Raw genomic sequence first — 57,671 nt, forward strand, 5'->3', positions numbered from 1 at the left:
CGCGAGATCGGCGACTTCATCGCCGAAGCCATGCAGCGCGTCGGCAAAGAAGGCGTCATCACGGTTGAAGAGGCCAAGGGCATGGACACCGAACTCGACGTCGTCGAGGGGATGCAGTTCGACCGCGGCTACCTGTCGCCATACTTCGTCACCAATGCCGAAAAGATGCTGGCCGACCTGCAGGACGCTTACATCCTGCTCCACGAGAAGAAACTTTCGAGCCTGCAACCGCTCCTGCCGGTGCTTGAGGCTATCGTACAAACCGGCAAGCCGCTCGTGATTGTCGCCGAAGACATCGAGGGCGAGGCCTTGGCGACCCTGGTCGTCAACAAATTGCGCGGCGGCCTCAAGGTCGCGGCCGTCAAGGCCCCTGGCTTTGGCGACCGGCGCAAGGCACAGCTCGAAGACATCGCCATCTTGACCGGCGGCACGGTGATTTCCGAAGACCTCGGGATCAAGCTTGAGAACGTGACCGTCGACATGCTCGGCACCGCCAAGACAGTGTCGATCACCAAAGAAGACACGACGATCATCGAAGGGTCGGGCAAGAAGAAGGACATTCAGGATCGCTGCAACCAGATCCGCGCCCAGATCGAAGACACCACCTCGGAATACGACAAAGAGAAGCTGCAGGAGCGTTTGGCTAAGTTGGCGGGCGGCGTCGCGGTGATCCGCGTCGGCGGCGCGACCGAGGTCGAGGTGAAGGAACGCAAAGACCGGGTCGACGATGCCCTGCATTCCACTCGCGCGGCGGTGGAGGAGGGCGTGGTCCCGGGCGGCGGCGTGACGCTGCTCTATGCGAGCCGAGTCCTCGAAAAGCTCACCGGCGATAACCACGACGAGCAAATGGGGATCAAGATCGTGCAGCGGGCGCTCCAGCAACCGTTGCGCCAGATCGTCGAAAACGCCGGCGTCAGCGGCGCGGTCGTGGCTGGCAAACTGCTCGAAGGCAAGGACAACCGTCGCGGCTTCAATGCGCAGACCGAGGAATACGTCGACATGGTCAAGGAAGGGATTATCGATCCGGCGAAGGTCGTCCGGATTGCCCTCGAAGACGCCGCGTCGATCGCCGGTTTGATGATCACCACCGAGGCCATGATTGCCGACCACCCTGAGAAGAAGGGTGCCGGACCTGCGATGCCGCCGGATATGGGTGGCATGGGCGGAATGGGTGGCATGGGCGGAATGGGCGGCATGGGCGGCATGATGTAGCCCTGGCACCTCGCCAAATGATACGAAGGGCCGCGGGGCAATCCGCGGCCCTTTTCTTTGACTTGAGGCCAACCATGACTTTGCCGTCACTCGCCGAGGTGTCATCGATTGTCGAGGCATGCGGCCGCGAGGTGGTCCTCCCGGCATTCCGGAACCTCGCCGACGTCGACATCGGCCTCAAGGGCCCGAACGACTACGTGACGGACATCGACATCGCGTCCGAGCGTTACCTCACCGAACGCCTGGCCAAACTATTGCCCGGCGCCGCGGTCGTCGGCGAGGAAACCGCCACCGACGAACCGGCGTGGCGCGAAACCCTCCGATCCGCGGACCAAGCCTGGGTAATCGATCCGATCGATGGAACGGCCAATTTCGCCGCCGGTATTTCGATATTCGGCATTCTCGTCGCGCTGGTCCAAAAGGGGATAACGACCCACGCCTGGGTACACGATCCGATCTCGACGGAAACCGCCGTGGCCGAGCGCGGCGCCGGGGCATGGATCGGCACCGATCGGTTGCACGTTGCCCAAAACAAACCAGCAGCGCACATGCAGGGCTGCCTGAATCTTCGATTTGCCGCCGAATCCGACAAGGCGGGGCTAGTTGCAGCTATTCCGCAGATTGCGCCGACGCTCGAACTACGCTGCGCCGTGCAGATCTACCTCAATGCCGCCGCCGGGCGGTCGGATTTCGCCGTGTTCCATAAGATGTACCCCTGGGATCATGCGGCGGGCGTGTTGCTGCATGCCGAGGCCGGCGGATATAGCCGGCATCTCGACGGCACAGCCTACAGGCCGGACGGGCCGGCGTGGGGCAATCCGATCTTGCTTGCGCCGAGGCCCGATGCCTGGGCGGCGCTGCACGCGCTCCTGTTTCCGGGGTCGCTAGGCAGCGTGCGAGCCTGACCCAGGCCGGGTAGGGGTCTATCGCCGGACGAAGTTAAACCCAGCAAACCCCTGTTGCGCCGCCATGACCTCGATCCGATTGATATTGATATTGGCCGGGGCGGTCAGCACATACTCGATGACATCCGCAACATTGTCGGCCGAGATCGGATCGAGGCCCTTGTAGGTCGCATCCGCCTTGTCCGAATCACCGTGGAAGCGGACCAGCGAAAACTCGGTTTCGGCGGCGCCCGGTTCGACCGAGGTGACGCGGATGTTCTTCTCGACAAGATCGGCGCGAAGATCGAGAGAGAACTGATGGACGAACGCCTTCGAGGCGCCGTACACGTTGGCACCGAAGTAGGGGTAAGTCCCGGCAACTGAGCCGATATTGACGACGTGGCCGGTCCCGCGCGCCACCATCCCCGGCAATACCGCGCGGGTGACATACATGAGGCCCCGGATATTGGCGTCGACCATCTCGTTCCAATCGTCGAGGTCGGCTTCGTCGGCGGCGCTCAGACCTCGGGCGAGACCCGCATTGTTGACCAAACCGTAGATTCCAGCGAAGGCATCGGGGAGGGCGTCCACAGCGGCAAATACCGCGGCCTGGTCACGGACGTCGAGGGTTAGCGGGTGAAGTCCAGGCCCAAGTTCATCGGCGAGCGCTTCGAGGCGATCCGAGCGGCGGCCTGCAGCAACGACGAAAGCACCTGCTGCGTGCAGCCGGCGGGCAGTTGCGGCGCCGAACCCCGACGTGGCGCCGGTGATCAGCACCGTTTTCCCGGCGAGGTCTACCCTCATGGCACCACCGCGCCCTTGGCCCGTTGCCACAACGCTTCCATTTCGTCCAAGGTTGCCTCCTCGATCGGTTTGTTTTCTGCCTTAAGAGATGACTCTATATATCTGAAACGACTGGTGAATTTGTCGTTTGTCGATCTGAGGGATTCCTCGGGGTCGAGGCCGAGGTGGCGGGCCAGGTTGGCGACAGCAAAGAGCAGATCACCCATCTCGTCGGCGATTTCGGCACGGTCACCGGTGGCAATCGCTGCCACCAACTCACCCCGTTCTTCCTCGATTTTGGCCAAAACGGGGCCGATTTCGGGCCAGTCGAACCCAACCCGTGCCGCCCGTTTTTGTAGCTTTTCTGCGCGCTTTAAGGCGGGTAGGGCAGCGGGCACGTTATCCAGGAGACTGCGATGATCGCCACCATTGGCAGCCCGTTCTTGAGCCTTGTGCTGCTCCCAGGCCTCGGCTTGGGCAGCCGCGTCGGCAATCGCGACATCGGCAAATACATGCGGATGACGGCGGATCATCTTGGCGCAGATCGCCTCGACGACGTCGGCAAATCCAAAGGCACCCTCTTCCGAGGCCATTTGCGCGTGGAAGACCACCTGGAAGAGGAGGTCGCCCAGTTCGTCCTTCAACGCCGCCCGGTCACCGGTCTGGATGGCCTCACGGACTTCGTAGGCTTCCTCGATCGTATACGGCGCGATGGTCTCGAAGGTTTGCTCCAAGTCCCACGGACAGCCGTCCGACGGGTTGCGAAGGCGCCGCATGATTTCCAGAAGCCTGTCTAACGCGGTACCGGGGTCAGTCGTGGTGGGGTGGTTCATCGGGCGGGATTATGCGAGGGGCTTGCAGCAATCACAACATGGCCCAGCTCACGCAACGGCCTCTACCTTCAATCCATTTGTCGCATAATATATATTATGACAAATAATATATATTATTTTATGCCAATGGGTTATCGTATTTACCTAAGAATATACTGGGGTATCCAGAACCATGCCATCGTAGGCAGGCTCCACGCCCGGGGGCAATTCATCGCGCAGCGTCGCGTAGTCCAAAGATGTGTTCATATGGGTGAGAACCGCGCGGCGTGGTTTGACGCGCTCGATCCAGCCCAACGTCAGTGCAAGGTGTGCGTGGGTCGGATGGGGTTTTCGCTGGAGACAGTCGACAATCCAGGTATCGACCCCAGCGAGAGCTGCAAAAGCGGCTTCAGGAAGCTCCTGGACATCGGTTGAATAGGCCATCGCCCCTACCCTGAACCCCATAGTCCCGATCGGCCCGTGCTTTTGGCGAAACGGAACGACCGACATGTCGCCGATTTGGAACCGGCCTACGATCTGGCGGGCGTTCAATATGGGCGGATAGAAGCGATTGGAGTCTTGTTCAAAGGCATACCCGAAACGTTCCTGGAGCTGGGCCAGGGTCTCTGGGTCGGCCCAAGCGTCAACGGGCCCGCGCGTTTTGAGCGCAAAGAATCGGATATCGTCGATCCCGTGGGCGTGGTCCGCGTGGGCATGGGTGAACAACACCGCATCCAACCTGTCCAAATCCGCATCCAGCGCTTGCTGGCGCAAATCCGGCGAGGTGTCGATGAGTACCTGCGTGTCGCCGTCACGGAGCAGAATTGACGCCCGCCGGCGCCGATTGCGCGGCTCGCCGGGATCGCAGTCGCCCCAATCGTTGCCGATCCGCGGCGTGCCGCCTGCGGTTCCGCACCCGAGGATGACGGCCTGCATTGCCCTTAGGCCGCAGCAGGCGGCGCGGCGCGGTCGAACAGCCGGAAGAAATTGGCCGTTGTGAGCGCCGCCAAGTCGTCGGCCTCAATCCCGCGCAGGGCGGCCACGGCCGCCGCGGTGTAAGCGACAAACGCGGGTTCGTTGGTCTTACCGCGCTTGGGAACCGGGGCAAGATAGGGCGCATCGGTTTCGACCAGCAGGCGATCCGCGGGCACAGTCTTGGCGGTTTCCCGGATTGCCTCTGCGTTCTTGAACGTAACAATTCCCGAGAGCGAAATGTAAAAACCAAGGTCGATCGCCGTCTCGGCAAACGCCTGCGTCGCGCTGAAACAGTGAATCACCCCTTTGAGCGTACCGGCACCGGATTCCTCAGCGAGGATCGCCGCAGTTTCGGCATCGGCGTTACGGGTATGCACGATGATGGGCAGCCCGGTTTCCCGGCCCGCGACGCAGTGGGCGCGGAAACTCGCCGCTTGGCGCGCTCGGTCCGAATGGTCGTAGTAGAAATCGAGGCCGGTTTCGCCAATCCCGACGACCTTAGGGTGGCGCGTCAGGGCAACAATCTCGTCGGCCCGCAGAGAATCCGTATCGGCCTCATGCGGGTGAATGCCGACCGTGCACCAAATGTTGTCGTGGCTTTCGGCGATGTCCTTGACGGTCTGGTGGTTGGCGCGGTGCGTCCCGATCGTCAGCATGGCCCCGACCCCTGCCGACCGCGCCCGCGCCAACACCCCTGCCCGGTCGGTCGCCAATGCCTCGAAGTCGAGGTGGCAGTGGCTATCGACCAGCATCAGGCCGGCGCCTCGTCGAGATAGCGCGGAAAAACGCCCTGCGGTTTGGGCAGCGCGGCCCCCGGCGTGAGGCGATGGTCCCCGTCGATCGCGGCGAAGTCGCGCCCGTCTGCCGCGACCGCCAATTGATCCAGTAGCGCCGCCGCCGATTGCGGGACGAAGGGTTGGACCAAGATCCCGAGGCGCCGCACCGTTTCCGCGAGCACGTAGAGGACCGTGGCCATGCGGGCCGGATCGGTCTTTTTCAGCTCCCACGGGGCTTGGGTATCGACGTAGCGGTTGGCATCGCCCACGACCCGCCAGATTTCGGCCAGGGCGTTATGGAACGCTAAGTCGGTGTCGATAATGTCCCGGACCTTGGGCAGCAGGGCCCCCGCAGACTCGAGGAGTGCTTCGTCGGCGGCTTCAAGGGCACCGTGTTGGGGCACTTGCGCGCCGCAATTTTTGGCGATCATCGACAAAACGCGCTGCGCGAGGTTGCCGAGGTCGTTGGCCAGATCGCTGTTGATGCGGTTGACGATCGACTCGTGCGAGAAGCTGCCGTCCTGCCCGAATGGCACTTCGCGCAGCAGGAAATAGCGGATCGGGTCGAGCCCGTAGCGGTCGATCATGTCGCGGGGCGCCAACACGTTACCGAGCGATTTCGACATCTTCTGGCCCTCGATATTGAGGAAGCCATGGCAAAAAACATGCTTGGGCAGCGCGAGACCTGCGGCGAGCAGAAAAGCCGGCCAGTAGACCGTGTGGAATCGCACGATGTCCTTGCCGATGATGTGGTAGTCGGCCGGCCAGTAGCGAACGAACTTGTCCGAGTCGACGTCGGGGTAGCCAACCCCTGTGATGTAGTTGGTCAGCGCGTCGAGCCAGACGTACATCACGTGATCGTCATCGCCGGGCACCCGGATTCCCCAGGTTAACCGGCGCCGCGAGACCGATAGGTCGCGTAGACCGGACTTCACGAAACTGATGACTTCGTTGCGCCGGCTCGCCGGCTGAATGAAGTCGGGATGGGTTTCGAAATGTTGCAACAGCCGGTCAGCCCAGTGCGACAGGCGAAAGAAGTAGCTGTCCTCCTCGACCCACTCGACCTCGGCGCCGGAGGGCGCGAAGAACGCCCCGCCCTCACCCTTGGTGAGCTCGTCTTCGGTGAAGTAAGCCTCGTCGCGGACCGAGTACCAACCGCTGTAGTTGCCGCGAAAGATCTCGCCGGCATCGACCAGCTTTTGCCAGATCGCCTGGGACGCCCGGTGATGGCGCGCTTCGCTGGTACGTACGAAATCGTCGTTGGAGATGTTGAGGTAGCCGGCCATCGCTTGGAATTTCGCGGTGTTGCCGTCCACGAAGACTTGCGGATCGATACCCGCTTTCGCGGCAGTCCGGGCGTTCTTTTCGCCGTATTCGTCGGTGCCGGTCAGGAACATCACGTCAAAGCCGTCCAGGCGCTTGAAGCGTGCCAGTGCGTCGCTCGCAATCGCCTCATAGGCATGACCCAAATGGGGCGCACCGTTGACGTACGAGATCGCCGTCGTGAGATAGAAAGTTTTGTTTTTGGCAGCCATCACAGTCACTCCAGCGGCGGTGGGGCCATGGGCCGGGCCGCCGTGGATCACCCCTCGCTTTGGCGGCGGACGATGGCCAATGGACCTGTCGGAGTCAACCTACCGGCCCGTGACAACGGCATTCGAGAGCGTCGTGAAAACGTTAATGACCACCTGCTTGCGATCGAGATTGACGGCATCGGCGCGCTCGGTCAGCTCGCGGATGGAATCCCAGGCTTCGAGCCACCCGCGCGGCCGCCCCGCTTGCCACAGACGGTCGATGACGGCGCGTTCGTCACCGAGGATTTGTACCGGACGCCGCTCCTCGGCACCGGCGCGAACCATGCGCGAGAGCCAATCGAGGAGCAGGTCGATGAAGGTGCGGTAGGTTGCCTCCTGACCGCGACGCGCGACCCGGTCGCCCAGCGCATGGATGCCGGCAACGTCCAGTTCCGGGAGGGGCGTGAGAAGCGATACAAGCTCACGGTAGAGATCGAGCCCCCCTTGTGCCGCTAAGGCCAACGCCCGGCCGGCGCTCCCGTCGGCAAGGACCGTTAGCGCCAGACGCTCTTCGTCGGTGTAGTCCGTGAGCCGAGTGGCGAGGATGGCCGAGACCACCTCGGCAGACAGTGGCCGCAACGCGAGATTTTGACAGCGCGACCGGATCGTCGGCAATAACCGGCCCGGTGCATGCGCAACAAGGATGAGTAAGCCGCGTTTCGGCGGCTCCTCAAGTTGTTTAAGCAAGGCGTTGGCGCCGTTGAGGTTGACTTCATCGGCGGCGTCGACGACGGCCACGCGCCATCCCCCCTCGCCCGAGGTCGCGCCGAAAAACGGCCGCAAGCGGCGGACCTCGTCGACGACGATCTCGCTGCGGAGGCGTTTGGCTTTTTCGTCGTAGGTTCGCTCCAAGGTCAAGAAGTCCGCGTGGGACCCCTGTGCAACACGGCGAAAGACCGGTGCGTCGGGCGCGATGTAGAGCGAAGCGAACCGGGGATCTTCCCCTAACGGCGACGATTCTTTCGGATCGTTGCGGCCTTGCGCCAACACAAAACGGGCGAGACGATAGGCAAGGGTCGCTTTGCCGATCCCCCGCGGTCCGGTTAGTAGCAGGGCATGGGGCAATCGACCGCTCCGCCACCACCGTACAAGGTGCGCTTCGGCCGCTTCATGCCCCAGCAAATCCGGGTTCAGGCGTGGATGTAGGTCAAGGTCGGAATCCGGTTCGGACATGACTAAATACTAAGACGCGCGCGCACGGCTTCCCAAATCCGGGCCGCAACCGCATCGACGTCGCCGGTCGCGGCAACGACGACGCAGCGTTCCGGTTCGGCTTCTGCAATTTCAAGAAACGCGTTCCGAATGCGCGCGTGGAAGGCGGCGCCCATTCGCTCGTAGCGGTCCTCGGTATCCCGGCGACCATGCGCCCTGGCAAGCCCGTCCGCCGCGTCGATGTCCAGGACAACGGTGAGGTCGGGCCACACGCCGTCGGCGGCGAGCCGGTTGATCCGCGTGACCGTGGCGCGATCGACCCCTTGGGCGTGGCCCTGATAGGCCAGCGTCGAATCGGCAAACCGATCGCAAACAACCCAGGTGCCGACGTTGAGCGCCGGCGCGACGGTCTTGCGCACATGTTCGTGGCGCGCCGCATTGTGCAACAGCACTTCGCTCAACGGTTCCCAGCGATCGACGGCGCCTTCGACCAGCAAACGTCGTATTTCCAGAGCCCCCGGTGCGCCGCCGGGTTCGCGCGTGATCAGCACCTCGCGGCCACTTGCGCGCAATCGCTCACCAAGACGCGCGACCTGGGTCGACTTGCCCGCCCCCTCGCCGCCTTCGAAGGTAATGAAACGACCCTGTGCCACGAACCCCCTCAGGGTGCCTGGGTGCCCCAGACGATGTGGTTCACCGCCGCGCCGAGGCGCCCGACGAAACCAAGCCGATCGACGTCCACCGCGGCGACGAGGTCGCGCACGACGGGTTCCATATTGGGGCCATCGATCCGGAGTTGGGCGAGGCGCGCACCCTTGGCGATCGGCGCCGGGAGCGGACTTTCGTACACCACCGTCACCTTCATGTCCCGGCGCGCTTTGCGTGACATTGTCAGCAGCAAGTCTTTTTCGAGTACCAGCGGTACCGTGGATTCGCCTCCGAGCCACACTTGCGCTTCCTCGACGACATCGTTTGCGGCGAAGAGCGGGTAGTTATTGAATTCGCGAAAACCGATATCCAGCAACCGTTCGCTCTCCTGCGAACGTTGGTTCACCGATTCCAGGCCATTAATTACAAGAATAAGCCGCCGCCCGTTTCGGGTCGCCGATGCCACGAGACCATATCCGGATTCTTCGGTGTGCCCCGTCTTCAGACCGTCGGCACCAATGTCCTTGTAGAGCAACGGATTGCGGTTGCCTTGGCGAATACCGTTGTAGGTGAATTCCGTTTCCTTAAAGATTTCGTAGTACTCGGGAAATTCGTCGATGATGCGCTTGGCCAGGATCGCAAGGTCGTGCGCGGTAGTCAGGTGCTCGGGGTCCGGCCAGCCCGTCGAATTGCGAAAGGTGGTAAGGGTCATCCCGATTTCGCGCCCGCGACGGGTCATTTCCTCGGCGAATGCTTCTTCGCTGCCCGCAAGACCTTCTGCGAGTACCACGCTCGCATCGTTACCTGACTGAATAATCACGCCCTTCAAAAGGTCTGCGACGCTGACCCTGGAATTGTGTTCCACGAACATCCGCGAACCGCCCATGCGCCAAGCCGCTTCGCTCACGCGCATTGTATCTTCAAGCGAGATCGAGCCTTCGCGCAGCCGCTCAAACACCATAAGAAGCGTCATCAGTTTGCTCATCGACGCGGGCGCCATCGGCTCGTCCGCATTCTTTTCGAAGAGCACGACGCCTGTCGTATCATCTAGCAAAATCGCATGGGATGCAGGGCTTTCGATCGTTTGCGCCTTTAGCGTCTGCAACGGCAGTCCGGCAATCGCAAAAAACGCAATAAGAAGAAGTAGCCTAGTTCGCATCGCTTCCGCCCATGATCTCTGTTGCGCCGAGGTCTCTAGCATATACCGGAATGAGTCGATTCGAAGGCGTTGGCCGACCGGAGCCTAGCGGGTCCCAACGACGACCCTCGATTCCGGGTAACCGGATTGGATGAGATCTTCCAAAACTTGATCCGCTTGCTCGACCGAAGCCATAGGGCCGATACGAACGCGAAAGAACTCGATTTCGTTGACAATCGCCGATTGGATGGTCGCATCGCCGAAGGACACCAGTCGCGCGGCTAGTTGGTTGGCGTTGTCATAGAGCGTAAACGCGCCAGCTTGGACGAAGATGTCGGTGGGACCCACCGCTTCGAGTGCGATCTGGGGCGGCGGCGCGAACCGTTCGACCGGCGCGGGCGCCGACGCTACACCCGGCGGTGGCGGCAGCGTACTCGACTCGACAGATGCCACAGGCACGGCGGTCACCGCTTCGCGTTCCACCTGCGTCGTCACCGGTCGGTCGGCAACAAAACCCGATGACTGGTCGACAATGCGAACCCGGACTCGCGCCGTTCCTTGATTCTCAAATCCTAGAAGTTGGGCTCCGCGGCGCGACACGTCGATAATGCGGCCATGCGCGAATGGACCACGGTCATTCACCCGGAGGACTAACGCGCGGCCGTTTTCCAAATTGGTGACCCGAACGTAGCTTGGCATCGGCAGAGTCCGATGCGCCGCGGTCAACGCGTTTTCGTTATAGGTCTCGCCGTTGGCGGTTTGCTTTTCGTGGAACCCGGGACCGTACCAAGAAGCGATGCCGGTCTCGTCATAGGCGTTGTCTTCCTCGGGTTGATAGCGCACGCCTTTGATAAAGTAGGGATCGCCTACCTTGTAGACACCGCCTGGACCGATCGGCACGCCGTTTGGGGCGATACCCGCAACCGTGTCTTCGGCTGCACCCCTTTTTTGGACTTCCTTGATCGCATGAACCGCGAGCTGCGTCTGGGCACAGGCACTCACGACAAGCAGCGCTAGAACCGCGGCGACCCCACGGGCAGCACGCGCCCACCCCATCATCTTGTGTGTTTCCGCTCCGTTAGCCCCAGAATATGGCTCAAGGTCCCTAGTTAGCGCCAATCCTGTCCGAGAGCAAGCCGACGGCAAGGGCAAAATAATTTGAACGGTTCCAGCGCAGGGTCGCGCGGAAGTTGTCATAGACCATGAACGCCCGGCCTTCCGGACCGTCGGGGATGACGATTTGGGCATCGAGTTGACGGTTCGGCAATGCACTACCGTCAAGGTTTCGTACTCCCATCGCCTGCCATTCAGCTGTGCGCTTGATCGCTTTGGCTTCGGCCAGTCCCGCGTCAAACCCAGACGGCAGGCGAACCTCTCGGCCCCACGTCTGGTCGTCGTTCCATCCGACGCGTTTGAGGTAGTTCGCGGCCGACCCGAAAACGTCAGCTTGGGTCGTCCAAATGTCGCGTCGCCCGTCTTGATCGTAGTCGATGGCGAAATTGACGAAACTGGAGGGCATGAACTGCGGTTGCCCCATGGCGCCCGCCCAGGAACCTGTCATAGCGCTGGGCGCGATGTGCCCCTCGTTGAGGATCTGCAACGCGTTGAAGAGTTCCTTGCGGAAGTAGTCGCTGCGGCGGCCATCGAAGGCCAGCGTCGCGAGGGCGTTGACCACGTTGAACCCGCCGGTCAGACGTCCGAAATCGGTTTCAATCCCCCAGAGCGCGACGATGAAGCGCGGCTGAACGCCCATGCGTTGACCGACCGATTCCAGAAGTTCCCGGTGCTCGGCGTAGACTTGTCGTCCCTTCTGCACCCGCGCCGCGGGCACGACCCGTTCGACATATTGCGCAAAGGTAAGCGTAAACTCGGGTTGGCGCCGGTCTAGTTCGATGACCCGCGGGATCGGATCGATCCCGTTGAGGGATTCGTCGAGGATGGCGGGGCGAATGCCCTTTTCGGTCGCCTCCGCGCGGACCCCATCAAGCCAACTCCGCCAGGCCGGCATATCGAAGGTGACAGGCTCCGACTCCGCAGCCCAGGCCGACGAAGTCGTTAGCACTACCAATATCCCGAGTATTTGTCCCAATCGCCGCACGCCCTACTCCTCGCTGTCCGTGAAATTCATTCCGCCCCAGGTAGAACCGCATTGGTCCTTCCCAGTGCACGGTACACGACTAAGCCGATCCATTCTCGCATTGCCCGCTGCGCCGACCCGCCACGACCGATCAAATCCCAGTCAAGTCCGATACCCGGCATGGTCAGCCCCTGGCTGTGGTCCACCGGATAGGCAATCACCGGCCAGTCCGCTTGACGAAAGACCCCGACGGCGCGCGGCATGTTAAGCGCCGAAGTAATGACGAGCCATTGTTCACCCGGCGCCGGTTGGAGCAACTCTTTGAGGTTTCGGGCGTTCTCGAAGGTGTTGCGCGATTCGCGTTCGAACACGACGCGATCGACGTCGGGCCCGATCACCGCCATCGCCGCCTTGGCGACGTCGGCCTCGCGCATCGCTTCGGGGCGAAGCGATCCACTGCCCCCGGTGTAGGCGAGCCTCGCATCGGGGTATCGCCGGGCGAGGTCGGCAAATGCAATGAGCCGGTCGGCGGCGCCATTCACCGCGACGAGGCCACGCATCCGTGTTTGGCCGACCTGTTCGGCACCGCCCAGAACGACGATGCCGTCGAGGTGCAGCGGCATCGGATCGGGCGTGGAAAAGCGGTTCTCAAGCGGAAAAGCCAGCCACCCGCCGATCGGCAGGACGGCTAGAAGGACCAGAACGGCAAGGCCGATTGCGACGAGATGCCGCCCAACGCGGCGCCACGGCGTCCACAACAGAAAAAGACCGAGCGTCGCGAGGATTAGCGCCAGGTTTGCCGGCGCCGCAACGATCCAGAATGTCTTAGACAGCCAGAAGAGCACCGCGCTCTAATAAAACGCAGCCACGCTAAACTCAACCGGCGTCAATAACCGAGTTGCTGATAGACCAACTTGGCGACCTTCAGGAGTTCTTCGCGTTCAATGCTGCCCGCGAGCGCGTATCCGGCGGGGCCGTTGATCCAATAAAAAACGCCGACGCTTCCTTCGGCCGCATAAGTGAATTTGGTGTTGCGGCCACCGATATCGCCATGACGCATATAGAGGGTCACGCGCCGCCCCTCCACGTCTTCGTAGAGGAAGTGGGCCGCGGGCTTGGTTTCGCCCGGGAGTAGTCGCCCGCCCATGAGCTGAAAGCCGGCCTCGGTCAAATCAGGGATATTCACTTCGGTCCCAAGGCGGTTGGTCAGCCAAGCCACCAAGTGGGGGCGCTCTCCCGCCGGGACTTCCACCGCATGACGGCGCTCGGCCGAATAGATTGCATGGATGACTCCCGCCCGCTCGGGGAAGGCAGCGGCGAGCGGGTCGTCGCCCTCGGCCACGACATCGTTAAGCAGCCACCCACCGGCAGCGCCTGCAACCAACAGAACCAATACGGCGGCGATCCGCCGGAAGGTGTCGATCATCTGCGGGCGGGACACCCGCAACATGGCATGCGGAACGGGTTCGTTCAGGACGTCGTCGAACTCTTCATGCAAACGTCTGTTGAGGCGGCGGTATTCGCGAACCGCCTTCGCGGCCACTTCATTTGCGGCAAGGTGCGCCTCGACCTCCGCGCGTCGCGATGCCTCAAGCTGGCCATCTACATAGGCGTGCAGGTCGTTGTCGGTGATGTTTATCTTGCTCATGTTTCCGTCACCGTTTCCTTGGCGTCCCCTGCGCCGTCCGACAAAATTTTCCGCAGTCGCTCGCGCCCGCGCGATAACCGCGACATCACCGTTCCCATGGGAATGTCGAGGACCTTGGCGACCTCCTGGTAACTCAACTCCTCAAGGCCGATCAGCAACACCACGGCGCGCTGCTCTTCGGGTAACTGAGCCAGGGCGCTACCGACGTTCAACACTTCGATCCGCTTCTCTTGGACGGGCTTTTCGCCACGGTCGTCGTTCCAGTCGGCCATCGAGACAACGGTCGGACGGCTGATCGCTTTGCGCACCTGATTGACGTGGATGTTGTGCATGATGGTGAACATCCAGGCCCGCATGTTGCTGCCCGTTTGCCACAGATGAAATTTGTTCCAGGCCCGTTCCAAGCAATCCTGAACCAAATCCTCCGCCGCCGGCGCGTTACCGGTGAGTGCTCGCGCGTAGCGCCGCAGACGCGGGATTTGTTCGATAATGAGGCGATCTTTTTCCTGCAAAGAACAGAACCTTATTGATAAAAATCAGTGTGTTATAGTGCACTTCTTATAGATTTATTTAATTCGTCGCGCTATTGTTACCGACCTATAAACGCGTCCTGTGGCGGGATATTCCGCGCTTGCCCCAAGAAGTGCCTGCCGAAACCGCATCCGCTGGATTAGGGTAACAATCATGCGCCATCGCACCTTCCGGGGAAAGCTGTCCTATCGCCACGACACCAAGGGCGAAACCGGTCGCGAGTGGTTCACCGTTACCGTACAACCGGACGGGACCCGCACCCACCGCGCCCAGTGCGAAATGGACGACGACGGCGTGCTCCGCGATGTCGTGACGACCATGGATGCGAACTGGTTCCCGAAGGATGCCTACGTTCGTTTGAGCGTTGGCGGCACCTACGAGGGATCGGCGTGGTTCTTGGTCGAGGGCAACCGCGCGACGTGCGAGTCGTGGACGAAGGGCGCCGGCAGACTCCGTCAATCGATGGTTTTCGACGAACCTGTATGCATCTTCGGCGGTCACCCAGTCAGCGGCGACGCGATGAAACCAGCCCATTTCGTCACCGGTGGACCGGCCACCCAGCAGTTCTTGATGGTCAGCACCTCTCCGCTACCAAACGGTGCCTCCGGCCCGATCATGGCGGCACGGCATGGCAGGTTCGAGCTGATCGGCGAGGAAAGCGTGACCGTCGACGCTGGAACCTTCCCCTGTCGGCGGTTTCGCTGGCATTTCGAAGAGTTTCCGCCGATCGAGCTGTGGAACAGCGGGCCCGACTTGATCCCAGTGAAGGTGCGGTGGGATCTACTCCAATCGGATTACGATTTGGTCGAGTTTTCGACCGACTAGCCGATGTCCTGCCGGTGCATCGAATAGGGGAGCGACGGTGAGCGATACCGATCGACCGGCAGAACCTAAATCCGAACCGGCGGATCATCCCGGCGTGATTCTGCCGCCGCCGGTTGTTTACGCTTGCGGTCTTATCGCCGGTGTCCTGATCGACATGGTTCTGCCACTGCCACTGGTCAGCGCCCCCGCCCGCTGGATCGTCGCAGCCGTCTTTATCGCCGCGGGCCTTGTCCTCGCCGTTGGCGCGACAACGTTGTTTCGCCGTGCCGGGACCCACGTCCAACCCCACAAACCCAGCACGACCGTTGTCACCGGCGGTGTGTACCGATACTCGCGAAACCCTATTTACGTCGGGTTGACCGCGCTTTACCTCGGCTTAGCCTCTGTCGCCAATACTTGGTGGGCGGCGATCCTGCTGGTTCCGGTACTCGCCGTCATCCATTGGGGCGTCATCGCCCGCGAGGAACGCTACCTCGAAGGCAAGTTTGGAGAGACTTACCGCGCCTATAGGGCTCGGGTACGGCGCTGGATCTAGTCCGCGTCGCTACGGCGACGCGGACCGGCCTAAACCGGCACGTCGCCTTTGATCGTGGTGCGGTGCATGTGGCGGGTGTGGTTCTTTGCGTCATAGTTGGTGGCGTGGTGCATGGTGCAGCGATTGTCCCAGAACACCACGTCGCCCGCCCGCCACTGGTGGGTGTAGACGAACTGCGGCTGGGTCATGAAGGCTTCTAACTCGTCGAGGAATTCGAGCGCCACATCCTGTTCCATGCCGACAACGCCCATCGTGAAACCGCCGGCGTAGATCGACTTGCGGCCGTTCTCGGGATGGGTGCGGATGATCGGGTGGTCGACCGGAGGAGTCTTTTCTTCTTCTTCCTTGGTCATCGGCGGGCGGATGCCGGCCTTATCTTTTTCGCGGTACCAGCGGCTGCCGAAATGATGAATGGCCCGCATTTTCGAAAGTTGCTCTTTGCGCGCAGACGGCAGGGCGTCGAAGGCGGCATGCATCCCGGCGAACATGGTATCGCCCCCGGTGGGCGGGACTTCACGGGCATAAAGGATCGAGCCCAGGGCGGGCGTTGGTAAATAGGACATGTCGCTATGCCAGTAACGGCCCGCGTCCTCGAGGCCGAGCGGCTTTCCTGAGGCATCCTTCTTGTTCGAAACGACGATGATCTCGGGATGATCCGGCAAACGGTACCACGAGACCACGTGAATCTCGGGTGCGCCAAAACGCAGCGAAAACGCCTTATGCTGTTCCGGGGTCAAGTCTTGATCGCGGAACAGCAAGATGCCGTGGTCGAGGTGGGCCCGGTGGATTGCCGCGAAATCCTCTGGCGCGAGGTCTTGCGATAGATCGACTCCGCGAATTTCTGCGCCCAGCGCGTCGTGCAGCGGGTGGACTTCGATGGTCATCGCGCCCCCCCTAACCGTCCAGCAACGCGCCGAGCGCCGCGGCTTGTCCCGCGGGTGCGCCGGTTAGTTCGGCAACCGTCCCCTGCCCCGCGAGCTTGGCCGCTTTCGCACCATAGCGGGCCAAGGGATCGTCTCCCTGCGCGACGATGGCGAGCGGTGCCTTGATCCGCGGTAGCGTCTTGGCGACGTCGTGCGCGAGGGCGGCCTGGGTCAAGCGGTGGTAGGTATCCTTGCTCTTGAGAACCTCGAAGACCCGACCGTGCAGCCAGGCCGGGTCGAAGTTCGCGTCGATCGCGCGGGCATTCTTCGCATCGCGTGCATACCACGGCCAGAACACCAGCTCGTCGCGCAACATCAGCCAGGTTGTAAAGAGATACGCACCGTCCCAGGTCACGTCGATTGGCGGGGTGTAGTTGGCGGCCAGACGTTTGCGCTCCGCGGCCGGGATCAGAATGACGCCGTCGAGAATCACTTTATCGACCCGGGTCGGGAAGAGCGCGGCCATTTCAGCGGCGACCGAAGCGCCACTATGTTTGCCGTAGAGGTCGTATTTGCGCAACCCAAGCTTCCCGGCCACGTCGGCAGCAGCCCGGGCGAAGTCCGCGACCGACGGACGCGCTTTGGTGCCGGGATCGGAATCGCCGTTGCCCGGCAGATCCATCGCATAGACCGGCCGCTTCTTTGAAAGGGCGGCCATGAGCGGCTCGAACATATGGGACGACCAACGACCGTCATGGATGAGCACCAGCGGGCGCCCTCCACGGCCTTCGCCCGCCGAACGCACGAGGACTTGGCCGCCCGGCAGATCGATGTAGCGGCGGTTTATCCGCCCGGAAATCGGCGACAGTGCCGGATCGGCCGGGGCGCGCGCCTTACGCACGTAGCCTTTGATCGCCCGCACCTGTTCCTTGAGGTAGCCATGCCGGCTGTGACGTTCGATCATTTGGTTGCGCAGCAGTTTCGGCAGCAGGTCGAGATGCGGGTACAGCATGTCGTCGTCGCGCGCCATGTAGGTCGCCGGAATGCTCAGCGCCTTCGCCGCCGCACTGACATTGTAAGTGAAGGCCGCACCATAGCCCTTGCGATAGGCATCGCCGGAGCGGAAGAAGTCCATGAGCGCGGCGTGGAGTTGGTCCGGCGATGAAAAGGCTCGGTCGCTACGCGCCGCCGCATTGCGGCGATACCACGGGAACCACAACACCTGATCGCGCATCCGCGACCAGTGGCCGGGCAAGTGGCTGCCGTCCCACAGCGGTCGAAACGGCGGCAGGTAGTTTTTTAAGATGTCGCGGGTCTCGGCGGGATCGAAAACCGGCACACCATCGAGAACGACCCCGGTGAATTTCTTCGGGAACCGGCGCGCAAGCTCGAGCGCGATACACGCACCGGTATGGGTGCCATACAAAGCGCAGCGCGGCATCCCCAGGGTATCGAGGGCATCGGCATAGGCCGCGGCCATTTTTTCAACGTTGACCGACGCGACACCAAGTGGATCGGTCTCTCCGAACCCCGGCGAATCGAACGCGAATACGGTATGCGATCCGGAAAGCGAATCGATCAGAGGGATCATCGAGCGTGAGGACGAGGGCGACGCATGGATCAATACGATCGGCGGACCGTTACCCGCGCGGCGGTAATGCACGGCACGATTGCCGACTGTTAGGAACCGGCGTTTGATTTGCGCTGCCACTTGGCTCTCCCCTCTCTTCCGAATTCGTTCTGCACGCTATCACAACAACTTGTGGACGTCGGTGAGGGCCCCCATGGCGTCCTCTTTCGCCGCACTTTAGGATGGCACTATCCGAGATCGTCCGGGAGGCCGCAAGAATGACGAGAGTCGACGCGCCCAGAATCGCTTGGCTTTACTCCGCGATCGCCGTCCTCTTCCTTGGCCTCTACCTCGTATCCCCAGCTTCGGCGCAAGACCGCACGTCGGGCACCAATGTCGTCGATGCCGTCGTGCGCTTAGAAACCTCTATCCCGCGTGACGCGGCGACCGCACAGGGTTTGGGAACGCGCCGCTCGGGACACGGCATCGTCATCGACGATAGCGGATTGATCCTGACGATAGGCTACTTGATCCTTGAAGCCTCGGAGATCGAACTCAAGACCAACGACGGGCGTGCCGTCGGCGCGGAATTCGTCGCCTACGACTACGACACCGGCTTTGGGCTCGTGCGCGCGCTGGCACCGCTGGGCATCAAACCGTTGCGCCTCGGTACGTCGGCCAGCGTCGCGGAACGGGACCGCGTTCTCGTGATCGGTAGCGGCGGTGCGGAAAAGGTCCTTGGCGCCGTCGTTGTCGAGCGCCGGGTGTTCACCGGTTTCTGGGAATATATGGTCGACAACGCAATCTTCACGTCGCCGCCGCACGACGATTGGGGCGGTGCGGCGCTCGTGAACGACCGCGGCGAACTCGTCGGCGTTGGCTCGCTGTTCGTGCGCAATGCACGCGGCGGCGACGTCAATCTACCCGGCAACATGTTTGTACCCGTCGACCTGCTCAAACCGGTACTGGCGGAAATGCTGACCGACGGTCGCGGCAGCGGCAGCGATCGCCCGTGGCTCGGCATCTTTTCGCAAGAACTGCGCAACGTGGTGGTCATCACCTCGATGTGGGTCAACGGCCCCGCGGCCCAGGCAGGCCTCAAACCGGGCGACATGATCGTCGGCGTCGGCGAGACACGGGTCCGCACCCAGGAAGAATTCTACCGCACCATGTGGGGTCTCGGCGGCTCGGGCACCGATGTCCCGGTCAAGGTGCTGCGCGACGGGCAATCGCTGGACATCACCGTCAAGTCCGGCAGCCGCTACGACTTTTTGAAGATCGGCGGGGACAGCCTTTGAGTTAACCGTCGCCCGTCGGCAGATCGAACAAGTCCGCCGGGAGCGATGCGAAATAGGTCGCGACCTCGTCGGTCGCCACCACGTCGGCGTATTTCGCATTCATGTCGCACAGGTTGATGGCATGCGATGCCTGCGAGCGGTCGAAGCAACCGTCCTCCACGACCGTCACCCGGTAGTTGGCACTAAACGCATCGATCGCGGTGGCGCGCACGCAACCCGACGTCGTCGTGCCGACGATGATCACCGAGTCCGCTTGCAGGAGGGTGAGGAACGATTCGAGGTTGGTCCCGTAAAACCCGGACGGTTTCAGCTTTTTGATGACGACGTCCTGCGGTGCCGGCGCAACCTCGGGCAGTATCCCATTGGGGTCGAGATTGGTGGCGGCCGGTGCGGGGCCTTTTTTACTGGTCCGGCTATTCTTCCACGCCCAACTGCCGCGGTCCCAGCGATCGGCACGTACATCGCCAGTGGTGTAAATCACCGGGACACCGTGGTCGTGGGCGGAATCGATAAGCGTGCGAATGCGGGGGATCGCCGCCCACCCCTCCTCGCCGCAGGAGTTCGGCCAACGTTTGATCGAATCGAGAATCGGTTCGGGTTTGTCGCCGACGAAATTGTAATTCACGTCGATCACCAGTAGCACCGGCCGCTTGCCGAAACCGGCCCGCGTGCCATAACCCGACGCGGCAAAAACCGCGCGATCCCGTTCGGTCAAGAATCGATCCCAAATCCGCTCGGCCATCCGTTCATCCTCCCTATCGTCCGCCGCACATTAGCTTAGAATGGCGCCATGAATGAGTTTACCACCTTCGGCGATCCCGATATTTCCACGACAGGCCACGGCGGCGCGAGTGAATTGGCCGCCTTCGACGACGCCAACGCGGCCTGCCAGCGCATCGCCGAGATCTATCGGCGCAGCATCGACATCGTCCAACAGGAATTCGGCCGCGCCATCGACGGTGCCGTGCCGGACGAGACCCTGTTGGCGCGCGCCTGCTACCCCTACGTCGGTATTTCGATCGGGCCCGACGATATGCAGACCGATGCCAAATTGTCCTACGGTGCGTTGTTCGACCCGGGGCATTACGGCGCGACGCTGACCCGGCCCGAACTGTTTAGCGACTATTACGCCGCGCAGATCGGCCATTTGATCGCCAACCACCAAAAGAAAATTTTGGTGGGGTTGAGCGACCGGCGTATCCCCCTGCCCTTCGCCGTCGAAGAAGCGACAGCGGGGGTCAGACGTTCACAGATACATGCGCTGCAACGCTATTTCCTGTTGCCCGATTTGAGCCGTATCGACGATGCGATCGCCAACAACACGCACCAAACTCAACCCGGCAATCCCTTCCCGTTGGCGCTGTTCACCGCCGAGCGCGTCGATTTTTCGCTGCACCGGCTGGCTCACTACACCGCGACCGAGGCGCAACACTTCCAGCGCTTCGTGTTCTTCACCAACTACCAGCGCTATGTCGACGAGTTCATCGACTATGCAAAACGCGAGGTAAGCGAGGGCGCCGAATACTCGATGCTGGTCGAACCTGGCGACGTCATCACGCCCAATCCGCGGCTGAGCGATCAAGCGCCTCGCGGCACCCATCCGCCGGGCCTACCGCAGATGCCCGCCTATCACTTGGTTCGCCCGGACCGGCAGGGCATCACGCTGATCAATATCGGCGTCGGGCCGAGCAACGCCAAGACCATTACCGACCATGTCGCCGTGCTGCGTCCCCATGCCTGGTTGATGCTCGGCCACTGCGCGGGCTTGCGGCGGACCCAAAGGCTCGGCGACTACGTCCTTGCCCATGCCTATGTGCGCGAGGACCATGTACTCGACCAGGATTTGCCGCAGTGGGTACCGGTGCCGCCGATCGCCGAAGTGCAGGTAGCGCTACAAGATGCGGTGTCCCGGGTAACCGGGCTCCGGGGCCAGTCACTCAAGACCAGCATGCGCACCGGCACGGTCGCGACGACCGACAACCGCAATTGGGAACTGCGTTTCGACGAGTTGTTCCAGCGCCTGAGCCAGGCGCGCGCGATTGCCGTCGACATGGAATCGGCGACCATTGCCGGCAACGGGTTTCGCTTCCGGGTGCCCTACGGCACCTTGCTGGTCGTCTCCGACAAGCCCATTCACGGCGAGATCAAACTGCGCGGCATGGCCAACGTGGTCTACCGCGAACGGATCAGCCAACACCTCGAAATAGGGCTGGAGGCTGTACGCATCCTGCGCGACGGCGGCGTGCAACACCTACATTCGCGCAAACTGCGCAGCTTCGATGAACCGGCTTTTCGATGAAGATAACGCCAACACATCTCGATGCCTTTGCTCGCGACGGGTATCTCGTGTTGGAGGGGTTTACCGACCATCCCGCCTGCGATCGTTTGATGGCGCGAGCGCGGGACATCGTGCGTGACTTCAGTCCCGACGAGGTTTCTGTCTTTTTGGCGCACGACGGGTCGTTGAACCGGGACGATTACTTCCTGACGTCGGGCGATAAGATCCGGTGCTTCTTCGAAGAAGAGGCGTTCGATGACGCCGGCAACTTGAAACAGGCACTTGAGGTCTCGATCAACAAGATCGGACATGCCATGCACGATCTCGACGACGTCTTCGACAGCTTTACCCGCGCCGATGGCGTCTGTGATCTGGTTGCCAAACTGCCGCTCGAAAAACCGCTCGCCCTGCAAAGCATGTACATCTTCAAGCAGCCCCATATCGGCGGCGAGGTGACATACCATCAAGACGCCACCTACCTCTATACCGAGCCGTCGAGCGTGATCGGGTTGTGGTGGGCACTTGAGGACGCGACGATTGAGAATGGCTGTCTGTGGGCATGGCCGGGCGGACATCGCCAACCTGTCCGCACGCGCTTCATCCGCACACCCGACGGGTCGGTGCGCAACGACGTCCTCGACGATACCCCCTGGGATAGCGATCGGTTCGTGCCGGTGGAGGTGCCGAAGGGAACGCTCGTGCTTTTGCATGGCGCCCTGCCCCACGGCAGCGCACCCAACCGGTCGCCCCATTCGCGACACGCTTACTCCGTTCATGTCATCGATGGCGCCAACGCCTATCCCCCGACGAATTGGCTGCAACGGGGGCCGGACCTGCCGTTGCGGGGATTTCGCTGACCTTTCCGTAGGGTAAGGCGCGGGCCAAGGTGTGGATAACTCTGGAATGGCGCTGTTTGCGCCCTCCCGGGTCCGCTAAGCTGCCGGCGTAGAAACACATATGTAGGGAGGTCGTTTCATGAAACGCCTAATCATTTCCGGGCTGGCTGCGGTCGGCATGGCCGTAGCCGTATCGTCGGCCAATGCGGCGGACTTCTCGCCCGCCATCGTCTTCGACATGGGCGGCAAGTTCGACAAATCGTTCAACCAAGCGGCCTACGACGGCGCCGAACGGTTCAAGAAAGACTCCGGCATCTCCTATCGCGAGTTCGAAGTCACGAGCCCAACCCAACGCGAGCAAGCAATTCGCAGGATGGCTCGGGACGGCGCCAACATCGTCGTTGGCATCGGGTTCGCCCAACAGCCGGCTGTCGAGAAAGTCGCCAAGGAATTCCCCGACACCAAGTTCGCGATCATCGACGCCGTCGTCGACTTGCCGAACGTTCGCTCCATTGTGTTCAAGGAGCACGAGGGATCGTTCCTCGTCGGCATGGCTGCAGCACTGGCATCCAAGACCGGTAAAGTCGGCTTCGTAGGTGGCATGGATATTCCGTTGATCCGCAACTTCGCGGCAGGATATGCCGAGGGCGCCAAATACGTGAACCCGAACATCGAGGTGTTCCAGAATATGACCGGCACGACACCGGCCGCATGGAATGACCCGGGCAAAGGTGCTGAATTGGCACGCAGCCAGTTCGGCCGCGGCGCCGACGTCATCTACGCTGCGGCTGGCGGCACCGGTGTCGGCGTCTACCAAGCTGCTGTCGACGGCGGCAAACTCGCCATCGGCGTGGACTCGAACCAGAACTACCTGCACCCCGGTACGATGCTGACCTCGATGCTAAAGCGGGTCGACGTTGCCGTCGAAACCGCATTCAAGGATGCCAAGGGCGGCATGTTCACCGCCGGCATTCAATCGCTCGGCGTTGCCGAAGGCGGCGTGGGTTGGGCGCTCGACGAGCACAACCGCGGCCTGATCACGTCGGAGATGGAGGCCCGTATCGAGCAGGCCCGCAAGGACATCGTCTCGGGCAAGATCACGGTCAACGGGTACAAAGGTAGCTAACGTCTAGGCTGCCAACGGTTCAGGGCTGGGGTTGAGTCGTCGAATGGGTAGATACGACTCGTGACCGATTCGGACACCGACGTATCGGCGCCAAGCGGCAACGCAACGCCGGCCCTCGAACTGCGCGGGATCGACAAGTGGTTCGGTCCCGTACACGCCAATAACGGTGTGTCATTCCAGGTCCCGCGCGGCAGCATCCACGGGATCATCGGCGAAAACGGCGCCGGTAAATCGACCTTGATGAGTATCGTCTACGGCTACTATCAAGCCGACGCTGGCGAGATTCGCGTCAACGGCAACCCTGTCAAGATCACCGGACCGCAAAACGCCCTCAGCCACGGCATCGGCATGGTTCACCAGCACTTCATGCTGGTCGAGCCTTTCACCGTTTTGGAGAACGTCATCCTCGGCGCGGAGAGCGGACGGCTTCTTGCCCCCAGCCTCGAGCGTGCCCGGGCCGAACTCGAACGTCTCGAACGCAACTACGCGCTGGAAGTAAACCCCGATGCGACCATCGAAACGCTGCCGGTCGGTTTGCGTCAGCGCGTCGAAATTTTGAAAGCGCTCTATCGCGGCGCGGATATTTTGATCTTGGACGAACCGACCGGGGTGCTGACGCCGCAGGAAGTCGACCAACTGTTCGATATCCTCCGGGCGCTGCGCGATCAGGGCAAGACGGTCATTTTGATCACCCACAAGCTGCGCGAAATCATGGCGCTGACCGACAACGTCACGGTCATGCGCCAAGGCGCGGTCGTCGCCAACGTCAAGACCGCGGAGACCTCGCGCGCGCAGTTGGCCGAGCTAATGGTCGGCCGTTCCGTTCTCCTCAATGTCGAGAAGACGCCCGCCACACCGGGCGAGGAGGTTCTGGCGGTCAAGGATCTCGGCGTGCGCGACGGCCAGGGCGTCCGCCGCGTCAAAGGCGTGAGCTTCAACGTTCGTGCCGGCGAGATTCTCGGTATCGCGGGCGTTGCCGGTAACGGGCAGTCGGAACTGCTCGAAGCGTTGGCGGGCATTCGTCCCATCGAAAGCGGGATCATTCGTTTCAAAGGCACGGAAATCGACGCGACGCATCTGCGCGACGCGCGTGAAATGCGCCGGCTCGGTATGGGCCACGTCCCGGAGGACCGTCAACGGATGGGCCTCGTCGTTTCTTTCCAAGCCAACGAAAGTTCGATTCTAGGCCACCAGGGCGATGCGAAGTACACCGGCGCGGTCTTGATGCGCCAGGGCGCGATCGTCGAGGACGTCGCCGAAAAAATGGAACGCTTCGACGTGCGGCCGTCGAACCCGTTGCTGCGCACGTCGGCATTCAGCGGTGGCAACCAGCAAAAAATCGTCTTGGCGCGCGAGATGGACCAGAACCCGGACCTTTTGCTCGTCGGACAGCCGACGCGCGGGGTCGATATCGGCGCGATCGAATTTATTCACAAACGTCTCATCGCCATGCGCGATCAAGGAAAGGCCGTGTTGCTGGTTTCGGTCGAACTCGATGAAATCCTCTCGTTGTCGGACCGCATCGTCGTGATGTTCGACGGCGAGATCGTCGGCGAAGTGAGCCAGGCCGAGGCGGACGAGCGCAAGCTCGGCCTGATGATGGCGGGTGAACGTCTAGGCGCGGCAGCATGATTGCCCCCGCCCCGCCGGCCCAAGTCCCCCGTTGGGTGACCCACGTCCTCGTGCCGGTCGCAAACCTTGCGGTCGCGTTCATCATCGCCGGGATCATCATCGCCCTGATCGGCGAGGACCCCTGGCAGGCGATGAAGCTCCTTGTTCTGGGCGCCTTCGGCGCGACGGACTTGATCGGCTTCACGCTCTACTACACCACCAATTTCATCTTCACCGGCCTTGCCGTGGCGATCGCTTTTCACTGTGGCCTGTTCAATATCGGCGGCGAGGGTCAGGCCTATATCGGCGGCCTCGGCGTCGGCCTGGTCAGCCTCGCCCTAGTGGGATGGCCCGCGCCGATTGTGATCTTGATCGCGATCGCCGCATCGATGCTGTTCGGCGCGGCATGGGCGTTCGTGCCGGGTTACCTGCAGGCCAAACGCGGCAGCCACGTCGTGATCACGACTATCATGTTCAATTTCTTGGCGGCGGCACTGATGACCTACTTGCTGGTCGAGGTCCTGATCGAACCCGGTCAGCAAGGCCCGCAAAGCCGCGAGTTCGACGCCAACGCCTGGCTCCCCTTCATGCACGACGTGTTCGGCGCGGTTGGCATCACGATCGGGCAGTCGTCGCTGAACCTGTCCTTTGTGATTGCCTTGATTGCCGCCGTCCTCGTGTGGGTCTTCATCTGGCATACCCGCTGGGGGTTCGAAATCCGGACCGTCGGCGCCAACCAAGCAGCCGCGATCTACGCCGGTATTTCGCCATCGCGGAACATCATCCTGGCCATGGTGGTTTCCGGCGGTCTTGCCGGGATGGTCGGCATCAACGAAATCATCGGCGTTCATCACCGGCTAATTTTAGACTTTCCAGCAGGTTTCGGATTTGTCGGGATCGCCGTGGCGTTGATGGGCCGCAACCACCCACTGGGGATATTCTTTGCCGCGCTGTTGTTCGGGATGCTGTACCAGGGCGGCTCCGAGCTGAGCTTCGACATCCCGACGATCACCCGCGATATGGTCGTCGTGATACAGGGCTTGGTCATTCTGTTCTCGGGCGCGATGGAGCATGTGTTTCGCCCGCACATCGTCGCGGCGTATCTGCGCGTCACGCGGCGGCGCACACCAATGGCGGCGGAATAGGCCATGGAAGAATTTTTCACCATGGTCGTGCTGATCGCCGACGCGACCCTGCGGGTGGCGACACCGCTGATCCTGGCAGCCCTTGCCGGTCTGTTCGCGGAACGCTCCGGGGTGGTCGACATCGCCCTTGAGGGCAAGCTGCTAGGCGCTGCCTTCGCCGCCGCGACCGTTGCCGCCGTATCGCACTCCGCCTGGCTTGGACTGGCGGCCGGGATCGCCTTTGCCGTGGCCCTCGCCATGGTGCACGCCTATGCCTGCGTTACCCATAAGGGCGATCAAGTCGTGTCGGGCATGGCGATCAATATTCTCGTCGCAGGCCTCGGTCCGACTTTGGCCTTGGCATGGTTTCACCAAGGTGGACAGACGCCGCGGGTCGAAGGTAATGCGCGGTTTCACCCCTGGCACTGGCCCGGCGCCGAAGCGATCGCCGACGTCCCTGTGATCGGCCCGATTTATTTCGAGATCGTGAGTGGCCACAACGTCTTCGTTTACTTGGCCATCCTGGCGGTCCCGCTGACGGCTTGGGTCGTCTACAAGACCCGTTTCGGCTTGCGCCTGCGCGCCGTCGGCGAGAGCCCGGAAGCCGTCGACACCGCAGGCATATCAGTCGACCGGATGCGCTATCAGGCCTTGATCGTAACCGGTGTCCTATGCGGGATAGGCGGTACTTATCTAGCCATTGCGCAGAATGCCGGGTTCCTGCGCAACATGTCGGCGGGCCAGGGATTTATCGCCCTGGCCGCGCTGATCTTCGGTAAGTGGCGACCCTGGCCTACCATGTTCGCCTGTTTCCTGTTTGCCTTTACCGATGCGGTGCAAACCCGCCTTCAGGGTGTCGATATTCCCGGTATCGGGATTATCCCAGTCCAATTCATCCAGGCTCTTCCGTTCGCGCTGACCGTGATCCTGTTGGCCGGTTTCGTCGGTAAGGCGGTTGCACCGCGGGCAAGCGGTATACCCTACATAAAGGAAAGATGAGCACCCTCGACGACATGATCGCCCTGGCCGCGCAAGCGCGTGCGCGGGCCTATGCGCCCTACTCCCACTTTCACGTCGGCGCCTGCCTGCGCACCGAAGACGGCCGACTCTACGCCGGCGCCAACGTCGAGAACGCGGCGTATCCTCAAGGACAATGCGCTGAAGCATCGGCAATCGGCGCGATGATCGCCGACGGTGCGCGCAAAATCGTCGAGGTCGTTGTGATCGGCGGCGGCGACGGCCTGTGCACGCCGTGCGGCGGGTGCCGGCAGCGCCTCAACGAGTTCGCGTTGGCGACGACGCACGTGCACGTCTGCGGCCCCGAGGGGCTGCGTAAGACCTTTACATTGGGCGAGTTGTTGCCCGGCGCGTTCGGCCCCAACAACTTGGAGGCCCAATGACCGAACAGGCGCGGCGCGCGGCCACTACCGTGCGCGAGAAAACCGGCGGCGCGGTGCCGCGTGTCGGAATCATCCTCGGATCCGGCCTCGGTAACCTGGGAAACGAAATCGAGGACGCCGTCTCCATTTCGTTCGGCGAGCTGCCCGGCTTCCCGAAGCCCGGCGTCGAAGGGCATGCCGGCAAGCTGCTCGTCGGACGCCTCGCCGGCGTGCCGGTCGCGTGCCTACAGGGCCGCGCCCATTCCTACGAGGGCGATCTCAAAGCCATGGTCACGCCGGTACGCACGTTCAAAGCGCTCGGGTGCGAAATCTTGTTCGCGACCAACGCGGCGGGCTGCCTGGTGGCGGACCGACCGCCCGGTAGCCTGATGGCCATCAGCGACCACATCAATCTGCAACCCGGCAATCCCCTGACCGGCCCCAACGACGAGTCGTTCGGCCCCCGGTTTCCGAACATGGTCGACGCCTACGATCCGGCTTTGCGCACGCTGCTCAAGGATACGGCTGCGGCCCTGGGGATCACGCTCTACGAGGGCGTTTATGCGGGCTACCTCGGCCCCAACTTCGAAACGCCCGCCGAGATTCGCGCTTTTCGCACCTTGGGCGCGGACGCCGTCGGGATGTCGACGGTGCCGGAGGTCTTGATCGCCCGGCACTGCGGCCTGCGCGTTGCCGCGGTGTCGGTGCTGACCAACTTGGCCGCAGGCATGAGTGGCGATCCGCTGACGCACGAGCAAACCCTGCACTTCGCGGACTTGGCCGCGAAGGATCTCACGAAACTGGTCCGAACGTTCATCGGTAAGTTGGATTGATCGGGTCCGCACCGAGGTCCAGCACAAATTGCGGGCCTGGGAACGGCATTCTGTGCGTGGATCACGCTAAAAGGCGGCCGAGCGACTCGGAAGCAGGCCGCGTACCTGTCAAAATGTCCGGCGGGAGAACGCCATGAATACCTATAACGTCACCCCCCTGCCCGGCACCAAACAGGCCGTGGCCCCACACCCGACGCGCAACCCGGGTATGGCCCTGGAACTTGATTGGCTCCGGGCGATCCGGGTCAACCAGAGCGCGGTCGAACGCCGCGCGGCGACGATCCCCACCCGGCGTACCGTAAAGAAGCAGTGGCAGGCGGCGTGGTTGTTGAAAGCGATCACAACGATCGACCTGACCACGCTCGCGGGTGACGACACGCCGGCAAAGGTGGCGCGGCTTTGCGCCAAGGCTCGCCAACCGGTGCGGGGCGACATTCTTGACGCGTTGGGTATGGAAGACCGCGCGATCCAAGTCGGCGCCGTGTGCGTCTATCACGACATGCTTGAGCCTGCGCTGCGCGCGCTCGACGGCAGCGGCATCCCGGTGGCCGCGGTTTCGGCTGGATTTCCCGCCGGGCTGTCGCCCCTCGATCTTCGGATCCGCGAGGTCGAAGCTTCGGTCGCAGCGGGGGCAAGTGAGATCGATATCGTCATCAATCGCAGCCACGTCCTGACCGGAAACTGGCAAGCACTCTACGACGAGGTGCGCGCGTTTCGCGCCGCCTGCGGCGATGCCCACCTTAAGTCGATCATCGCGACGGGCGATCTGGCGATCTTGCGCAATGTCGCGCGCGCCAGCGTGGTCTGCATGATGGCCGGTAGCGACTTCATCAAGACCTCCACCGGCAAAGAGGCGACTAATGCGACGCTACCGGTGAGCTTGGTGATGGTGCGCTGCATCCGCGACTACGTCGAGAAGACCGGGCACCGGGTCGGCTTCAAAGCGGCGGGCGGTATCAGTACCGCGAAGGCGGCGCTGTCCTATCTCAGCTTGATGAAAGAAGAACTTGGCAACGATTGGATGCAGCCGGCGCTATTTCGCATCGGTGCGTCGAGCCTGCTGGCCGACATCGAACGCCAACTGGAGCACCATGTGACCGGACGCTATTCCGCCTTCAACCGCCACCCGATCGCCTGATCATGACCGTCGCAGAGATATTCGAGACGCTCGACTACGGCCCCGCCCCGGAAGCCGCCGCCATCGCCGACGCTTGGTTGGAGGCGCGCGGGCGCCGGACCGCGCTGTTTATCGCCAACGCCTGGCAGGCGCCCTCGGACGGCGGCTATTTCGACTCGATCAATCCCGCCACAGCCCGGCCGCTCGCCAAAATCGCTCAAGCCACAACCGCGGACGTCAACAACGCGGTCGCCGCAGCCCGCGCGGCGCAATCGGCTTGGGCAAAAATCGGCGGACCAGCCCGCGCGCGCACCCTCTATGCCCTGGCCCGGATGGTCCAAAAACACGCGCGACTGTTCGCCGTTCTAGAAACGATGGACAACGGCAAACCGATCCGCGAAACCCGGGACATCGATGTCCCCCTCGTCGCGCGACACTTCTACCACCATGCGGGTTGGGCGCAGTTGATCGCCCGAGAATTTCCGGGACACGAACCGCTCGGCGTTGTTGGTCAGATTATCCCCTGGAACTTTCCGTTGTTGATGCTCGCCTGGAAGGTGGCGCCCGCACTCGCGGCCGGCAACACCGTGGTGCTCAAGCCGGCGGAATTCACGAGCCTGACGGCGATCCTTTTCGCAGATCTATGTTTGGACGCCGGACTGCCGCCCGGCGTCGTCAACATTGTGACGGGCGACGGGCGAACCGGCGAAGCGATTGTCGCCCACCCTGGGATCGACAAAATCGCCTTCACTGGATCGACCGAAGTTGGACGACTGATCCGCGCGGCAACCGCGGGGAGCGGCAAGGCGCTCACCCTGGAGCTTGGCGGGAAGTCGCCGTTCGTTGTCTTCGACGATGCCGACCTCGATGGGGCGGTCGAAGGCGTGGTCGACGCCATTTGGTTCAACCAGGGTCAAGTGTGCTGCGCCGGCTCGCGGCTTTTGGTGCAAGAAAGCATCGCCGACACCTTCATCGCAAAATTGAAAGCGCGGATGCAAACACTGCGGGTCGGCGATCCGCTCGACAAATCGATGGATATCGGTGCGATCGTCGCGCCGGTCCAACTGGAAAAGATCGAGACGCTGGTCAAGGCGGGTACCGCGGCGGGCGCAACCCTTTGGCAGCCCGATTGGGCCCGCCCTAAGGACGGATACTTCTACCCGCCAACGTTGCTGACCGATGTCGGACCGGCCTCCACGGCGGTCCAAGAGGAGATTTTCGGCCCGGTGCTGGTCGCCCTGCCCTTCCGCACACCCGCCGACGCAATCGCCCTGGCCAACAACAGCCGCTACGGATTAGCCGCAAGCGTGTGGACCGAAAACATCAACCTCGCGCTGGATATCGCACCGGCCCTCAAGAGCGGCGTCGTGTGGATCAATTCGACCAACCTGTTCGATGCGGCGGCCGGGTTCGGCGGCTACCGGGAATCCGGGTTCGGACGCGAGGGTGGGCGCGAAGGGATGTACGCCTACCTCAAACCCACTTTCCTGAAGGGACTGAAATCGTACGATCGTTCGGCGCCGGCCCTCGCCGCGCCGGTGCCCGCTGGTGTCACGTCGGCGACAACTGAGTTGGACCGCACGCCGAAGATGTATATCGGCGGCAAACAGACCCGGCCTGACTCCGGATACAGCCGGCCCGTCTACGCGGCGGACGGATCGCTTGCCGGCGAAGTTGGCGACGGCAACCGTAAGGACGTTCGCGACGCCGTCGTAGCGGCCCGCCAAGCCGAGGGATGGAGCAAGGCCACCGCCCACAACCGCGCGCAAGTGATCTATTACATCGCCGAAAATCTTGAGGCCCGCGCGACCGAGTTCCGCGACCGGATACGAGCCATGACCGGCGCATCGAAACGGGTCGCGACCCGCGAGGTGGCGGCCAGCATCGACCGGCTTTTCACCTACGGTGCCTGGGCCGACAAATATGATGGACGGGTCCATGCGACACCGCTGCGCAACGTTACTGTCGCGATGAACGAACCGCTCGGGGTCATGGGGATCGTCTGTCCCGACGACGCGCCATTGCTCGGGCTCATTTCGCTCGCCGTGCCGCCGTTGGCGATGGGCAACCGTATCGTTGCCGTCCCTTCCGCCAAGCATCCCCTAGCCGCGACCGACCTCTACCAGGTTCTCGATACCTCGGATGTCCCGGGCGGCAGCTTCAACATCGTCACCGGCGACGCTGACTCGTTGGCGGCGGTGTTGGCCGCCCACGACGATGTCGACGCCGTGTGGGACTTCGGTTCCAACGACGGCGGCGCCGCGGTGGAGCGCGCGTCGGCGGGCAACATGAAGCAGACCTGGGTTAGCGACCGTCGCCGCCGCGATTGGTTCGACCCCGAGCAGGCCGAAGGCGAGGCATTCCTGCGCCACTGCACCCAAGTGAAGAATATCTGGGTTCCCTACGGGGAATAGCGCGCCATGCCAGCATTTTTTCCCCAGGAAGTGATCCGGCGGAAACGGGACGGCCACGTGCTCTCCCGCGAAGAAATCGCCTTCATGGTTGCAGGCCTGACCGACAATACCCTGTCCGAGGGACAGGCAGCCGCCTTCGCGATGGCCGTCTTTTTCCAGGGCATGACGATGGACGAACGTATCGCCCTGACTCTGGCAATGCGCGACTCGGGCACCGTTATCGATTGGTCGGGAATCGATCTGCCGGGCCCAACCCTCGACAAGCACTCCACGGGCGGTGTGGGCGACAAGGTCAGTCTGATCCTCGGTCCCGTCATCGCCGCCTGCGGCGGCGCAGTCCCGATGATCTCCGGGCGCGGTCTTGGGCACACGGGCGGCACGCTGGACAAGCTCGATTCGATTCCCGGCTACACGACGCAACCGGACCTGCGGATGTTCAAGCACGTCGTCGCGAAGGCCGGATGCGCAATCATCGGACAAACAGCCGACCTTGCACCCGCCGACGGGCGGCTCTACGCCATTCGCGACGTGACGGCGACCGTCGAGTCGATCCCCTTGATTACCGCGTCGATCCTGTCGAAGAAGCTGGCGGCTGGTCTGGACGGGCTGGTGATGGACGTGAAGACGGGCAACGGCGCCTTCGCCGCCGATCCCAGCATGGCCCACGACCTTGCCCAGAGTATCGTCGACGTTGCCAACGGGGCCGGGCTGCCGTGCGTCGCCCTGGTCACCGGAATGAATCAGGTGCTTGGCCGCGCGGCCGGCAACGCGCTGGAGGTTCGCGAGGCCCTCGACCATTTGACGGGCCGCGCGATCGAGCCGCGTCTGCACGCGGTGACGATAGCCCTGTGCGCCGAACTGCTCGTTATCGGCGGCCTCGCCAGCGACGTCCCTGCCGCGCAGGTTAAGGCGGAAGAAGCATTGCGCTCCGGTCGGGCAGCTGAACGATTTGCGCGAATGTGCGCCGGGCTTGGTGGTCCAAGCGACCTTGTCGAGGCTCCCGAGCGGCACCTTCCTGCCGCGTCGGTGCAGTATGCGGTGGCGCCAGAGGTGGCCGGAACGGTCACCGGAATGGACACCCGCAGCCTCGGTCTAGCGGTGATGGAATTGGGCGGTGGGCGCCGCCGGGCAGACGACCGCATCGACTATGCTGTGGGACTGGACCGGATGGCCGCAATCGGCGAACAGGTCGACAAGGACCGTCCGCTATGCGTGATCCACGCTGCAAGCCAGGACGAGGCTGCGCGGGTCGCAACCCTGGTACGGAACGCTGTAACGGTGGGCGACCCTGCCACCGGCCCCGACACCATCGTTCATGAGCGAATAGCGCCTTGATTCCGAAGGCGGAACTCCACGTCCATCTGGAAGGCACCGCGCCGCCGCATCTTGTCCGCACCTTGGCTAAGCGCAACCGGGTTTCCCTGCCGATCGACCTGTTCCAAGACGACGGCGCCTTTCACTGGCGCGATTTCAACCATTTTCTGGAGGTCTACGACGCGGCGTCGAGCGTCATCAAGACACCCGAAGACTACCGCGATGTAACCTATGCCTACCTCGCCGCCTGTGCCGCGGAGGGGGCGGTTTATGTCGAGGTCATGTCGTCGCCCGATCACGCAGCCGCTGCCGGGATGACTTACCGCGATCACCTCGACGGGATCGTCGCAGGCATCGCCGATGCGGCAGCAGACCATGGTATCGTTGGACGTCTGATCGTGACCTGCGTGCGCCACTTCGGAACCGACCAGGCGATGAAGGTTGCCCGCCAAGTCGTTGCCCATCCCCATGAATTCGTCGTCGGATTCGGTATGGGCGGCGACGAGGCCAACTGGCCACCGGGTCAGTTTGCCGACGCGTTCAACCACGTCGCGGCAAGCGGTCTGCCGTGCACGGTGCACGCGGGCGAATGGGCCGGCCCCGAGCGCATCCGTGAAGCGATCGCCACCCTACCCATCGTGCGCTTGGGTCATGGCGTGCGCGCCATCGAGGACCCCGCTCTCGTCGAAGAGATCGTCGCGCGCGGCATCGCGCTTGAGGTGTGCCCCGGCAGCAATGTAGCAACCGGCCTGTACGAAACGCTGGCGAAGCACCCTCTGCAGCGCCTGATCGACGCGGGTGTCAGCGTTTCCATCAATTCGGACGACCCGCCCTATTTTGCGACATCGATCGGACGGGAGTATGACAACGCCGTATCGGCGATGGGGTTATCGTCTGCCTCGCTGTTGCAAATCACACAGGCGGCGATCGCCGCATCGTTCGCCGATCCGGCGACCAAAGCGCAGCTGCAGACCAGTATTGTGCGCCCCTAGGGAAGCCATGGGATTGTCGTACCGATGACAAAGCGCGTTCGGGTCAAGATCTGCTGCATCTCGAGCGTCGAAGAAGCCGCGACGGCCGTAAACCTCGGTGCCGATGCACTTGGTCTCGTATCGCACATGCCGAGTGGCCCGGGCGTCATCGACGAAGATCTCATTCGTGAAATCGCCCAGAGCGTCCCACCCCCGATCGCCACATTTCTTTTGACCAGCCACCGGGACACCGACGCGATCATCGACCAACAACGGCGATGCCGGACCAACACCGTTCAACTGGTTGACGCCCTGCCGCCCGGCAGTCACGCCCGGCTGAGAAAAGCGCTTCCCGGCGTTACGCTGGTCCAGGTCATCCACGTCCGCGACCACGGCGCGATCGAAGAGGCGCTGGCCGTTCAAGACGATGTCGACGCCATTCTGCTGGATTCCGGCAACCCGGATCTTGCCGTCAAGGAACTCGGCGGCACCGGCAGGGTGCACAACTGGGCGATTTCCCGCGCGCTTATCGACGCCGTGTCGCGCCCGGTCTTTCTGGCCGGCGGACTGCGCCCCGACAACGTTGGTCAAGCCATCGCTGCCGTCGATCCGTTTGGACTAGATTTGTGCTCAGGCGTCCGTTCCGACGGGGCCCTGGATCCCGACAAGTTAGCGGCGTTCCTGGACGCGGTTCGTGCCGCCGCTTCTAGTCCTGTAACCCGTCCGCGACCAGGACGCACCCAGGCTTAGCCCCCTCACAAGGAGGCTTTTATTTATTGCTTATATACAGCTACTTACGATCTATTCTTTGTAGAGTAAGTTAACTATTTTCCAGGAAATAGTCCGCCCCTTCAGACCGTCGGATGGCTCGCGAGATAGGCGTCCATGATCTCCGAAGCGGTCGCCCGCCAAACACCGGGATGACCACAGATGTAGCCAAGGGCGTCGTCCAGCGCCCCGATCCGGTGGGGCACGCCGATAAGGAACGGATGGAGCGCAATACACATCACTCGCCCAGAAGTCGCGCCTTCGCGGTACAGAACATCGAACTGTCGTTTGATCATGGTGCCAAATTCTTCTGCGGTGCGATTGGCACGTAAGAATGCCGGCAGGTCGTTCATCTCCGACGAATACGGGACGTTGACCAGGCGGCGACCGCCGACGTCCATGAGGTAGGGCTGATCGTCGTTGACGAAGTCGCAGTAGTACTCGCACCCGGCCTCTACCAGAAGGTCTGGCGTATCCCAGGTCATGCGTACGCCCGGACTGAGCCAACCGCGCGGGCGCCGCCCCGTCGCCTGCTCAATGCGATCGAACGTCGCCAGGATGGAGCGGCGCCGTTCTCCCTCGTCCATCCCGTCGATCATCCGCGCGTTGGTTTCGCCGTGCCCCATAAACTCCCAATCGAGTCGCTGCGCTTCTTCGACAACCGCCGGGTAGGCCTCGCAGACGTCAGCATTCAGCGCGACGGTCGCGCGAACGCCGTGCTTGGCAAGAACCTCCATCACCCGGAACACCCCCACTCTGCCCCCGTAATCGCGCTGCGACCACGACAGGACATCGGGGTTGATCCCAATGCCAAACGGAACTGCTTCGTTGAGTGGAAAGAATTCGACGTTCGGCGCCACCCACAAGGCGACATGGGCGTCGTTCGGCCAGCGAATGGCCGGGCGATTGATGACAGGCACGTATCGAAACGGACCGGATCGGCTAGGTTCCATAGAGTTCTCCAGATTTGTTGGGATAAGAGAAACCGCGGAACCGGCAAACGCAAGCGTACCTGGCAACGTACGCACGGCTTGACACCGCCTTATCGCTCACAAGATGCTTAAAGTTGGCACGACATCTGTATGGTGCGTGACAGGAGGCGACAATCTTGGTTCTTCGACGCGGCATCTTTGCTTTGACGCTGACGGCGCTGGCGTTTGCGCCGCTTACGGTCGTGCGCGCCCAGGATGCCCTCAAGATCACCGGTTTCGTGGAGGGGACAACCTCGGTCTCCATCCAGAACAACACCACGTTCATCGACTGGGACTACGACCAGCCGCTCGAGAACGCGTTGCTTGCGATTCTTGACGTCTTTACTAACGCCGCGGCGGGGTACGAGTTCGTCTTGGTCAACCTCGACGTCACCGAAGAACAAGCCTTCGAGTTCGACCTCCTTTACGGCGGCCAGGTTCTCGAATTCCAAGGAAATAGCGCTATGCTGAGCCGGGCTACGTCCGTACAAGGGTCGCAGACCCAGGGGCCCCGTGCCCTTCAAATCAAGGCACCGCCGAAAAGGCAAAACAGCCAGCAAGCGACCGTCTCGCTCCAGCTTTTAGTTCGGGCTCCCTAGACAAAACACACGATCTAGACGCGAATCCGCGGCTCCCCCCTAATTCGCAGCCTCCCCTCTTCGGATGCGCCATTTTGGTACAGGCGACGCACCGTTTCGAGACGCCCACAAACCCTGTGCCGTTTGCGAACGACCAATTTCGCGCCAATAGCCGCAGGAAACTAGATAAAAGTTTAGAAACTTTCGTTTCGACCCGGGAATACACACTTGGCACGCGGCTTGCGGATATAGGGGTAACGCCGCCGGCCTGAATCAGGTGGTCTGAGAGAACAAACCGCAAGTCCAACCGTGTTTATTCAACTACAGGTATCGACATGAACGTTTCTCAACTTCAGTTCTCGAAAAAGATCACCGCTGGCTTGGTTGCCGCCGGCCTCGCCGCCGCTGCCGTTCCGGCGGCTATGGCAGCGACATCCGCGCAGCTTACGGTGACAGGCACCGTTCAACAGATCCTCGCGATCACCGTGACGCCAACCGCCTCGGCCAGCGGCCTCGACCTCACCGGCACCGTCACAGCGCTCAAAGTGGCGACGGTCGTCGCGCAGGCCAACAACCCGACTGGCTATTCCGTCTCGGTAGCGTCGCTCAATCAGGGCTCCTCGGATTGCGGCGCTGCGAACGGCCCATGCTTTCATAGCCCGACCGCGACAACCAATGACGACCTGTCGTTCAGCTTGCTCCGCAATGCTGTTGCGGTGAGCTTCACCGGCGCCTCGGGCCAGTTCGTCTCGACAGCTGCTCGGTCAGTTGTGGGCGGCGATTCCTACGACGCCAAAATCTCCTACGACGGGACCGCGGCGAACTTGGATCAAGCGACCGACTACACCGAAACGCTGACCTTCTCCATCACTGCGCCGTAACCACTTCCGTTATCGCGGGCAGGTACGCTAAAGTGCCTGTATGATTGAGAAATACACGGTTATTGGGTCCGGAAGCCCTAGCTTCCGGACCCTTCGCGTTTTGTCCCGGTACGCTCGCGACTTGGGGCTGAGCTTTGCTGCCTTGCTGTTGGTGGGATTCGTTACCGCGGGGCCCTCGCAGGCCTACCGGGTCGTCCCCCTCACCATTGACCTCGAACCGGCGGGGCGCGGCGCGCAAGGCCAGTTCCGGGTCATCAACGACACCCCTAGTCCTGTTGCCCTGCAGGTCACGATCCAGAAGCGTGAAACCGCTCCCGACGGGAGCGACGTGCTGACCCCGGTCGACGAAGGACAATTCCTGCTGTTCCCGCCGCAAATGGTGCTGCGCCCCGGCCAAAGCCAGGCGGTGCGAGTCCAGTGGCGCGGCGATGCGGCACCGGCTAGTGAACTGGCCTTTCGCATCATTACCGAGCAATTGCCGATCAACTTGCAGCGCGAACGCCAAGGTGGCGCCCAGGTGACGCTGCTGCTGCGGTACGAAGGGACCCTGTATGTGTCGCCGCCGAACGCAGCACCCAATATCGCCGTCGAAGGGGCGGAACCGGCGACCGACGACAAGGGCGAGCAGCGGTTGAGTGTCACTGTGAAAAACCAAGGCACGCGCCACGCTCTTCTTGGCAATCTCAAACTTAACGTCACAGCAGGCGGTCAATCCGTGACGATGAGTCCAGAGCAACTGGAAGGCATGAACGGGGCCAACATCCTTGCCGGCGCGACACGCCGTTTCAGCGTCGCTTGGCCGGCAGGACTGCCGGTCGGTCCGGTACAGGTTGGATTGGAGTTTGAGCCACTGTAATCGCGACAGAAATTTATTTTATGGTTTCTGCCACTGGAGGGTGAACACAGAGACCGCCGTCGGAACGGCCTGACGAGGCAGGGGTCACCGGCACAGAAAAGGAGCAACGGGCTGGGAGACCATCGGCAGGTCGGCAAGACGACCCAGCCATATCCCGTTCTTGGATCGTGCGCAGCACCCTTCTCATTCTGCTTTTGATCGTTGGAAGCCTGTCCATGCCGTTGGCTTGGTCGCAGGAGAACCGCGACCAAGCGTCTGTCGGCAAAACCGCCGACAATGAGGACGAAAGTGACAACGACGATGAGGGCGGCGACCAAGCGCTGCCCAGTACCGACAAGCTGTTCGAACAAGTTTTCGGGCGGCGACAGGGACCAGGACAACCCTCTCTTGAAGTGCCGCTGGTTGTCGACGGCGTCGATCGGGGAACGATCGATATCGACGTTGCCGACGATCCGTTCGAGACCAAAATGAACCGCCAGGCACTGGTCGATCAGGTCGCCGACTTCCTCAACGAAGCGGGCGCGGAACAATTTCTTGCCTTGCCCTTCGAGGACGGCAAGATCATGACAGGCACATTGTTCGAGATCGGAATCATGGCCGAGTTCGACAACGCCGACCTCGTACTCCGAATCGACATCGATCCACAGCTTCGCAAGCCCCTCCCCCTCAATATGACCAACCGTGGGCAACCACCCACAAGCCTCACTGCCCCCCTCGGTCCCGCCCCGGCCAGCGCATATGTCAATATCCGTACCGGTCTGGACCATGTTCACGAAACGACGGGTACCGGCAAAACCGGAAAACGGGCAATGCGCGTCGATTTCGCCGGCGCGGTCGCTGTTCCCAAAATCGCCCTCGACTACCGGCTTTCTTACAACGAGAACTCTGTGCGGCCCTGGCAGCGCGGCGACTTTCGCATTCTTCAGGACGTCCCCGATCGCGCAATGCGGTGGACCTATGGCGACTTGAATTTTCCGACGACCAACTATCAAGCCTTCGTTCCAATGGCTGGGGTTACGGTGGCGCGCAATTACACGCTCCAGCCCTATGTCGTCACCGAGCCGGTTACGAGCAACGAATTCGTCCTCCGCACAGCGTCGCAGGTCGAGGTGGTCATCAACGGCGCGACGGTGCGAACGTTTCGTTTGCCAGCCGGCCGCTACGACCTGCGCGACCTTCCGCTCGGAAGCGGCGTCAACGATGTTGTGCTGCGGGTCACGAACGACGTCGGGGAGGTAGAGGAGACGACCTACTCGTTGTTTTTCGACTCGTCGTTGTTGGCAACCGACATCGACCAGTTCTCCGCCTCTCTCGGTTTGCCCGCAGAGGAAAGAAACGGAACGCGAACCTATGACACCTCGAAGGTAATCTTCTCGGGCGACTACCGGCGCGGCGTCACGAACACTTTGACGTTGGGCGCCGATTTTCAAGCGAACAAGATCCAACAATTGCTCGGCGGCCAAGCGTTGTGGGCAACCGGTGTCGGAACTTTCGAAAGCCGCCTCGCCACGAGCTACGTTGAGGGCGCGAACGCCGACATCGCGGCGCGGCTTGGGTATCGCAAGCGCGGCACTCGGAGCGCTCTCAATCAGAACTTCGATCTGTCGCTCGCCTATACCGGACAGCGATTCGCCGCCCTTGGATCGACGCGGCCCAATAACAATACGGTTCTCGATTCTGCGGTGCGCTACAGCCAGCGTCTGCCCATGAAACTGTCCGGCAGCATCGGCGCGACCCACCGGGTTGCCCGCAACAATGGGCGCAATTCCGGCAGCGTATCGGGCTCGCTCAGCCGCCAGTTGGCCCGTGGCGCCAACCTCAGTTTGGACCTCTTGCGGCGCCGCGATAGCAACGGTCCGTATGAGAACCGGGCATTCGTGTCTTTGAACGTGTCGTTAACTGGAACCGGTCAGACCATATCGTCCACTCGCGATTCCCAATCCGGCGTGAGCCGCTTGGATTGGAACTATCGCCCCGAAAATATCATCGGCGGCGTCGCCGCAACCGCCGGACTCCAGCGCGATGCCGGAAATACCCGAGCGACGGGGGAATTATCGCGAACCGGTTACCGCGCCGAGACATCGATCTCGCACAACGTGACCATGCCTCGCACTAGCCAAACGGAATCGGAGAGAGTTACAAGCGCACGCCTTGGCACCGCACTCGTCTTCGCCGGCGGTCACTTCGCCGTCACGCGCCCCGTAACGGACGGCTTTGCGATTGTAGTCCCCCATCCGTCACTGAAAGGCCAAACCGTCGGCATCAATCCCCGCGGCGAGCGCGCCTATGTTGCCGAAGCTGATCGCTTCGGCCCGGCCGTCATCCCCGACCTGAGTTCCTATCAGGTCCGCCGAATTCTGGTGGACGTCCCCGACCTGGCGATCGGTGCCGAGCTGGGGCAGGACGTCTTCGATGTGGTCCCCACCATTCGCAGCGGCACGATCATCAATATCGGAACGTCCGCCAGCGTTCTCATTACCTTCAAAGTGGTCGACGATCTCGGCGGTCCAGTCGCCCTTCAGGCCGGTGAGATATCTCAACCGGGCAACGACGCCTTTACGCCGTTGCTTGTCTTTTCGGACCGTGCGGGCGTCATGACGTCGGACGGCCTGACCGCAGGCACCTACGAACTAACGTTGTTCGCCTTCCCCGACCTGCCGATCACCTTCGAGATTGGCCAGGACGCGCTCGGGATCGTCGACTTGGGAACGTTCAGGGTCACTGCGGAACCGGAAGATACACCGGCACCCGAAGCGCCGACGCCGACGCCGACGCCGACGCCGACGCCGACGCCGACGCAGCCAACGCCCGACGCCGACGATTTGGCGCCGGTGCAGGAAGCCGACGCCAAGCAAGACGCACCGTCAGCGGCAACCGACCCAATACCTGCCGACGCCGAAATCGCGCGGGTGGAACCGGTCGCACCGGCCGAGCAAACACAACCGAGTGGGCCGGCAGTCGGTGGCGAGGCGCGTCCTACAGTCGGAATCCCGCGTGAGCAGGCGGACCCGCCGCAAAACATCGGTCACTACCGCGTGCAGCTCGCGGCATTTCGGACCCCACGGGAGGCGGAACTTGCCTGGGGCGGTATTCTTTCCCAGCACGACGACCTGCTGGGAACACTCCAACCCGTCATCGTCGAAGTGGACCTTGGGTCGCGAGGCGTCTTCTATCGCCTTCAAGTGCGCCCGTTCCCCGAACCGATCGCTGCGAGGCAACTGTGCCGTGCGCTGCAGGAACGCGGACAAAGTTGTCTCGTCATTGCGCCCGCCGGCGCCCTGCCAGCCGAGCAGCCACCCGCCCGCGGCCAAGAGCGCGCCGAAGATGCGTCTCAATCGACGGACGACGATCTCGCGGCAGTTGCCGACGCCCCCTCGGTTCCGGCAATTCCCGTGGCCCCCGTTACCGTTGCACCGGTCGTTCAAGCGCCGGTCGTCGTGGGGCCAGTTGTCGTGGCACCGGCTGCGACCACGCAACTCGTCGATGAAGCGATCAACGGGGAACCGCCGCGCACTGTCCACCGCGTCCAATTGGGATCGCTCCAATCGACCGCTGCCGCGGACGCGGAGTGGCAACGCCTGATCGAAAAGCATCCCACGTTGCTGGCCAACTTCACCCCTACCGTCGTCCTTGTTGACCTTGGCCCGGCGCGGGGCACGTTCCACCGGCTCCAGGCTGGCCCGCTCGCCGACAGATCGAGCGCCATCGACCTTTGCGAGGCGCTCCAACGCGCCGGTCAACCCTGCATCGAAGTGGCGCCGACCGCCGGTGCCATTGGGCGCATCACGGGCGCGGCGACCCAGCAACGATCCGACGCCGAAGCGATCCCGCCACCGGCGCTACGGGCAGAGGATCGGGTATCGCGTCCGACGGCATCCGAAACGGCAGCCACGGCAGGTGCCCCTCAGGTTCCCACGGTCGACCTAACCGATGGCCAACCCGACTCAACCGTTGTTATTTCCTCCGAAGGTACGCGTGTCCGCCGCAACGGCCCGAGCGAACCCACTGGTCTAGCTAGCGCGCCGCCGCGCAACGATCCACTGGACCAGTCCCAAGCGCCGCCGCAGCCCCAGTACCGCCTCCACCTTGCCACGCTGCCGAGCCAGGGCGCGGCAACCGCAGAACTCGGGCGCTTGCGCAGCGAACTGGGGCGGGCCCTCACGGGGCTGGAAACGGCCGTGGTTCCCAGCAACGACGGTGCGGCCCGCTATCGGATCGAAGCCGGCGCTTTCGTTAGCCGTGACGCGGCCCTCGCCGCGTGCAGACCGATCCAATCCTCGGGCCGTCCTTGCTTAGTGGTCGAGGCAACATCGAACGACCGACGCCTCGCCCAATCCGACGTCGGCCCCCTATCTCTGTTAAGGTCACCGCAATGAGAACGCTACCGCTCCTCGGACTCTTCGTTATCGGGTTCCTGCTGATCAGCCAGGAGGTCCGCGCCGATTGCCGTTTGCAGTTCGGATCCGTGCCGCAGTTCCAGTGGCAAGGAGAAGGCTCAGGCTACAATCCGTTCGACCCCACGACCTACAATCAGGAAGGCCAGATCGACATCCGCAACCGGAGCGGGTCGTGTCAGTACTTCGTGACATTTTCGGAAGGGAATTCGAACGACTTCAATCGCTACATGGAAAAGAGCGGCGAGCGGTTAAACTACAACATCTACAACGACGTCTCGCAGAGCAACGTCCTCAAGGATCTGCCGACCGCCACCGTCAACGAGGTCATCTCCGGTTCGTTTTCCGGTGCCGACACCCAGAGGATCGCCTACGCCGTCTCCATCCCACCCGGACAGACCCTGCCGAGCGGCACCTACAACGATCGCGTTAGGATTCGCCTCTACGAAGGCACCTTCGCGTCCAATTCGCTTATAGCGACGACAAGCTTGCGGCTGAGGGCGAGTTTGCCCAAGGTGGCCGAAGTGTCGGTCGTGCCCACCGGCGCCCCGTTCGACGACGGTGCCACCGCCTACACGATCGACTTCGGCGTTCTCCAAGAAGGCGAGCGCGAGCGTTTCGATCTTTTGGCTCGGACCAACGCCGGATATCTGATCTTGATGAGTTCCGAAAACCGCGGTGTGCTGGAACGCGTCGGGGGCGCGAGCGGGGTGGTGCCCTACCGTTTGTCGGTCGACGGCCGGTTGATCGATCTGTCGAAGAACAACGTCACCGTTGCAACGAAAAATGGCGTCACCGGCGTCGGCGGCGATCGCTTCCAAATCGAGGTCGACATCGGCACACTGGCCGACGCCGTTCCGGGGTCGTACCGGGACGACATCACCGTCACCGTCAAAACGAACTAGGATAACGCATGGGCCCCCTGACACTCGATCAAGCCAGCAAGATCGTCAACGCCACCCTCGCCGAAGCGCGCAAACGCAACTTCCGCCCGATCATCGCCTTGGTGCTGGATGCCGCCGGTTACGCCAAAGCGATGAAACGCGAGGACGGCGCCGGCCTCCTGCATTACGACATCGCGATGGGCAAAGCCTGGGGCGCCGTTGCCATGGGCAGCGCCTCCCGAGCCCAGGGCGAACGCATGGAGCAACGCCCCGGCGTGGTTGCTGCGATCGCCGCCGCATCCGGCGGAAGATTCATGCCGATCCCGGGCGGCGTTTTGCTGCGCGACGACAAAGGCAACCTGATCGGCGCCGTCGGCGTTAGCGGAGAACTCTCCGACAACGACGAGATTTGTGCGGTCGCCGGGATCGAAGCCGCCGGTTTGGTCGCCGATACCGGACAGCCCACCTAGTCTACGCCTACCAGCAGCGTCACATCGGCCAAACAACGTGGATGCGCGCCGACAGATTCCGTAGTTTCGGGCCTACCCGAATTTTGCTAAGTCATCGACGCGCCTGGATGGATGGGTGGCCGAGCGGTTGAAGGCACCGGTCTTGAAAACCGGCAGGGGTTCACGCTCCTCGTGGGTTCGAATCCCACCCCATCCGCCAGATTTTTGAATTCGCACAGGGACTTAAGTCTTCTGGACCGGTAGAGATTAAGACCGGGCAACCTGTTTCCACAAGGAACGGCCTTATCCTTTTCGGCCCACCATCGACTTCTATAGCCTAATTCCGGCTAGGATTTTCTTACCCGCAAGGTTAGTGGCCAGAGGGTCGCGCGATGAAAAAATATGCACTTGTCATCCCACTGACAGGCCCGATCGATGACGCCTGCCAGGAGGCGTGGGCGCTTCTTGCAGCTGAGTACGGCGTCAAATACATATCGTCACGTTGCCCGTTTCCTTACTTGCCACTTTATGCAGGTAGTACAAAACGTTCCGCCGAGACGGTCTTCTCAGTCTGGCGTGAGGGCGTGTCGTCGAGAACAATAGATCTAAGGTCCGATGGCCTGGGGGTCTTTCTCTTTAATTCTCCGATTCTGTATGTTCGATGGCTGCGGACAGAGGCGCTGTCGACGATCTATGCAGAGGCAATGAAATCCTACGGTCCAATTTGCGGGTCCCCGGCAATATCAACTCAGCCTGAATACTGGACGCCAAAAACCACACTTGCTGGGACAGACACGTCTGTTGACAACCTGTCAGGGATGCTCGATTGCATTGAAGGCATAGATTTCCTTCAGAGCTTTCGAGCAACTGAGTTGGCGATCCTTGAGTTCGACGAAAACGGTGAATCCGTCGTCTCGCGCTTCAGCCTGGAAAAATGACTGTTTGACACTTAGGCTTCGACAGCGTTCGTGAGCGAGCGACCGTCCAGGAAGATCGTCAAAAGCCAGTGCCCAGATTCATCCCTCTCGGCCCGCCACGCAGATCAGCAGCTTCCTGGCTGCTGATTCGCGATCTGCGAGGCCGCAAATAGGGTCGGCGGTGTTACGGCCACTTTCAGTACCGGATTACAGATGAGCGATAGCGTGGATCAAGGACCGGCGAACGGTGATATCGACATCATCGATGAACCGTTTCCGCTCCGCCGAAGATTCGTTCGGCAATTCATGCCACTCTTTTTTTTGCTGCTTGGCATTGTGTCGGTCGCCGGCGGCCTGGGTGCAGCCGCCATAACGGAGTCCATTTACCTCGATGTTGCAGAGCGACGCGCAGCGGTCATCGATGCCGCTGTCTCCAAAAAGGCGCCAGTCGCTTGGCGACGGCTTGCACAATCCACTACTCCACTTGACGCCTTAGCGTCGCCTGCGGGCATAGAGCTCGTGTCCCATCTAGTGGCGGAGGTGGAAGAGTTAGGACTTTCGCATCTCAAGATTTACCGGATCGACGGCCTAACCATCTTTAGTGTGGATCCGGCTCAAATCGGCGAGGTCGAGTCCAACGCCCTCTTCCAAGAGGCAAGCAAGGGCAATAAAGGGGTGGAACGGAAAATTCTGTCCGATGGCCGCGTGGTTTACGAACTCTATATCCCCTTCTATTCCTCGTCCGCCGAATCGCCTCTCATCTTCGAGCTCTACGAACCCGTTGGCCACCTCGATTCGGCCATGTTCAGAGCAGGCCTACCGAGTTTTCTCGCGCTCGTTATTCTTCTAACGCTGTTGGCGGTTGGGCTATATCGCCTCGTGGCATTAGCGCAGCGAGATATCGATCGCCGGACTGGTTTGCTGACCGATTTCCGCACGCGCCTAGAACGCTTTGTCTCGCGAGGCGCTAAAAAGGCAGCGCGAGACTCGATCAACACCAATGTTCTGGAATCGCGCCGCACTGAATGTGCAATTCTTTTTTCTGATATTCGAAAATTCACAAGTTTTTCGGAGAGCCGTCCGCCAGCTGACGTTGTGGCTTTCCTCGATCAAATTGTTGGCCTCCAAGTAGAAATCATTGCGCGACACGACGGCGACGTCGACAAGATGATCGGCGACGCCGTTCTCGCGCTTTTTGAGGGGGAGAAAATGGAGAAGCGCGCATTACTGGCAGCCATAGAAATCCAGACCGCGATGGGACAGTCATCGTTTCCTAGAAAGATCGGCATCGGCGTCTATACCGGCTCGGTTGTGATCGGTCCGGTGGGGCCAAGAGATCGCATGGACTTCACGGTAATCGGGGACAGCGTCAATACAGCCTCCAGGCTGTGTTCTGCTGCCGATGAAGGCGAGATCGTCGTCGATCGGGAGACCCTTGGACGAGCCGGTGAAGTTGGCGGTTTTGGTACGGTCGAAACATTGTCCGTGAAGGGGAGAATGCAGGGTATTGACGTTGCCCGCTACCAGGTGGACGCTAAGACCAGAAACGAAGGTGCCTAAAGGCCGTTCTAGCCGTTTCTTAGCGACGACAACAAGGAGCTAGCGCAGTTTCGCGCCACCGGCTAACAAAACAGGCCGGTAGAGGAAAACAAATGATCAAGATCGTCGTTGGCGCTTTGGAGTTTGTCGCCCGCTGGGAAGACGACAAAGCGCCCGCGACTTGCGCGGCGTTTCGAAAGATATTGCCGTTCGAGAATCGCCTCGTGCAGGCGCGCTGGAGCGGGGAAGCGGCGTGGGTGCCGATGGGCGACTTCGACCTTGGGGTGGGCCGCGAGAACGTCACCAGCTATCCCTCAAGAGGTGAGATTCTGTTTCACCCTGCAGGGATCAGCGAAACCGAAATCCTCTTGGTCTATGGCCATGCGCATTTCTCCAGCACCGCCGGTCCGCTGGCCGGCAACCACTTCCTGACCATCGTCGAGGGCACCGCACAACTCGCCGCTTTGGGCGAGACCGTGCTGTGGCAGGGCGCCCAATCGATCCGCTTCGAGGCGATCGCCGACTAGGGGGCACGAAGTCCCAGCAAATCCATCCGGTAGTCTGGACGCCGGCGCGCACCGCGACTTATGGTGGCGCATCGCGCGTTCGAGGGAGGCACGGCTATTTTCTCACCTGTACAAATTGCCGCCGTTGTGCCGCATGCACCGCAGATCCTGTCGGTCCCCCGCAGCGAAGATCCCGCACAAATCGACCGGGTCAAAGCGGCGTTAGGGCGCGTTGGACAATTGATCGCCGACGCGAATGTAGATGCGATCGTCTTGATCTCGAACGACCATGCCGACAATTTCGGTACTCACTGCGTACCGCCGTTCTACGTCCACTGCGGCACGAACTTTTCCGACAACAACACGCTCACAGATTTTGCGTGGCCGCTCCTCGGCGACGGCGCCCAGGAACTGGTTGCCGACCTCTACGATACCGGATTCGATCCGGCGCACGGCCACGACGTGAGCCTGGGATCGTACTTTTCGATCCCGCTTCAATTCCTCGACTTGCCCAAACCGATCCCCGTTCTGCCGATCCTGATCAACTGCTATATCCCCCCGCAACCGACGATGCAGCGCTGCGCCGCATTCGGGGAAGCGCTACGCAACGCTCTGGGCCGCACCGGAAAGAAAGTCGCCGTCATCGCTAGCGGCGGCCTTTCCCACTATCCCGGAACGGCGCGCTATACCGATCCGGGCCCCGACCTTGAGTTCGACCGCGCCTTGTTCGAAAGCGTCAAACGATTTGGCCCGGGCATCGTCACCGGATTGGGCGGCACCGATATCGAGGTCGCCGGCAATATCGAACTGAGATCCTGGGCGATGCTTGCCGGCATGGTAGATCGCACCGAACTCGCCTTCACGATGTTCGAGGAGAACTGGCACCATACCTACGCATTGGCGTGCTGGAAGGGCCTGGGTCACCGCTTCGACGCGCTCGACGACCGGCCGTACTACGGCGCTATCCCGGCAGGCGCGGCAGCCACCAACCGCGCCCTGTTTGCGTTGCGGAACTCGCCGGCACAACGCGCGCTCTGTGCATCGGACCCCCAGCGATTTGCCGCCGACTTCGGCTTGTCCAACGACGTGATTCAGGCGATCGTCGCGCACGAAGCCGACCGCCTCCGGGACGAATTCGGCGGCCACCCCCTTCTTTCCTCGGGCGCGATCCGCGCGCTCCAGGGTGCAAAATACTGACCGAGAGAGCGACATCATGGCACCGCTGACGCGCATTAATTCACCCGCCCTCCCAATTATTCGGTCGCCGCTGTCCCACGCGACACAGGTGGGCGGACTTCTCTTCGTCTCAGGGATGCCGCCTTACCATGGGGAACGCGCGTTCGCGGTCGACGATTTCGACGCCCAGTTTCGCCAGGTCATGGTCAATCTCGTCGCCGTTCTGGAGGCGGGCGGATCCTCGATCAGTTCGGTGGTGAAGACCACGGTGATTCTCACCAAACGGGACATGTTCGAAGATATGAACAGGTTGTACCGCGAACATTTCGTGGCGCCCTATCCGGCCCGTACCACCGTCGTCGCCGACCTTGGGATCGACGGCATGCTGCTCGAGATCGAGTGCGTCGCACAGATCGAGCGCGCCGCATCATGACGACCGGGCGCACCGCGCTAATTGCCGGCGGCGGGATCGGCGGCCTGACCGTAGGTACTTTGTTGGCCCAGCGCGGTTGGCAGGTTCGGGTGTTGGAGCGCGGCAACGAGATTCGGGAGATCGGCGCCGGCATCTACATCAAGAACAACAGCATCGAAGTGTTCGAAGAAATGGGCGTGTTCGACCGCCTTCAACCTCTTGGCTCAGCATTGCAATGGGCCCGCGTCGTCGATTCGCAAGGCAAGACCCTTCAAATCCGTGACAACCACACCGGGAAAGCCCGCGTGTGGGTGTTTCCCCGCCAGGCCCTGGTCGAGACCCTGTACCAGGCTGCCGTGGAGGCGGGCGTCGATGTCCAAACCGGACAGCACGTCGCAGGCGCCCGTCGCGATGGGACCTTGGTCCTTGACAATGGTCGCGAGGAACGCGCCGATCTCATCGTCGGTGCCGACGGGGTCCATTCGGCGGTGCGCAAGGCACTCGCCCCGGAATCCACCTACCGGGCGCTGGGGACCGTCATCAATCGCTATCTCCTGCCAGACCAGGAATTGGTCGAACCGGGAATCACGCTGGAAAATTGGTCGGGCCGCCGCCGGATCGGGATCACCCCGTGCGGTGCCCATCACACCTACGTCTACCAAGTCAGCCCGGCGAACGACCCGCACGCCGGCGCATTGCCAAACGATATCGAGGATTGGAGCGCCGCCTTTCCGCGCCTGCGGCGTGCCTTCGAGAAGTTCGCCGTAGCGGAGGTGCTGCAAGCGCCCTACTCCATCGTTTCGTGCAAGCGCTGGGCGCACGGTCGCGTCGCCCTTATTGGCGATGCCGCCCATGGTATGCCGCCGACCCTTGGCCAAGGTGCGGGAATCACCATCATCAACGGTCGCGCTCTGGTCCATTTCCTCGATCAGCACAGCAACGTCGAGGACGCGGTGCGTACCTGGGAGCAAAAGGTTCGTTTCATCGCCGACCATACCCAGCGCTGGGCCTTGCGCTACGATTACTTCAGCCGTCAGTGGCCACAGCAACTCTGGCCGCTGCGCGATCCCATCATTTGGGCGTTTCGCAATTTCCCCCAACTCAACCGGCGTATGCGGATTGCCGACCGCGGCCTCGAAGTCGCTGGTATCCCGGTCGGCGCAAGCCCGGCTTGACCTCGTTCAGCCATAGCCTAAACCGCCCCTTTGCGACGGGGACTCGTTGGGCGATTGCCGCGGGCCACCCGGCGGCCGCTTCGACCGCGGACTCGGTTCTGCGGCGTGGTGGCTCCATCGTCGATGCCGCGATTGCCGCCTCAGCCGTGCTGACCGTGGTGAGTCCCCAAGCAACCACGCTTGGCGGCGACGGTGCCATGTGTTTACGCGGTGCCGACGGGAAAATCGTCGGCTACGACGGTGCCGGATGGGCTTTCGGCAGCGGCGCGCACACCTTCGATGAAGCGACCTTTACCCGGGGTGCCGGCGCCTGCGTCGTGCCCGGTCTTGCCGCCCTCTGGCACATGGCGCACGAAGACAGCGGCGTTCTTCCCTTCGGCGACCTCCTGGCGGAGGCCACCACCTATGCCGACGACGGCGCGCCGGTTGGACGCGAACTACACAAATATCTTGTCGACCAGCGGGTCCGCTACGTCGACGACGAGTTCGCACAGGCAATGTTCTCCCCGGTCTTCGCCGGCGCGCACACTTTCGAGCAACCCGCCTTGGGGCGCACACTCCGGACGCTCGCTAAGAACGGGCCGCGCGACCTGTACGACGGCGAGACGGCACGCCAACTGCGGGCGTTCTTGGAACATAGCGGCCGCGATACACCGGTCGCGGATTTCGCCGACTACCGGGGGCGCCGGGTTCAGCCCATCGAGATCGAGATCGGGGGCGAGCGCGTGTGGGCTTTGCCGCCGCCGTTTGTCGGCCTTCTGGGCCTCCTGCAACTGAGAGAACTCGAGATCGTCGCGGAAGATCGCTTTTTGGACCGGCGTTTTGTGCATCACCCCGCCGTCGCGAAACGCGTGTTCGCGGACTGGGGAGGCGAAATCTTCGATCGCTGGGCCGACGGCGCAGACGAGACCGATGTTGCCCGGTTCTGCGCCGAGGCATTGGAGGGCCACCGCACCGCCAGCGCCGGCGCCTCGAAATTGCCGGGATCGGGCGACACCGCTGGGATCGTCATTGTCACCGAGGACGGTCAGGCGCTTAGCTTGCTGCAAAGTATCTTCCAGCCCTTCGGTGCACGGCTGTTCGACCCGACGACCGGCATTTTGTTGAACAATCGGATGCTGTGTTTTGGTCCAGAAGGAAACAACCGGCCCGCGCCGCGCCGCCGCCCCTTGCATACGCTGAACCCGATGATTCTTGAATCGAACGATGAGATCGTTGCCCTTTGTTCGCCCGGCGGGATCAGTCAAACGACGACCTGTTGCCAAGTGATCGATGCCGTGCGCCGCGGCGGCCAATCGGTCGACCAAGCGATCGATGCCTCGCGATGGAGCGTGGCCCGCGTGGGCGACTACATTCTGGAGGATGGACCCGACGCCGCGCAACTCGCGCAAGAAATCCGCAACGGGTTCGACGAGATCGTCGCACCGGGGAAGTCTTTCTATTTCGGTTCCGTCAAGCTAGCGGCCGTGGGCGGCGGCCGAACAACCGCCACCGGAGATTTGCGGCGCGAAGCAGGAACGGTTGCGGCCTAGGACCTAAGCGACCGTCTCCTATTCCCCACTACTCGGGTCTTTGAACCGGCGACACCAGGAATGCGAATCCGCCCTTAAACGGTGGCCACACTGACCGCTCGCGTGCGCGACTACTTCCTGCCACCGAATGTGAACCATACGCGGCCCAAGCCATGTTCGCGCTTGAGGGTCTCTTCGCCGCGGGCGACGGATTCGAATTCGTCGCGCGGCGTCGAACCATAGTTGGGAATTCGCACGAGTTCGATCTTATCCTCGGCGAAGCCCGCGCCCTTCAGTGTCTTCTTGAAATCGAGGTTTCGGAATTTCTGATAGTGCGGCTCGTTGTTGTAGAAACCGTCCCAATCGAGCACGAAGTTGTAGTATGTATCGGTCGCCTCGGTCGGCGGCAACTCCATGTGGAGCACGATCCCGCCGGGTTTCAGCATCCGATAGCACTCCTTCAAGATCCGTTTGGTCGCCGCGACGGAGACCTCGTGGAAAAAGAAGCTCGACGTGATGATGTCGAAGTGGTTGTCGGGAAAACCGGGTGTCTCGGCGTTTCGTTGGTGATAATGCATTTGCAGCCCCTCGGCCTCGGCCCAGGCATGGCCGAACCGTAGCATCGGCCCGCCGACGTCGATCCCATGAACTTCGGCATCCGGAAAAACTTGCTTGTAGGGAACCGTGTTGGCGCCGGCGGTGCACCCGATATCCAAGATCCGCTGCGGCTTGAGATCCGGGTAGGCTAGCTTGACATAGTTGGCAATGGACAGACCGACATCGCCCTTGGGCTTCACGTTCTTTCCAAAACCGCCGTAGAAGACCTGCGTCCCGTAATGGTAGACGGCGCCCTGGGCGACATCGTCGCTGGCGTATTCGGTGTGGAAACAACCGGGCATGTGGTGGACGTCTAGGTCGGTGACCTCCCGAGGAATCACCACATCGGGATCTAGTTCGAGGGTGCCGCCTGCCGGATTGGCCTCGCGGGCGTCGCGCGCGGCTTGGATGAGTTCGTCTAGTTGCCGTTCCACCGCCGGCTGGACCGACCACCATGTCATGATCTGCGCGTTGTAGCGCATCGAGCTCCACCCTTCGTAGACCGGTTCGTGGCGCATCGCGGCACGGACCTCAAGCGCGTCTTTCGGCTTACGACCGTGCTTCTTGATAAACTTGGGCTCGACCTTCTTTTCGTACACCGTCTTCATGTCGTTGGCGACGTTCATCAAGATCCGCTTGCGAAAGGCCGAGACAAAGGCCTGCCGCGTGCGCTCGTCGTGCGCGTGATCCAACAAGGTACCGACGTTTCGAATATTCGACATCGCTTCGCCCTCCGTGTGCGTTAGCTATCCTGCAGCGCTTCCGCTTCTTGGTGCAAAATATTGAAGACCCGACCGATGTATTCGTCGCGCCGGGTCGTGCGCTCGGCCTCTTCGGCCTCGCCGGGTTTGTATTTTTCGATGTCTGACCGTTTCAGGACGCCGTTCTTGTCGAGGAGTCGTTCAACGGTTTCGATCCGGTCGAACGCTACCGAGAGTTCCTGCGTCAACATCGTAATGATCGCGAACAACTGGTCGACCGCAGGGTCTTTGTAGAACGTCGCGCGCTTTCCCTTCGACCGAAGCGGAAGCTGGACCGATTTCTCAGGCATTGAATTCTCCATCACTTAAAAACGAAGGGCCGAGCAATCATGCCCGGCCCCCGGCTTCATCCCGTTGATCTAGATCACGCCGCGGGGCAATGCGCTATTTCCAGCCGCCGAACGTGAACCACACCGCGCCGTTCCCGTGATCGCGCCGGAGCGTTTCCGTCCCCTTCGCGACCGCCTCGAACTCCTCGCGGGGTGTCGACGCGTAGTTCGGAATGCGAACCAGCATCTGCTTGTCTTCGCTGAACCCGCAGTCGGCGAGCGTCTTCGGAAAGTCCAGCCCGCGGAACTTTTCGTAGTGCGGTTCGTTGTTATAGAAGGCATCCCAATCGAGATAGAAGTTGTAGTAGGGATCGGTGAATGCCGCCGGCGGCAGTTCCATGTGCAGCATCAAGCCGCCGGGCTTCAAAATCCGGTGACACTCTTTGAAGATCTTCTTGGTGTCCTTCACCGAGACTTCATGGAAGAAGAAGCTCGACGTGATGATATCGAAATGATTGTCCGGGAAACCGGTATCGGTCGCATTCCCCTGGTGGAAGTGAAGGGCGATCCCTTCGGCCTCCGCCCGGGCGTGTCCGAAACGCAGGAGCGGCGCACCGACATCGATCCCGTGCACCTCGGCGTCCGGAAAAACTTCTTTATAGGGCGTGGTGTTGGCGCCCGCTGTGCAGCCAAGGTCGAGGATGCGTTCGGGCTTGAAGTCGGGATAGGCCAGTTTCAGATAGTTGGCGATCGAACTCGCAACCCCGCCCTTAGTAATTTTCCGGTGCGGCAATCCGCCGGAAAAGACCGTCGTCCCATAATGATAAACCGCGCCCTGCGCGACATCGTCATCGGTGTACTCGGTGTGAAAGCAACCGGGCATCAGGTGAACATCCAGTTCGGTAATCTCTTTCGGTACATCGACGTCCGGATTCAATTCCAACGTCCCGCCGGCGGGATTGGACTGGTGGGCATCCTTCGCGGCCTGGATCAAGTCCTCCAAGCTGCGTTCGATCGCCGGTTGCACCGACCACCACGTCATCATCTGGGCGTTATAGCGCAATGAACTCCAGCCCTCGAAGATCGGTTCGTGCAGCATCGCCTTGCGGACTTCGCGACCGTCCTTTGGCTTGCGCCCGTTCTTTTTCTCGAAGTTGGGTTCTACTTTCTTTTGGTAGATGGTCTTCATGTCGCCGGCGAAATCCATCAGCACTTTCTTGCGTAGGATGGAGACAAACCGTTGCCGGCTGTACTCGTCGTGATTGGACTCGACCATCTCGCCGACATTGCGAATATTGGACATCTGTTCGCCTCCTCTCGACCGCCGCTTCGGTGCCGCCCCAGTGATTGGCCCATACTAGAAGATATTTGGGTGTTCTGGGCAGCGGCTTAAATGCCTGCCCAACCCGCGATCAGTCGAGGGCTAGAGAATTTCTCTAGGCGCCGGTTTCCATGGGTAGGCTGTTGTCCCTGCCCCATTCCGTCATGGAGGCATCGTAGAGCTGGACCCCCCGATGACCCAGCAGCGCCAGGGCAAACAGGGTCGTCGTCGCGGAAATACCACCGCCGCAATAGTTCATGACCCGCTTGGCCTCCAGGGCCCCTACCGGCGCAAAGGCGGCCCTCAGGACCGCCGCCGGCTTGAAGGCAAAACTCTCGTCGTCGAGCAGCGGTCGGGCCGGGACGTTGACGCTCCCCTTGATATGCCCGGGACGTCCGTATTGGACCTTGTCGCCCCGGTGCAATTCGGGCGATAGAGCGTTGAGAATCAGACAATCCGGATCGTCGATTGCCGCTAGGACGGCGTCCTTACCGACGATCAATCCTTCGCGCGGTTGCGAAACGAACTTAGCCGGCGGGTAGGTGTTCGTGCCGGTTTCGACGGAACGCCCCTCGGCCACCCATTTCTCGAAGCCACCGTTGAGCACACGGGCCGACTCGAAACCGTGGGCGCGCAGGTTCCACCACATCCGCGTCGCCCACCACGTCGGACCGCTGTTGTAGAGAACGACCTCGGTACCCGGCCCGATGCCGTAGCGCGAAGCGAGCGACACGAAGAGGTCCGGCGGCGGCAGCATGAAGTTCAATGTGTGGTCGGGGTCTTTGAACTCGTCCATCAGATCGATAAACGCCGCGCCCTCGATGTGGCCGCTTTCGTATTTCTCCCGGCCGTTCTTGATGGCGTAGCCCTTTTCGGGGTCGTAGGTCATGTCGACCGTACAGTCGAACACCCGTAGGTTCGGATCGCCGAGACGCTCGGCGAGCCACGCGGTTTCCGCGAGGTATTCAGGGTGTGCGTAGTTATCGGACATCGGTTCCTCCCATGCGCCCTAGCCGAGCGTAACGGTGCGGCGCTTGCCACTTTGGTCGGTATGGTCGAGCGGGCCGTCGCTCCAGCCCAGCATAGTGCAGCCCGCGGCGCTCGATTCGCCGTCGCCACCGAACGGCGTGCCGGGCGCCAAACACCGGTAGTCCCATTCCTCGAGCGTGACACCGTCCGAGCCGCCAGTTGCGAACGCGCCGTCAAGCACGAACCACTCGCGCTGGCATGCGCTGGTCCGGCGGCCAAACGGCGCGCGCCAGCCGGCTTCGACGCGATGGAGAAATGTGAGGGCGCCGGTTTCGCGCGCCACCGAGAGGACCTTGATGCGCTCGCCGGTGGGCACGGCGTCGATCATCAGATCCTCCCACGGCCAGTCGCCCGTGCGCAGCCGACTGATCGGGCGGCGGCTGTTGGCCTGTCCAGGCAAGAGCTGGCGTTCGTCAGCGCGGGTCCACGGGCGGCCCGAGGGCAATTCGCCGTTTACGTAGCTCATCGGACCGGACAGGCGCATCACAATATGTGCGCCGATCTCCGTGGCGTCGTCGGGGCTATGCAGAAAACCCTTGGGATAGAAAATATAGTCGCCGGCGAACCAGGTGGTTTCCGGGTCGCCGATCATTTCGCCGGTGAGGAAATAGGCTTCTTCGTCGACCGGCAGATAGTGCGGCCGTCCGCCTCCGCTGCCACGAAAGCCCGGCGGCTCGTGCACGAGCAGCAGGACAGCGCCGGTTTCGGGATCGTGGTTCAGCGTCTTGAGGAAAACAGCGTTCGGCTTGCCGACATTGACGTCGGTCCACGCGATCTGCTTCGACGCCAGCCGCTCGATCTCGCTAAAAGCCACGATCGCCCCACCCTGGGTTGTCCGTTCGCCATTATCGCGAGCGCGCCCCCTCTTGCAAAGGTCGGCAAGGGCGAACACCCTGGGGCGGCAACCGCGCATGGTTGCGGGAGGAACACAAACAATGATTACTCTATACGGAAGCCTGCGTTCGCGTGCGTCACGGTGTGCTTGGGCGTTGAACGAACTCGGCGTCGACTACCAGCGCGATCTGCTGCCGGACGGCGGCCACAAAAAGCCCGAATTTCTGAAAATCAATCCGGCCGGCAAGGCTCCGGCATTGAAAGACGGCGACGTGGTGATGGCCGAATCGCTGGCGATCAATCTCTACCTCGCCCGGAAGTACGACAACGGCCTGTGGCCGTCCTCCGAGGCCGATCAAGCGGCGGCACTCCAATGGACGGTTTGGGCGGCCTGCGAGGCAGAACCGAGCGCCGTGACCATCGCGATCGAGCGACTCTTCAAACCGGAGGACCAACGCAGCGAGGCCAAGGCCAAGGAAGCCGAGGAGGCGTTGAAACCGCGCTTGGCCCATATCGACAGCCAGCTCAAGGGTAAGGACCATTTGGTCGGCGGCGCGCTGTCGATTGCCGACATCAATGTAGCCAGCGTGCTGGCATCGGCCCTGGTCACGAACGTCGACTTGGGGCCCTATCCGGACCTCAAGCGGTGGCTGACCGCGACGGCTAACCGCCCGGCCTACAAGAAGGCCCGCGAGGGCTAAGGACAGCGATTGCGATTCAGCACTCTTTGACCTGAATCTCGATCCCCTGCACGGAGACGATTTCGACCAGACGGCCGCCTGCAATGGGGCGGCCGTCGACCGAACGGGCCGGCCACCACGTATCGTCGAGGTGAACCCGCCCCGACCCATCGGCAAAATCGTCGGTCAGCGTTAGCCGGCGTCCAACGTACTGCTGCCCTCTGCGATTTAGGTTCGGCTCACCGGTTTCGCCGCGATAGCGTTGCCAAAGCGCGCGCCCACCGATGGTCGCCGCAGCCGCGAGGAGGGCAAAACCGAAGAGTTGTAGCCGCCAATCCAGGTCCGGCACGAACGCGACCACGACGCCCACGACAATTGCTGCGACCGCCGGCCACAGCAAGAACGTCGACGCGGCGAAGACCTCGACCCCGATCAACAGGATCGCTAGGGCCCACCAATGCCAATACGAGACGTCCCAAAGCCACGTAACGAACTCATCCATCCGCGCGGTCTCCCCATGGACCAGCGCCAGGCGGGTTGTCCCTGGATTCCTTGAGCGCCGCCTTGGCAATTTCGGCGATGCCGGCGAGGCTGCCGATGACGCCGGTAGCCTCGAAGGGAATCATGATGATCTTCTGATTGGGCGCCGAGCCCATTTTCTCGAGCGCGCCGACGTAGCGCTGGGCAACGAAGTAGTTCACTGCATTGACGTTGCCGGCGGCAATCGCTTCGGACAACGATGTGGTGGCCTTACCCTCGGCCTCGCCTTCGCGCTCGCGCGCTTCGGCGTCGCGGAAGGCGGCCTCGCGGCGGCCCTCGGCCTCCAGGATCGCAGCCTGCTTTTGACCTTCGGCGCGAA

General features: G+C 62.1%; 56 protein-coding genes and 1 tRNA gene (1 of these 57 running past the window's edge). 33 read left to right on the forward strand and 24 right to left on the reverse strand.

Annotation, left to right across the window (positions count from 1 at the left end; genetic code table 11):
- On the forward strand, window positions 1-1,212 hold a 1,212-nt coding region (groL, locus tag RID42_13215), incomplete at its 5' end, for a chaperonin GroEL (protein MEQ8248629.1).
- 74 nt (window positions 1,213-1,286) lie between these two features.
- Complete coding sequence (locus RID42_13220) at window positions 1,287-2,117, forward strand: inositol monophosphatase (GenBank protein MEQ8248630.1); 831 nt, start codon at window positions 1,287-1,289, stop codon at window positions 2,115-2,117.
- Window positions 2,118-2,135: 18 nt separating this feature from the next.
- Here the strand turns inward: RID42_13220 and RID42_13225 are convergent, their stop codons facing one another.
- The 13 genes from RID42_13225 to RID42_13285 all read right to left on the reverse strand — a co-directional run bounded on the left by RID42_13225 (window position 2,136) and on the right by RID42_13285 (window position 14,191).
- Window positions 2,136-2,900, reverse strand: a complete 765-nt coding sequence (locus RID42_13225; protein ID MEQ8248631.1) for an SDR family NAD(P)-dependent oxidoreductase — start codon at window positions 2,898-2,900, stop codon at window positions 2,136-2,138.
- Window positions 2,897-3,712 (reverse strand): nucleoside triphosphate pyrophosphohydrolase, encoded by an 816-nt coding sequence (mazG, locus tag RID42_13230; GenBank protein MEQ8248632.1) that lies wholly within the window; start codon window positions 3,710-3,712, stop codon window positions 2,897-2,899. The genes RID42_13225 and mazG overlap by 4 nt, the downstream gene beginning before the upstream one ends.
- 144 nt (window positions 3,713-3,856) lie before the next feature.
- Window positions 3,857-4,627: an MBL fold metallo-hydrolase gene (locus RID42_13235; protein MEQ8248633.1), complete on the reverse strand. Its 771-nt coding sequence runs from the start codon at window positions 4,625-4,627 to the stop codon at window positions 3,857-3,859.
- Window positions 4,628-4,632: 5 nt separating this feature from the next.
- A complete protein-coding gene (locus tag RID42_13240; GenBank protein MEQ8248634.1) occupies window positions 4,633-5,418 on the reverse strand; it encodes a TatD family hydrolase in 786 nt (261 codons plus the stop codon).
- A complete protein-coding gene (gene metG / locus RID42_13245; protein MEQ8248635.1) occupies window positions 5,418-6,977 on the reverse strand; it encodes a methionine--tRNA ligase in 1,560 nt (519 codons plus the stop codon). Before metG ends, RID42_13240 begins: the two co-directional genes overlap by 1 nt.
- 99 nt (window positions 6,978-7,076) lie before the next feature.
- A complete protein-coding gene (locus RID42_13250) occupies window positions 7,077-8,189 on the reverse strand; it encodes a DNA polymerase III subunit delta' (GenBank protein ID MEQ8248636.1) in 1,113 nt (370 codons plus the stop codon).
- 2 nt (window positions 8,190-8,191) lie between these two features.
- Window positions 8,192-8,821 (reverse strand): dTMP kinase, encoded by a 630-nt coding sequence (gene tmk, locus RID42_13255; GenBank protein ID MEQ8248637.1) that lies wholly within the window; start codon window positions 8,819-8,821, stop codon window positions 8,192-8,194.
- Between the two features lie 8 nt (window positions 8,822-8,829).
- Window positions 8,830-9,975 carry a D-alanyl-D-alanine carboxypeptidase family protein gene (locus RID42_13260; protein ID MEQ8248638.1) on the reverse strand — a complete coding sequence of 382 codons (1,146 nt, stop codon included), beginning with the start codon at window positions 9,973-9,975 and terminating at the stop codon, window positions 8,830-8,832.
- Window positions 9,976-10,059: 84 nt separating this feature from the next.
- Window positions 10,060-11,013, reverse strand: coding sequence for a septal ring lytic transglycosylase RlpA family protein (locus RID42_13265; protein MEQ8248639.1), 954 nt, complete (start codon window positions 11,011-11,013; stop codon window positions 10,060-10,062).
- Window positions 11,014-11,059: 46 nt separating this feature from the next.
- Window positions 11,060-12,052, reverse strand: coding sequence for a lytic murein transglycosylase (locus tag RID42_13270; protein ID MEQ8248640.1), 993 nt, complete (start codon window positions 12,050-12,052; stop codon window positions 11,060-11,062).
- 26 nt (window positions 12,053-12,078) lie between these two features.
- Window positions 12,079-12,876, reverse strand: a complete 798-nt coding sequence (locus RID42_13275) for a YdcF family protein (protein MEQ8248641.1) — start codon at window positions 12,874-12,876, stop codon at window positions 12,079-12,081.
- A gap of 41 nt (window positions 12,877-12,917) precedes the next feature.
- Complete coding sequence (locus RID42_13280) at window positions 12,918-13,679, reverse strand: anti-sigma factor (protein MEQ8248642.1); 762 nt, start codon at window positions 13,677-13,679, stop codon at window positions 12,918-12,920.
- Entirely contained in the window at window positions 13,676-14,191 is a 516-nt protein-coding gene (locus RID42_13285; GenBank protein ID MEQ8248643.1) for an RNA polymerase sigma factor, read from the reverse strand. Before RID42_13285 ends, RID42_13280 begins: the two co-directional genes overlap by 4 nt.
- 172 nt (window positions 14,192-14,363) lie before the next feature.
- On the opposite strand from RID42_13285, the gene RID42_13290 reads away from it, so the two are divergent.
- Together RID42_13290 and RID42_13295 are read left to right on the forward strand one after the other, a co-directional pair.
- Window positions 14,364-15,035 (forward strand): hypothetical protein, encoded by a 672-nt coding sequence (locus RID42_13290; GenBank protein ID MEQ8248644.1) that lies wholly within the window; start codon window positions 14,364-14,366, stop codon window positions 15,033-15,035.
- A 37-nt stretch (window positions 15,036-15,072) separates the two neighbouring features.
- On the forward strand, window positions 15,073-15,570 hold the full coding sequence (locus tag RID42_13295; protein ID MEQ8248645.1) for a phosphatidylethanolamine N-methyltransferase family protein: 498 nt from the start codon (window positions 15,073-15,075) through the stop codon (window positions 15,568-15,570).
- A gap of 29 nt (window positions 15,571-15,599) precedes the next feature.
- Here RID42_13295 and RID42_13300 read toward each other — a convergent pair whose 3' ends face one another.
- Complete coding sequence (locus tag RID42_13300; protein MEQ8248646.1) at window positions 15,600-16,454, reverse strand: TauD/TfdA family dioxygenase; 855 nt, start codon at window positions 16,452-16,454, stop codon at window positions 15,600-15,602.
- 10 nt (window positions 16,455-16,464) lie between these two features.
- Window positions 16,465-18,144, reverse strand: coding sequence for an alpha/beta hydrolase (locus RID42_13305; GenBank protein MEQ8248647.1), 1,680 nt, complete (start codon window positions 18,142-18,144; stop codon window positions 16,465-16,467).
- Window positions 18,145-18,281: 137 nt separating this feature from the next.
- On the opposite strand from RID42_13305, the gene RID42_13310 reads away from it, so the two are divergent.
- The gene (locus tag RID42_13310) at window positions 18,282-19,301 is read left to right on the forward strand and encodes a S1C family serine protease (protein MEQ8248648.1); all 1,020 of its coding nucleotides are present in this window, start codon (window positions 18,282-18,284) and stop codon (window positions 19,299-19,301) included.
- Window position 19,302: 1 nt separating this feature from the next.
- On the opposite strand, the gene RID42_13315 is transcribed toward RID42_13310, so the two are convergent.
- Window positions 19,303-20,043, reverse strand: coding sequence for an isochorismatase family protein (locus tag RID42_13315; GenBank protein ID MEQ8248649.1), 741 nt, complete (start codon window positions 20,041-20,043; stop codon window positions 19,303-19,305).
- Between the two features lie 48 nt (window positions 20,044-20,091).
- On the opposite strand from RID42_13315, the gene RID42_13320 reads away from it, so the two are divergent.
- From RID42_13320 to RID42_13380, 13 genes are all read left to right on the forward strand, one after another.
- Window positions 20,092-21,600 (forward strand): AMP nucleosidase, encoded by a 1,509-nt coding sequence (locus tag RID42_13320; protein ID MEQ8248650.1) that lies wholly within the window; start codon window positions 20,092-20,094, stop codon window positions 21,598-21,600.
- Window positions 21,597-22,436, forward strand: a complete 840-nt coding sequence (locus RID42_13325; GenBank protein ID MEQ8248651.1) for a phytanoyl-CoA dioxygenase family protein — start codon at window positions 21,597-21,599, stop codon at window positions 22,434-22,436. Before RID42_13320 ends, RID42_13325 begins: the two co-directional genes overlap by 4 nt.
- Before the next feature lie 118 nt (window positions 22,437-22,554).
- On the forward strand, window positions 22,555-23,541 hold the full coding sequence (locus tag RID42_13330) for a BMP family ABC transporter substrate-binding protein (GenBank protein MEQ8248652.1): 987 nt from the start codon (window positions 22,555-22,557) through the stop codon (window positions 23,539-23,541).
- 60 nt (window positions 23,542-23,601) lie between these two features.
- Window positions 23,602-25,173 (forward strand): ABC transporter ATP-binding protein, encoded by a 1,572-nt coding sequence (locus RID42_13335; GenBank protein MEQ8248653.1) that lies wholly within the window; start codon window positions 23,602-23,604, stop codon window positions 25,171-25,173.
- Window positions 25,170-26,297 (forward strand): ABC transporter permease, encoded by a 1,128-nt coding sequence (locus tag RID42_13340; GenBank protein ID MEQ8248654.1) that lies wholly within the window; start codon window positions 25,170-25,172, stop codon window positions 26,295-26,297. Before RID42_13335 ends, RID42_13340 begins: the two co-directional genes overlap by 4 nt.
- A 3-nt stretch (window positions 26,298-26,300) precedes the next feature.
- Entirely contained in the window at window positions 26,301-27,275 is a 975-nt protein-coding gene (locus RID42_13345; protein ID MEQ8248655.1) for an ABC transporter permease, read from the forward strand.
- Window positions 27,272-27,676 carry a cytidine deaminase gene (gene cdd, locus RID42_13350; GenBank protein ID MEQ8248656.1) on the forward strand — a complete coding sequence of 135 codons (405 nt, stop codon included), beginning with the start codon at window positions 27,272-27,274 and terminating at the stop codon, window positions 27,674-27,676. Before RID42_13345 ends, cdd begins: the two co-directional genes overlap by 4 nt.
- Window positions 27,673-28,488 (forward strand): purine-nucleoside phosphorylase, encoded by an 816-nt coding sequence (locus tag RID42_13355; GenBank protein ID MEQ8248657.1) that lies wholly within the window; start codon window positions 27,673-27,675, stop codon window positions 28,486-28,488. The genes cdd and RID42_13355 overlap by 4 nt, the downstream gene beginning before the upstream one ends.
- Before the next feature lie 133 nt (window positions 28,489-28,621).
- Window positions 28,622-29,626 (forward strand): deoxyribose-phosphate aldolase, encoded by a 1,005-nt coding sequence (gene deoC, locus RID42_13360; GenBank protein ID MEQ8248658.1) that lies wholly within the window; start codon window positions 28,622-28,624, stop codon window positions 29,624-29,626.
- 2 nt (window positions 29,627-29,628) lie between these two features.
- A complete protein-coding gene (locus tag RID42_13365) occupies window positions 29,629-32,019 on the forward strand; it encodes an aldehyde dehydrogenase family protein (GenBank protein ID MEQ8248659.1) in 2,391 nt (796 codons plus the stop codon).
- A 6-nt stretch (window positions 32,020-32,025) separates the two neighbouring features.
- The gene (deoA, locus tag RID42_13370; GenBank protein ID MEQ8248660.1) at window positions 32,026-33,354 is read left to right on the forward strand and encodes a thymidine phosphorylase; all 1,329 of its coding nucleotides are present in this window, start codon (window positions 32,026-32,028) and stop codon (window positions 33,352-33,354) included.
- Window positions 33,351-34,325 (forward strand): adenosine deaminase, encoded by a 975-nt coding sequence (gene add / locus RID42_13375; GenBank protein MEQ8248661.1) that lies wholly within the window; start codon window positions 33,351-33,353, stop codon window positions 34,323-34,325. The genes deoA and add overlap by 4 nt, the downstream gene beginning before the upstream one ends.
- A gap of 24 nt (window positions 34,326-34,349) precedes the next feature.
- Complete coding sequence (locus RID42_13380; protein MEQ8248662.1) at window positions 34,350-35,054, forward strand: phosphoribosylanthranilate isomerase; 705 nt, start codon at window positions 34,350-34,352, stop codon at window positions 35,052-35,054.
- A 101-nt stretch (window positions 35,055-35,155) separates the two neighbouring features.
- Here RID42_13380 and RID42_13385 read toward each other — a convergent pair whose 3' ends face one another.
- Window positions 35,156-36,025, reverse strand: a complete 870-nt coding sequence (locus RID42_13385; GenBank protein ID MEQ8248663.1) for a polysaccharide deacetylase family protein — start codon at window positions 36,023-36,025, stop codon at window positions 35,156-35,158.
- A gap of 155 nt (window positions 36,026-36,180) precedes the next feature.
- Here RID42_13385 and RID42_13390 point away from each other — a divergent pair, with 155 nt between their 5' ends.
- The 14 genes from RID42_13390 (at window position 36,181) to RID42_13455 (ending at window position 51,342) form a co-directional block, all read left to right on the forward strand.
- Complete coding sequence (locus RID42_13390) at window positions 36,181-36,642, forward strand: hypothetical protein (protein MEQ8248664.1); 462 nt, start codon at window positions 36,181-36,183, stop codon at window positions 36,640-36,642.
- A 314-nt stretch (window positions 36,643-36,956) separates the two neighbouring features.
- Window positions 36,957-37,502 carry a hypothetical protein gene (locus tag RID42_13395; GenBank protein ID MEQ8248665.1) on the forward strand — a complete coding sequence of 182 codons (546 nt, stop codon included), beginning with the start codon at window positions 36,957-36,959 and terminating at the stop codon, window positions 37,500-37,502.
- Between the two features lie 40 nt (window positions 37,503-37,542).
- On the forward strand, window positions 37,543-38,358 hold the full coding sequence (locus tag RID42_13400) for a fimbria/pilus periplasmic chaperone (protein MEQ8248666.1): 816 nt from the start codon (window positions 37,543-37,545) through the stop codon (window positions 38,356-38,358).
- Window positions 38,359-38,573: 215 nt separating this feature from the next.
- A complete protein-coding gene (locus RID42_13405; protein ID MEQ8248667.1) occupies window positions 38,574-42,734 on the forward strand; it encodes an SPOR domain-containing protein in 4,161 nt (1,386 codons plus the stop codon).
- Entirely contained in the window at window positions 42,731-43,657 is a 927-nt protein-coding gene (locus RID42_13410; protein MEQ8248668.1) for a spore coat protein U domain-containing protein, read from the forward strand. The genes RID42_13405 and RID42_13410 overlap by 4 nt, the downstream gene beginning before the upstream one ends.
- Window positions 43,658-43,665: 8 nt before the next feature.
- Window positions 43,666-44,106: a heme-binding protein gene (locus RID42_13415; protein MEQ8248669.1), complete on the forward strand. Its 441-nt coding sequence runs from the start codon at window positions 43,666-43,668 to the stop codon at window positions 44,104-44,106.
- Window positions 44,107-44,215: 109 nt separating this feature from the next.
- A tRNA-Ser gene (locus RID42_13420) sits at window positions 44,216-44,305 on the forward strand.
- 172 nt (window positions 44,306-44,477) lie between these two features.
- Window positions 44,478-45,023, forward strand: a complete 546-nt coding sequence (locus tag RID42_13425) for a hypothetical protein (protein MEQ8248670.1) — start codon at window positions 44,478-44,480, stop codon at window positions 45,021-45,023.
- Window positions 45,024-45,215: 192 nt separating this feature from the next.
- On the forward strand, window positions 45,216-46,562 hold the full coding sequence (locus RID42_13430) for an adenylate/guanylate cyclase domain-containing protein (protein MEQ8248671.1): 1,347 nt from the start codon (window positions 45,216-45,218) through the stop codon (window positions 46,560-46,562).
- Between the two features lie 92 nt (window positions 46,563-46,654).
- On the forward strand, window positions 46,655-47,068 hold the full coding sequence (locus RID42_13435) for a DUF3830 family protein (GenBank protein ID MEQ8248672.1): 414 nt from the start codon (window positions 46,655-46,657) through the stop codon (window positions 47,066-47,068).
- Window positions 47,069-47,194: 126 nt separating this feature from the next.
- Window positions 47,195-48,244 (forward strand): hypothetical protein, encoded by a 1,050-nt coding sequence (locus tag RID42_13440; GenBank protein ID MEQ8248673.1) that lies wholly within the window; start codon window positions 47,195-47,197, stop codon window positions 48,242-48,244.
- A 16-nt stretch (window positions 48,245-48,260) separates the two neighbouring features.
- Window positions 48,261-48,656 carry a RidA family protein gene (locus RID42_13445; protein ID MEQ8248674.1) on the forward strand — a complete coding sequence of 132 codons (396 nt, stop codon included), beginning with the start codon at window positions 48,261-48,263 and terminating at the stop codon, window positions 48,654-48,656.
- Complete coding sequence (locus RID42_13450; GenBank protein MEQ8248675.1) at window positions 48,653-49,810, forward strand: NAD(P)/FAD-dependent oxidoreductase; 1,158 nt, start codon at window positions 48,653-48,655, stop codon at window positions 49,808-49,810. Before RID42_13445 ends, RID42_13450 begins: the two co-directional genes overlap by 4 nt.
- A complete protein-coding gene (locus RID42_13455; protein ID MEQ8248676.1) occupies window positions 49,807-51,342 on the forward strand; it encodes a gamma-glutamyltransferase in 1,536 nt (511 codons plus the stop codon). The genes RID42_13450 and RID42_13455 overlap by 4 nt, the downstream gene beginning before the upstream one ends.
- Before the next feature lie 110 nt (window positions 51,343-51,452).
- Here RID42_13455 and RID42_13460 read toward each other — a convergent pair whose 3' ends face one another.
- The 5 genes from RID42_13460 to RID42_13480 form a co-directional block, all read right to left on the reverse strand.
- On the reverse strand, window positions 51,453-52,640 hold the full coding sequence (locus tag RID42_13460; GenBank protein MEQ8248677.1) for a class I SAM-dependent methyltransferase: 1,188 nt from the start codon (window positions 52,638-52,640) through the stop codon (window positions 51,453-51,455).
- 20 nt (window positions 52,641-52,660) lie between these two features.
- Entirely contained in the window at window positions 52,661-52,969 is a 309-nt protein-coding gene (locus RID42_13465) for a hypothetical protein (protein MEQ8248678.1), read from the reverse strand.
- Window positions 52,970-53,063: 94 nt separating this feature from the next.
- Window positions 53,064-54,251 (reverse strand): methyltransferase domain-containing protein, encoded by a 1,188-nt coding sequence (locus RID42_13470; protein ID MEQ8248679.1) that lies wholly within the window; start codon window positions 54,249-54,251, stop codon window positions 53,064-53,066.
- A gap of 133 nt (window positions 54,252-54,384) precedes the next feature.
- Window positions 54,385-55,260: a sulfurtransferase gene (locus RID42_13475; GenBank protein ID MEQ8248680.1), complete on the reverse strand. Its 876-nt coding sequence runs from the start codon at window positions 55,258-55,260 to the stop codon at window positions 54,385-54,387.
- 18 nt (window positions 55,261-55,278) lie between these two features.
- A complete protein-coding gene (locus RID42_13480; protein MEQ8248681.1) occupies window positions 55,279-56,112 on the reverse strand; it encodes a hypothetical protein in 834 nt (277 codons plus the stop codon).
- A gap of 121 nt (window positions 56,113-56,233) precedes the next feature.
- Between RID42_13480 and RID42_13485 the strand changes: the two genes are divergently transcribed.
- Window positions 56,234-56,833, forward strand: a complete 600-nt coding sequence (locus RID42_13485) for a glutathione S-transferase family protein (GenBank protein ID MEQ8248682.1) — start codon at window positions 56,234-56,236, stop codon at window positions 56,831-56,833.
- 16 nt (window positions 56,834-56,849) lie between these two features.
- Here RID42_13485 and RID42_13490 read toward each other — a convergent pair whose 3' ends face one another.
- A complete protein-coding gene (locus RID42_13490; protein MEQ8248683.1) occupies window positions 56,850-57,314 on the reverse strand; it encodes an NfeD family protein in 465 nt (154 codons plus the stop codon).
- Window positions 57,307-57,671: the 3' portion of an SPFH domain-containing protein gene (locus tag RID42_13495; GenBank protein ID MEQ8248684.1), read on the reverse strand. 625 nt of this gene lie beyond the right edge of the window; only the last 365 of its 990 coding nucleotides appear in the window; its start codon lies off the right edge, out of view — the gene reads right to left on this strand; it ends in the stop codon at window positions 57,307-57,309. Before RID42_13495 ends, RID42_13490 begins: the two co-directional genes overlap by 8 nt.

The organism is Alphaproteobacteria bacterium (assembly GCA_040216735.1).
In the GTDB taxonomy this organism is placed as follows: domain Bacteria; phylum Pseudomonadota; class Alphaproteobacteria; order SHVP01; family SHVP01; genus CALJDF01.

Excerpts from the sequence above, each read along its gene's own strand:
- RID42_13220 (MEQ8248630.1), top strand. The coding sequence starts at position 1,287 with ATGACTTTGCCGTCACTCGCCGAGGTGTCATCGATTGTCGAGGCATGC.
- RID42_13225 (MEQ8248631.1), bottom strand. The coding sequence starts at position 2,900 with ATGAGGGTAGACCTCGCCGGGAAAACGGTGCTGATCACCGGCGCCACG.
- mazG (MEQ8248632.1), bottom strand. The coding sequence starts at position 3,712 with ATGAACCACCCCACCACGACTGACCCCGGTACCGCGTTAGACAGGCTT.
- RID42_13235 (MEQ8248633.1), bottom strand. The coding sequence starts at position 4,627 with ATGCAGGCCGTCATCCTCGGGTGCGGAACCGCAGGCGGCACGCCGCGG.
- RID42_13240 (MEQ8248634.1), bottom strand. The coding sequence starts at position 5,418 with ATGCTGGTCGATAGCCACTGCCACCTCGACTTCGAGGCATTGGCGACC.
- metG (MEQ8248635.1), bottom strand. The coding sequence starts at position 6,977 with ATGGCTGCCAAAAACAAAACTTTCTATCTCACGACGGCGATCTCGTAC.
- RID42_13250 (MEQ8248636.1), bottom strand. The coding sequence starts at position 8,189 with ATGTCCGAACCGGATTCCGACCTTGACCTACATCCACGCCTGAACCCG.
- RID42_13260 (MEQ8248638.1), bottom strand. The coding sequence starts at position 9,975 with ATGCGAACTAGGCTACTTCTTCTTATTGCGTTTTTTGCGATTGCCGGA.
- RID42_13265 (MEQ8248639.1), bottom strand. The coding sequence starts at position 11,013 with ATGATGGGGTGGGCGCGTGCTGCCCGTGGGGTCGCCGCGGTTCTAGCG.
- RID42_13280 (MEQ8248642.1), bottom strand. The coding sequence starts at position 13,679 with ATGAGCAAGATAAACATCACCGACAACGACCTGCACGCCTATGTAGAT.
- RID42_13290 (MEQ8248644.1), top strand. The coding sequence starts at position 14,364 with ATGCGCCATCGCACCTTCCGGGGAAAGCTGTCCTATCGCCACGACACC.
- RID42_13300 (MEQ8248646.1), bottom strand. The coding sequence starts at position 16,454 with ATGACCATCGAAGTCCACCCGCTGCACGACGCGCTGGGCGCAGAAATT.
- RID42_13310 (MEQ8248648.1), top strand. The coding sequence starts at position 18,282 with ATGACGAGAGTCGACGCGCCCAGAATCGCTTGGCTTTACTCCGCGATC.
- RID42_13315 (MEQ8248649.1), bottom strand. The coding sequence starts at position 20,043 with ATGGCCGAGCGGATTTGGGATCGATTCTTGACCGAACGGGATCGCGCG.
- RID42_13320 (MEQ8248650.1), top strand. The coding sequence starts at position 20,092 with ATGAATGAGTTTACCACCTTCGGCGATCCCGATATTTCCACGACAGGC.
- RID42_13325 (MEQ8248651.1), top strand. The coding sequence starts at position 21,597 with ATGAAGATAACGCCAACACATCTCGATGCCTTTGCTCGCGACGGGTAT.
- RID42_13330 (MEQ8248652.1), top strand. The coding sequence starts at position 22,555 with ATGAAACGCCTAATCATTTCCGGGCTGGCTGCGGTCGGCATGGCCGTA.
- RID42_13340 (MEQ8248654.1), top strand. The coding sequence starts at position 25,170 with ATGATTGCCCCCGCCCCGCCGGCCCAAGTCCCCCGTTGGGTGACCCAC.
- RID42_13345 (MEQ8248655.1), top strand. The coding sequence starts at position 26,301 with ATGGAAGAATTTTTCACCATGGTCGTGCTGATCGCCGACGCGACCCTG.
- cdd (MEQ8248656.1), top strand. The coding sequence starts at position 27,272 with ATGAGCACCCTCGACGACATGATCGCCCTGGCCGCGCAAGCGCGTGCG.
- RID42_13355 (MEQ8248657.1), top strand. The coding sequence starts at position 27,673 with ATGACCGAACAGGCGCGGCGCGCGGCCACTACCGTGCGCGAGAAAACC.
- deoC (MEQ8248658.1), top strand. The coding sequence starts at position 28,622 with ATGAATACCTATAACGTCACCCCCCTGCCCGGCACCAAACAGGCCGTG.
- RID42_13365 (MEQ8248659.1), top strand. The coding sequence starts at position 29,629 with ATGACCGTCGCAGAGATATTCGAGACGCTCGACTACGGCCCCGCCCCG.
- deoA (MEQ8248660.1), top strand. The coding sequence starts at position 32,026 with ATGCCAGCATTTTTTCCCCAGGAAGTGATCCGGCGGAAACGGGACGGC.
- RID42_13380 (MEQ8248662.1), top strand. The coding sequence starts at position 34,350 with ATGACAAAGCGCGTTCGGGTCAAGATCTGCTGCATCTCGAGCGTCGAA.
- RID42_13385 (MEQ8248663.1), bottom strand. The coding sequence starts at position 36,025 with ATGGAACCTAGCCGATCCGGTCCGTTTCGATACGTGCCTGTCATCAAT.
- RID42_13395 (MEQ8248665.1), top strand. The coding sequence starts at position 36,957 with ATGAACGTTTCTCAACTTCAGTTCTCGAAAAAGATCACCGCTGGCTTG.
- RID42_13400 (MEQ8248666.1), top strand. The coding sequence starts at position 37,543 with ATGATTGAGAAATACACGGTTATTGGGTCCGGAAGCCCTAGCTTCCGG.
- RID42_13405 (MEQ8248667.1), top strand. The coding sequence starts at position 38,574 with ATGCCGTTGGCTTGGTCGCAGGAGAACCGCGACCAAGCGTCTGTCGGC.
- RID42_13410 (MEQ8248668.1), top strand. The coding sequence starts at position 42,731 with ATGAGAACGCTACCGCTCCTCGGACTCTTCGTTATCGGGTTCCTGCTG.
- RID42_13415 (MEQ8248669.1), top strand. The coding sequence starts at position 43,666 with ATGGGCCCCCTGACACTCGATCAAGCCAGCAAGATCGTCAACGCCACC.
- RID42_13425 (MEQ8248670.1), top strand. The coding sequence starts at position 44,478 with ATGAAAAAATATGCACTTGTCATCCCACTGACAGGCCCGATCGATGAC.
- RID42_13430 (MEQ8248671.1), top strand. The coding sequence starts at position 45,216 with ATGAGCGATAGCGTGGATCAAGGACCGGCGAACGGTGATATCGACATC.
- RID42_13435 (MEQ8248672.1), top strand. The coding sequence starts at position 46,655 with ATGATCAAGATCGTCGTTGGCGCTTTGGAGTTTGTCGCCCGCTGGGAA.
- RID42_13445 (MEQ8248674.1), top strand. The coding sequence starts at position 48,261 with ATGGCACCGCTGACGCGCATTAATTCACCCGCCCTCCCAATTATTCGG.
- RID42_13450 (MEQ8248675.1), top strand. The coding sequence starts at position 48,653 with ATGACGACCGGGCGCACCGCGCTAATTGCCGGCGGCGGGATCGGCGGC.
- RID42_13460 (MEQ8248677.1), bottom strand. The coding sequence starts at position 52,640 with ATGTCGAATATTCGAAACGTCGGTACCTTGTTGGATCACGCGCACGAC.
- RID42_13465 (MEQ8248678.1), bottom strand. The coding sequence starts at position 52,969 with ATGCCTGAGAAATCGGTCCAGCTTCCGCTTCGGTCGAAGGGAAAGCGC.
- RID42_13470 (MEQ8248679.1), bottom strand. The coding sequence starts at position 54,251 with ATGTCCAATATTCGCAATGTCGGCGAGATGGTCGAGTCCAATCACGAC.
- RID42_13475 (MEQ8248680.1), bottom strand. The coding sequence starts at position 55,260 with ATGTCCGATAACTACGCACACCCTGAATACCTCGCGGAAACCGCGTGG.
- RID42_13485 (MEQ8248682.1), top strand. The coding sequence starts at position 56,234 with ATGATTACTCTATACGGAAGCCTGCGTTCGCGTGCGTCACGGTGTGCT.
- RID42_13490 (MEQ8248683.1), bottom strand. The coding sequence starts at position 57,314 with ATGGATGAGTTCGTTACGTGGCTTTGGGACGTCTCGTATTGGCATTGG.